Below are 47,608 nucleotides of genomic sequence, written 5' to 3'. Positions count from 1 at the left end.
CGAATCCCGCCGCAACGGCCCCACGAACCGGAACCGCCCGTCGAACGACCACCGCATCGGCTGCAACTCCGGCAACACGTTCACCAACGCCAGCGCGGCGTTGCGCGTCACCCGCCGGCGCAGGCCGGGTTGGATGCGGGCGATGCCCGAGCGGCGCGCGAGCTCCATCACCCGCGGTCCGAACTTGCGGTTGACGTCCTCCAGCAGGATCCGCTCGCTGAGCGCGTAGGTGACGTAGAACGACACGAACGGGACCCCGGCCGCTTCCGCGGCCTTGATGCCCCAGATCGACATGATGTCGGTGACCACCACGTCCGGCCGCAACCGCGGCCAGGCCGCGCGCAGTTCCCCGGTCACCCGGAACCGCTCGCGCACGATGTCCCAGATCCGGCCGAAACCGCCGAGCTTGTGCGCCACCGTGGGGTTCTCCGGGACAGGACCGCGTTCCATGATGTCGAACTCGGCCACCTCGCACCCCACGTCGCGGAAAGGTCCGGCGAACGACGGGTTGATCGCGACCACGACCTCTTCCCCGTGCTCCACCAGTTCCGCGGCCAGCGCCACCATCGGGTGCACGTGACCGTGCAGCGGCAGCGGAACGAGCAGGTATCTGGCCACTGGTGAACCTCCCGAAACAGCGGGACCGACAGAATCCGCCTCATCCGGGGCGGTCGTGCGCCGACTTCTCGTCCTCGGTGGACGGTGCGCGAACCATCCACCCGGGTGTGACCGGTTTCCCCCGCGCCGCAGACTAACACCGCCGCGGGGCCGTCGTCGCCAACGTTAAGCGGCACCGAAAACCCACCGGAAACCGCTACGCAGCAGCGAAGAATCCGAGGATGCTCTTGTTGACCAGCTCCGGTTCCTCCAAGTACCCGTAGTGCCCGCAGTTCTCGATCACCTCGAACTGCGCGCCGGGGATCGACGCGGCGAGCTCCCGCCCGCTGCGCGGCGGGGTGAGCAGGTCGTCGGCGAAGGAGATCACGTGGCAGGGCACTCGGATCCCGCGGTAGGCGACCAGCCGGTCCGGCATCGGTTCCAGCGCCAGCTGGGCCCGGTAGCCCGGGCCGCTGTCCGAAGTGGAGAACTCCAGCAGGTCCAGCCAGTCCCGGGTGCGCTGGTCGTGCTCCGTGGTGGCCGGGGACAGCACCTGCATGGCCTGCACCACGGCGGCGTAGCGGGCGGGCAGCACCACGCCCGAGTCGTGCAGGGCCTTCTCCGCCTCGGCGCGGGCGATCTGCAGCGCATCGCTGCGCCCGCGGCTGGCCATCAACACCGCCTGCCGCACCAGGTCCGGGCGGGCCAGCGCGAGCTCCTGCGCCACGTGGGCCCCCATCGAGGTGCCCACGACCCGGACCGGGCCGAGTTCGAGCCGCTCCACCAGCCCCACCACGTCGGCCACCATGTCGTCCACGGTGAACCCCTCCGGGCACACCTCGCTGGGCGGGATTCCCCGGTTGTCGAAGGTGATCGCCCGGTACCCGGCGGCGGTCAGCGCCGGCACCTGGTGCAGGTGCCACACCCGGCCGCCGCTTCCGGTTCCCATGATGAGCACCACGGGTTCGCCGGACCCGGTGTCGGTGTAGCTCAGCCTGATCCCGTTGATCGTCTCGATCGGCACGACGTCCTCCCGCTCTCACCGCTCGGAGATGACTTCCACCCGCAGCGCCGGTGATGCGGCGATCTCGCGCTCGCCGAACCGGGCCGGGACCCACTGCCCGGCCGAGAACAACCGGGTCTGGTCGGCGTAGTGCGGTGAGGTGGGATCGGCCGACTGCGAGTAGGTCAGCAGCGTCGACGCACGGGGGGACTCCCCGCCGTCGAACTGCACGACCTGCAGGAAGCTGGAGCCGTGCGTGACCTCGGTGTTGCCCGCGGCCGGATCCCAGTGCGGGGTCAGCACGTTGAGGACCCCGGTCTGGTGCGGCGCGCCGTGCACCGGGATCTGCTCGCCGTTGCGCGTCACGTGCTGGTACTCGCCGAGCGGGGCGTCGAGCGGGATCCCAGCGGTCTGCAGCTCGGCGGCGGCATCGCCGAAAGCCGTTTGCACGGCCGGGTTCTCGACGGCCAGCGTGTTCGGCGTGTTGACCGGATCGACGGGGTCGAACGGCGTCCGCCACGGCCCGGTGGGCACCTCGGCCAGCTGCGCGACGAACCGCTCGAACAGCAGCGAACCCCGGCTGTCCAGCCGGAAGTCGTGCCCCCAGTCGGCCAGGGCCGGGCACGCGGCCGACACGTCGACCGGCCCGGAGCTCGACGGCGCCCGGCCACCGGGGAACGCCGCGCACATCCGCGCGGTGTCCGCCGCGGCCAGCTCGGCGACCCGGCTGTGGTCGGCGAACAGCACCTGCTTCATGTCCTCGGCGCTGAACCCGCGCTCCGGCAGGCCGTCGGTTCCGGACAACCGGCGCTCGACGGTCCGGATCGCTTCCCTGGTCCGGGCGGACCGCTCGGTCGCGACGTCACCCACCACGCGGGGGTAGTCCGCAAGGGGTGCCTCCGGGTTGGTCAGCCAGGGGCTGTCGTTTGCGTTGAGCACGTAGTCGCGCCTGGTCAGCTCGGGCAGCTGCGCCGGGCCGAGCAGCCCGGGTTCGACCGCCGCCGGATCGCTGCCCCACTCGCACTCGCTCCGGCCGCCGTCGAGCACCGGGATGCCGCTGCTGGGGAAGACCTGCGAGCCCAGCGGGGTGCTGCAGTCGGCCGCCAGCTCGTCGGTGACGTGCGGGACCGCCTGGACGTCGGAGTACAGCGCGTTGCCGGCGCGGTCGGTGGCGATGGTGTTGACCCAGGGCATGCCCTGGGTCGCTGCGAGGGCCCGGCTGACGTCCTCGGTGCTGCCCGCGCGGGCCAGGTCGAACCAGGTGTTGAGGGCGCGCAGGTTCGTCGCGTTCGCGTCCCGCAGCACGTGCGCGCTGCTCGCCCACGGCAGCGGCACGTTGCCCAGCTGCGTGACGACCGGGCCTTGCGGCGTCGTCCAGATGGTCCGCTGCTCCCGGCCGATCGTGCCGTCGGGGCGGCGGACGTCGAAGGAGACCGGCACCGGGGTCATCTCGCGGGCCCGCCCGTCGACCAGGTAGGTGGTCGGACTGCCCGGTGCCAGCGGCAGTTCGAACAACCCGAAGGTCGCCGCCGTGGACACCGTGTGGCTCCACGCCACATCCTGGTTGTGCCCGATCTGGATGCCCGGGAACCCGAGCAGGCTGGCGCCGGAGACGTTGACCTCGCCGGGGATGGTCAGCTGCGACTGCCAGAACCGCAGGGCGCCCTGCCAGTAGAAGTGCGGGTTGCCGAGCAGCACGCCGCCACCGCCCCGGGTCCCGTCCGCCCCGACCGCGATCGCGTTGCTGCCCATCGACTTCTCCGCGGGGAACAGGTCGAGGTGGGTGGGCACCTCGGGCAGCACCCCGGCCGGTGCGGGCCGGGCGGTGCTGATGCCGTCGATGGCCACCCCGCTGCCCATCGCGGTGGCCACCGCGTTCACGTGCCGGTAGACGTCCAGCTCGTCGATCGGCCGGACCCACTCGGCCCCCCGGCAGGCCGGGTCGGTGATGCCGTCCCGGCCGGTGTCGCGCAGGAACCGGTTGTACCCGGCGACGTAGCCGCGCACGAACTCGGCGACCTCCGGCTCGGGCCCGATGGGCGGCGCCTGCCCCACCAGCCGCTCCACCGCACCGGTGTCCTTGCGGTACTGGTAGTACGCGTCGCTGTTCGCGCTGGTGCTCGCCCTGCCCAGCGCCGGGTTCCCCGGTGCGTCGGGGCCGAAGTAGCGGGAGCGCTCGGCGTCGACCGTCACGTAGGCCTCCGCGATCAGGCAGATGTTGTCGCGGGCGGCCGCGTAGGCGTACCCGTAGCCCAGCCCGGCGTAGTCGTCGGCGACGACGTGCGGGATGCCGTACTCGGTGTAGCGGATCGTGGCCCGCTCGGTCCCGGTGGCCGCGGCCTGGGACGCTCCGAGGAACGCCGTCAGCACCAGCACCAGCACACCCGCGAGCGCGCGCCCGGCGCGCCGACGTCCTCGAAGCTGCCCCATCCGGTTGGTTCCCTTCCGCTCCATCTCGATCCGCTCCAGCAGCGGGTGCGGTGCACCCACCGCGCCACCTCACCCGGCGGCCGCGTCGCCTTCCATCGCGCGCACCAGGCTCCGCGGGCGCATGTCGGTCCAGTGCTCGTTGACGTAGTCCAGCGCCGCCTGCCGGTCGGCGTCGCGCAGGACGACCTCCCAGCCCGCCGGGACCTCCGCGAACGCCGGCCACAGCGAGTGCTGCCCCTCGTCGTTGACCAGCACCAGGTAGGTGCCCTCCGGGTCTTCGAACGGGTTCGTGCTCATCGTGCTCTCCCTTCCGCACTGCGCACCGGAATCCGGTGCGTTTCCTCGACTTCCGCGGCCGGTCGGGGGACCGGCGCGGGACGGTTCACCCGTCCACTCCGGCCGACCGGGCAGCGCGGTGGCGCTCCAGCCCGGCGGCGTCCGGTGCGAACCGCACCGGAAGACTGCTGATGCCGGTCAGGAAGTTGGAGTGGATCCGCTGGACGGGACCGGCCAGTTCGAAACCGGTGGCGAAATCGCGCAGCGCGGACAGCACTTCGGCCACCTCGACCTTGGCCAGGTACGCCCCCAAGCAGTAGTGCGGACCGTACCCGAAAGCCAGGTGCTTGTTGGGCGAACGGGCGACGTCGAACACTTCCGGCTCGGCGAACACCCGCTCGTCCCGGTTCGCCGAGCTGTGCCACAGCGTCACGACGTCCCCGGCGCGGATGGTGCGGCCGTGCAGCTCCACGTCGCGCACCGCGCGGCGGCCGAAGTGCATGGTGGGGCTGGCCCAGCGCAGCACCTCGTCCACGACCGGGTCCAGATCGACCTGGTGGTCCTTCACCCGCCGCCACTGGTCCTCCCGGTCGGCGAAGGTGCGCACCGCGTCGATCATCGTCAGCCGACTGGTCTCGTCACCGCCGATGATCAGGCTGTAGCAGTTGAGGACCACGTCGTCCTCGGACAGCGGCTCGCCGTCGATGCTGCTGGTGGCCAGCACGCTGATCACGTCGTCGCCCGGATTCCGGCGGCGCTGCTCGCACTGCTCCCCGAAGTACAGCAGGATCTCGTTGCGGGCCAGCACCGAGTCCAGGTCCGTGCCGTCGGCGTCGTCCGAGCTCAGCGCGGACTTCGTCTGCTGCAGCAGGAAATCGCGGTCCGATTCCGGCACACCGAGCAGGTCGCTGATGGTCGCCATCGGGATGCGGCTGGCGATCTCGGCGGCGAAATCGCACTCGCCGCCCTCCACCGCCGCGGACACCAGCCGCCGGGTGTTGTCCCGCACCCGCTCGGAGATCCGGCTCAGCGCGCGCGGGGAGAACGCCTTCAGCAGGACCTTGCGGAGCTTCTGGTGCCGCGGCCCGTCGGTGACCGCCAGCATCCGGCCCGCCGCGGAGTCGCCCCCGGCCAGCAGGGTCACCAGCACGTTGCCCCGCTCCGAGCTGAACTGCTCGTCGTCGCGGTACACCGCCATGATGTCCGCGTGGCGGCTCAGGACCCAGAAGCCGGACCGGTCGCCGCGCGGTGGTTGCCAGTGCAGCGGTTCCTCGGCGCGCAGACGCCGCCAGAAATCACCGAGGTCGTGCTCCGCGAAGGTCCGCGGGTCGGCCAGGTCCGGGATCTCACCGTTCACGTTGCTCCTTCCGGCTTCCGTCCTCGTCACCCGCCGAGCTCCTCGTCCAGGCGGCGCCCGATCTCCGCCAGGGCGGTCGGGTCGGCGAGCAGGCCGTCGTGGGTGGCGTCCACCTCGTGCTCGGCGATCCGGCCGGTCACGTGCGGCCGCCAGTCCTCCGCCCGCCAGCGGTGGGCGCCCGGTTCGCGCCGCAGCGCGGTGAACACCAGCAGGTCGCCGTCGAACCGCTGCGGCTCGAAGGTGGTCATGATCCGGTTGTGCTGCACGAAGACCTCGGTGGTGGCCTTGAGCCCGGCCTCGCCCAGCGCGGTGAGCCTGCTGCCCTGCCTGCGCAGCTCCTCGGCGTAGCGGCTCAGCACCGCGTCGCGGTCGGTGACGAGTTCCTCCGGGTCGTAGCCGAAGCCGCTCGGGAAGATCGAGGCGAGGATCTCGTGCTCGGCCGGGGCGGCGGTCGGCCGGTCCTCGGGGGCCGGGAAGGAGTCGACGATCACCAGGTGGTCGACCTGCTCGCCCAGCTCCTCCAGCCGGGTCGCGATCGCGTGCGCCACCAGCCCGCCGAAGGACCAGCCGAGCACCCGGTAGGGGCCGGTCGGCTGCACAGCGCGGATCTGCTGGACGTACTCCGCGGCGAGCTCCGCGACGGACTCCGGCCGCCCGCCGCCGGTCAGCGCGGGAGCCTGCAGACCGTACAGCGGCTGGTCCGGGGACAGGTGCGCCAGCAGCCCGGCGTAGGACCAGCTGGTGCCGGATGCCGGGTGCACGCAGAACAGCGGCGGCCGGTGCCCGCCGGTGCGCAGCGGCAGCACCACCGCGAAGGGGTCGGCGGCGGAGTCCGATCCCAGCTCGGCGGCGAGTTCGGCCACCGTGGGGGCCTCGAACACGCTGCGCACCGAGAGCTCAGCGCCGAACACCAGCTGGATGCGGCGCACCAGCTGCGCGGCCAGGAACGAGTGCCCGCCGGAGCGGAAGAAGTCGTCGTGCACCCCGACCGACGGCAACCCGAGCACCTCCGCGAACAGTCCGCACAGGACGCTCTCCTCCGGGGTGCGCGGCAGCTGGTCGGCGGTGCGCTCGCCGTCCGGGTCGGGCAGCGCGGCGCGGTCCAGCTTGCCGTTGCGGCCCAGCGGGAGCTCGTCGAGGAACGCGAACGCACCGGGCACCATGTGGTCGGGCAGCGCCTGCCCGAGGTGCTTGCGCAGTTCGGCCGCCGCCACCGGCAGGTCCCGCTGCGGCACCACGTAGGCGACCAGCCGGGACTCGCCGTTGCGGCCGGGCCGCGGCACGACGGCGCACCGGGACACCGCCGGATGCCCGGCGAGCACCGCCTCGACCTCACCCGGTTCCACCCGGAAGCCGCGGATCTTGAGCTGCAGGTCCGCGCGACCGGCGTAGTGCAGCTGCCCGTCGGCGCTCCAGCGGGCGAGGTCCCCGGTGCGGTACATCCGGGTGCCCGGCGGGCCGAAGGGGTCGGCCACGAACCGCTCGGCGGTCATCCCCGGGAGGTCCCGGTAGCCGCGGGCCACCCCGGCACCGGCGATGTGCAGCTCGCCGACCGCGCCGGGGGCGACCGGGTTGAGCCAGCGGTCGAGCACGTACGCGCGCAGCCCGCCGATCGGCCGCCCGATCGGCGCTGGCCCGGATTCCCGGGACGGGGGCGTGCAGCCGACCACCACGTGCGTCTCGGTCGGACCGTAGTGGTTGTGCAAGCGACGGTCCGGGTGCTGGCGGACGAACTCCGCGATCGCGGGCGTGCGGACCAGCGCCTCCCCGGCCTGCACGACGTCGCGCAGCGCGGGCAGGTGGCGGCCCCGCTCCACCGCGGCGGTGGCGACCGCCTCCACGACCAGCGCCGGGGCGAACAGCTCGGCGACCTCGTGCTCGTCGAGCCAATCGACCAGCGGGCCGGGGTCGCGGCGCACCTCCTGCGGGCACACCGCCAGCGTTTTCCCGGTCAGCAGCGCGGAGAACACCTCCTGCGCCGACACGTCGAACCCGATCGGCGCGAAGTGCGCCACCACGCGACCGGGCGCGGGTTCCAGGACCTCGCGCTGCCAGGCGAGCAGGTTGGCCATCGCCCCGGCGGTCATCTCCACCGGTTTCGGCCGACCGGTGGAGCCGGAGGTGTGGATCACGTACAGCGGGTGCTCCGGGCGCAGCCGGGTGCCGCGCTCGGCGTCGGTGAGGTCCGCATCGCGCTCCTGCGCCAGTTCGGCGACCAGGTCCGGGTCGTCCAGCGCGAACGGTGGCGGGACCTCGGCGGGCAGCTGCTCGGCCAGGTCCGAGGTGGTCAGCAGCAGCGGGGCCCGGAATCCCGCCAGGGTCGCGGCAACGCGCTCCGGTGGCAGCGCCGGATCGACCGGCACGTAGGCCGCGCCCGCCTTGACCGCCGCCCAGAGCGCGACGAGCTGGGTCGCCCCGCGCGGCAGGAACAGCGGCACGGCCTGCTCCGGCCCCGCACCCCGGGCGATCAGCCACCGGGCCAGCCGGTTGGCGCGGCTGTTCAGCTGCGCGTAGCTCAGCGCTGAACCGTCGAGCACCGCGGGCAGGTCCGGGCTCCGGCGCACCTGGGCTTCGAACTGCTCCGGCAGGCTCCGCCACGGCCGCTCGACGGCGGTGTCGTTCCAGCCCTCGAGCACCTGGCGCCGCTCCCCCGGCGACAGCACGTCGATCCGGCCCACCCGCACCTGCGGATTGGCGACCGCCGTCTCCAGCACCCGCAGCAGCCGGTCGGTCAGCGCGACCGCGGTGTCTTCGTCGAACAGGTCGGCGCTGTACTCCAGCGTCGCCCGCACCCCGGCCGGGCTGCCGTCGGCGGCGTGCTGCTCGACGAAGGTGCAGGAGAGGTCGAACTTGGCGACCGGCGAGCTGATCCGCTCCGTGGTCACGCTCAGCCCGGGCACCCGACCGGCGACCGCACCGACCGCGGAGCGGTCGTTGTTGTCCACCGTGAGGTGCACCTGGAACACCGGGTGCCTGGCCAGCGACCGCTGCGGGTTGAGCACCTCGACCAGCCGCTCGAACGGCAGGTCCTGGTGCGCGTAGGCGTCGAGATCCGTGCTGCGCACCCGGTCGAGCAGTTCCCGGAACGTCGGGTCGCCCGAGAGGTCCGCGCGCAGCACCAGGGTGTTGAGGAAGAACCCGACGAGCTCGTCCAGCGCGTCGTCGGTGCGCCCGGCGACCGGGGTGCCGATCGGGATGTCCTCGCCCGCGCCCAACCGGGACAGCAGGGCGCTGACCCCGGCCTGCAGGACCATGAACAGGGTGGCGCGGGCGTCCCTGGCCAGCCCCACCAGCCCGGCGTGCAGACCGGGCGGGATGTCGAACGGGACCAGCCCGCCGCGGTGCGAGGCCACCAGCGGGCGCGGCCGGTCGGCGGGCAGCTGGAGCTCCTCGGGGAGCCCGGCGAGCTGCTCGGACCAGTAGGCCAGCTGCCTGGCGATCGGGCTGTCCGGGTCCTGTTCGGACCCGAGCTCGGCGTGCTGCCAGAGCGCGTGGTCGGCGTACTGCACCGGCAGCGGCTCCCAGTCGGGCGCGCGTCCGGCGCACCGCGCCGAGTAGGCCATCGCCAGATCCCGCCGCAGCAGCGGCATCGACCAGCCGTCCCCGACGACGTGGTGCATCACCAGCAGCAGCACGTGCTCCGCCGGTGCGTCGGAGGGTTCGAACAACCAGCAGCGCAGCGGTGGTTCGGCCGCGAGGTCGAAGCGGGTGCGCAGCGCGCGGCCCATCTCGTCGGGCAGCTGGGCCTCGCTGGTCGCCACCACGGCCACGTCCGGTTCGAACGGCTCCCGCACGACCTGGTGCAGACCCGCGTCGTCCTCGGCGAGGACCGTCCGCAGCGATTCGTGCCGCGCCACCACGTCGGCCAGCGCGGCGCGCAGGGCGTCGCGGTCGAGCCGCCCGCTCAGGCGCAGCGGCAGCCAGATGTTGTACGTGGCGGCCCGGTCGACGCGGTCCAGGAACCACAAGCGGCGCTGGGCGAACGACAGCGGCACCCGCGCCGGGCGCGGGGTCACCCGGCGCACCGGTCGCCGCACGCGGCCCGCCCGGCCCAGCAGCGCCGAGATCCCGGCCACCGTCGGGTTGTCGAACAGCTGGCGGATCGCCAGCTCCGCCCGCAACGTCGAGCGGATCCGGCTGACCAGCCGGGTGGCCAGCAGGGAGTTGCCGCCGAGCGCGAACAGGTCGTCGTCGATCCCGACCGACGAGCGGCCCAGCACCTCGGCGAACAGCCCGCAGAGGATCTCCTCCTGCGGGCTGCGCGGGCCGCGCCCGGTCCACCCGTGCTCGTCCGGCGCGGGCAGCGCGCGGCGGTCGACCTTGCCGGCCGGGGTGGTGGGCAGCTGCGCCACCGGCACGAAGAAGTCCGGGACCATGTAGGCGGGCAGGACCTCGGCGAGCTCGGCGCGGGCCCGCGCGGTGTCCGCCGCCTCCGGCACCACGTAGGCCACCAGCCGCTTGTCCCCCGGCCGGTCCTCGCGCACCACCACGGCGGCCGCCTCGACGTCCGGCCGCGCCGCCACCGCCGCCTCGACCTCGGCCAGCTCGATCCGGAACCCGCGGACCTTCACCTGGTCGTCGGCCCGGCCGGCGAACTCCAAGCTCCCGTCGCGGTTGCGGCGCACCAGGTCACCGGTGCGGTACATCCGGGCGCCCGGCTCGCCCCACGGGTCGGCGACGAAGCGCTCCGCGGTGAGCCCGGGGCGGTGCACGTACCCGCGGGCCAGTCCGGCGCCGCCGATGTAGAGCTCGCCGACCGCGCCTTCGGGCACCGGTCGCAACCGGGCGTCGAGCACCGCGAGCCGGGTGTTGTCCATCGGCCCGCCGATCGGCACCGCCTCGCCCACCTCCGCGGCCGAGCGCACCGCGTGGTGGGTGGCGTTGACGGTGATCTCGGTCGGGCCGTAGAGGTTGGTGACCGCGGTCCGCGGGCAGGCCTCGAGCACGCGCCGGAAAGCCGCCGCCGACGCGGCGTCGCCGCCGGTGCAGACCTCGCGCATCCCGGCGAGCAGCTGCGGGCGTTCTTCGGCGATCAGGTTGAACAGCGCTGTCGTCAGCAGCGCACCGGTCACCTCGTGCCGCTCGATGACGTCGGCCAGCACGCCGAGGTCGACCTCACCGGGCGGCGCGACCACCATCCGGTGACCCGCCAGCAGCGGGATCCACAGCTCGTAGGTTGCGGCGTCGAAGGCGTTCGCGGAGGTCATCAGCACCCGTTCGTGCGCCCCGCCGCGCCAGCGCCGGTCCCAGGCCAGCTCGGCGACCCCGCGGTGCGTCACGCCGACCCCTTTGGGCGTGCCCGTGGAGCCGGATGTGAACATCACGTACGCCAGCTGATCGGGTGCCACCGGCACCTCCGGGCTGGTGGACGGCTGCGCGGCCAGCTCCTGGTCGGTGTCCACCACCACGCGGCTCAGGTCGAGATCGGCGACCAGCTCGGCCATCCGGCTGTCGGTCACCACGACCTCCGCACCGACCTCCCGGACGACCTGGCGCATCCGCTCCAGCGGGAACGCGTGGTGCAGGGGCACGTACGCACCACCGGCTTTGAGCACCGCCAGCGCGGACACCGGGACGTCCGCCGAGCGCTCCAGCAGCAGGGCCACCGGGCTCTCCGGCCGCACGCCGAGGCCGATCAACCGGTGCGCCAACCGGTTCGCCCGCTCGTCCAGCTCGGCGTAGGACAGCTCGTCGGCGCCGGAGACCACCGCCAGCTCGCCGGGCCCGCGGCGCACCTGCGCGGCGAACAGCTCCGGCAGCGACCGCTCCGGCACCTCGGTGGCACCACCAACGGCCACCCCGCTCGGCGCGGCGCGCACGCCCAGCTCGGCCACCGGCCGGTCCGGGTCGGCCGCGATATCCTCGACCACGGCCACCAGCCGGTCCAGCACTGCCCGCGCCTCGGCTTCGCCGAAGACGTCGGGGCGGTGGTCCAGCCGCAGCCACAACCGCTCCCCCGGGGCCCCGATCAGCGACAGCGGGTAGTGGTTGGCGTCCTGGCTGTCCACGGAGGTCACCCGCAGCCCGTCGCCGCCCGGCCCGGAACCGCCGCCGGAGGGGTAGTTCTCGAACACGGTCAGCGTGTCGAACAGGCCACCGCGCCGCCGCCCGACCTCGACCAGCCGCTGGATGTCGCCCAGCCCCAGGTACTGGTGCGCCAGCAGTCCGGCCTGCTCCTCCTGCAGCCGGTGCAGGAACTGCGCCGCGGTCTCCGCCGGGTCGAGCCGGACCCGCAGCGGGACGGTGTTGATGAACAGGCCGATCATGTCCTCCACGCCGGGGACCTCCGGCGGGCGGCCGGAGACGGTGAGGCCGGTGACCACGTCGTCCCGCCCGGTGAGTCGCGCCAGGACCAGGCCCCACGCGCCCTGCACCACGGTGCCCAGCGTCAGCTTCTCCCGCCGCGCCCACTCGGTCAGCGCGCGCGTGGCGGTGTCGGAGACGTGCCTGCCGAGCCGCTGCGGGACCACCGGCACCACGTCGGCCTCCGGGGCCACCAGCGTCGGCCCGGCCAGCCCCTCCAGGGCCGCGCGCCACGCCCGCTCCGCGGCGGATCTGTCCTGTTTGGACAGCCACACCAGGTAGTCCCGGTAGGGCCGGACCGCGGGCAGGCCGCTGGGGTCCCCGCCGGACCGGTAGAGCGCCACCAGCTCCCGCCACAGCAGCGGCATCGACCACCCGTCGAGCAGGATGTGGTGGAAGGTGAGCAGCAGCCGGTGGTCCTGCTCGCCGCGCCGCACGAGGGTGAACCGCAGCAGCGGTGGTTTGGCCAGGTCGAGCCTGGCGGCACGGTCCGCGTCGAGCACCCGCTGCTCCTCGGCCGCTCGGTCGCGCTCCGGGAGCCCGGACAGGTCCACCTCGTGCCACGGCAGCGCGACCGAGCGCGGCACGACCTGGACCGGTCGGCTCAGGCCCTGGTAGCGGAACCCGGCGCGCAGGTTCGGGTGCCGGGCCAGCAGGCCCTCGGCCGCCGCGCGCAGCGCCGAGGTGTCCAACGGGCCCGCCAGGTCCAGGGTCAGCTGGATCGCGTAGACGTCCGGCCCGGCCTCGTCGTAGACGTGGTGGAAGAAGATCCCCTCTTGCAGGGGGGAAAGCGGAAGGATGTCCTGCAACTCCGCGCGGCTCACTGTTCGAGGTCCTCCCAGTCCGCTTCCAGCAGTTCGATCTCGCCCTGGCTCAACGACACCAGCGACACGTCCGAAGGCGTGTAGCCGCCAGCAGCCGGTTCGCAGGCGTGCTCGACGAGCACGTGCAGCGCCCGCCCCCACAGCTCGGCCAGCTCGGCGACGTCGGCTGCGGACATCAGGTCGCGCGGCCAGACCCAGTTGGACTCCAGCCGCGGGCCGTCCGGGCCGTCCCGGGTCACCGTCGCGACCTCGAGCAGGTGCGGCAGCCGCATCCCGGGCGCCTGCCCGCCGATCCCGGCCATGTCACCCAGCACGGCGAAGTCCGCGGCCCGTCCGGTGGAGGCCGATTCCGCCGACCGCCCGAGGTAGTTGAAGCCGATCTGGGCCCGCGGCAGCCCGCCCAGTTCGGCGGCGCCGCGCGGATCGGTGTAGCGCAGCAGCCCGTAGCCGAGGCCGCGGTCGGGCACCGCGCGCAGCCGCTCCTTGACGTGCCGGAGGAGCTGGCCCGCCGCCGGGCCTGCCGCCCACGCCTCGGCGTGGTCGAAGGCGGCGGTGTCCAGCAGGACCGGGTGCATGCTCGCGAACCAGCCCATGGTCCGGGTCAGGTCCACGCCGCCGACGATCTCCTCCTCGCGCCCGTGGTTCTCCAGGTCGACCAGCACGCCCGCAGCGGCGTCCCGGCGCCAGCGGCCCAGCGCCAGCGCGAGCGCGGCCAGCAGCACATCGGTGACCCCGGTGTGGAAGACCTCGCCGACCTCGGTCAGGACCGCTTCTGTGAGCTCCACCGGCACCTGCCGGGTGATCCGCTCGCAGTCGGCGTTGGTGGCGCTGATCGCGGGCCCGGTCTCCCACAGCTGCACCGACTTGCGGTGCAGCTCGCTCCAGTGCGCCAGCTCGGTCCGCAGCTGCGGCCGCCGCCCCCACTCCAGCAGGCGGGTGGCCCAGCGCCGGAACGAGGTCCGCACCGGCTGCAGGGCGACGTCCAGCCCGTCGCGCACCGCCTGCCACGCCTCCTGCAGGTCGGGCAGCAGGATCCGCCACGACATCGGGTCGACCGCCAGGTGGTGAGCATCGACCAGCAGCACTCCCGGCCGGTGCTCGCCCAGGTCGAAGTGCACGACCTGCAGCAGCACCCCGTCGGCCAGGCAGAGCCGTTCGCGCGCGGCGGTGGCGTGCGCGACCAGCTGCTCCGCCAGCTCGGCATCGTCCGATGTGGACAGATCCACCCGGTGCACGCAGCCCGCGGCGCGCACCGATCCGGGCGGGCGGACTTCGAGTTCCCAGTCCTGCCCGGCACCGGGCCCGCCCGTCTGCGGGTCGGCGCTGAAGTGCATCCGCATCCGCAGCGCGTCGTGGTGGTCGAGCACCGCCTGCACGGCGGCGCGCAGCTGCTCCAGGTCGCAGTTCTCCGGCGCCCGCAGCACCTTCCACTGGTTGAGCTGGTCCACCGGGCCGCCGAGCTCGGCGAACCAGTGCAGGACCGGGGTGAGCGGGACCGCGCCGACCCCGTCGGCCGGGTCCTCGTCCGCCGACTCTTCGGCCCGCTCGGCGATACCGGCCAGCGCGGCGGGCGTCTGCTGCTCGAACACGTCCTTGGCGGCGAAGACCAGCCCGGCTCGCCGGGCGCGGCTGGTGAGCTGGATGGACATGATGCTGTCCCCACCGAGCGCGAAGAAGCCGTCGTCGACGCCGACCTCCGGCAGCCCCAGCACCTCGGCGAACAGCTCGCACAGCACGACCTCCACCGCGGTGCCCGGGGCCCGGCCGGTGCTCTCCGCCCCGTAGTCGGGCACCGGCAGCCGGGCGCGGTCGGTCTTGCCGTTGACCGTCAGCGGGATCGACTCCACCGGCACCAGCGTCGCGGGCACCATGTGCTCGGGCAGCCGCCGGGCCAGGTGCTCCCGGATCCCGGCCAGATCCGCCTCCGCCGTGCGCGGCACGAGGTAGCCGACCAGCCTGCGGTCGCCCGGCCGGTCCTCGCGGACCAGCACCACACCCCGAGCCACGTCCGGGTGCTCGGCCAGCACGGCCTCGATCTCGCCGAGCTCCACCCGGAACCCGCGGAGCTTCACCTGCTCATCGGCCCGGCCGACGAACTCCAGCGCCCCGGCGCCGGTCCAGCGCACCAGGTCACCGGTCCGGTACATCCGGGTCCCCGGTTCGCCGAAGGGATCGGGCACGAACCGCTCGGCGGTCAGCCCGGGCCGGTGCAGGTAGCCGCGGCCGACGCCGGACCCGGCCAGGTACGCCTCGCCCACCACTCCCGGCGGGACCGGCCGCAGCGCGCTGTCGAGCACGTAGATCCGATCCCCGCAGATGGGCCGCCCGGCGTCGGGTGCGGCAGTCCCGCGCAGCGGTTGGCTCATCGTGGTCAGCACCGTCGACTCGGTGGCGCCGTAGACGTTGATCAACCGTCGGCCCGCGTCCCACCAGCGCCGGGCCAGGTCGGCGGAGAAGGACTCCCCACCGATCAGCACCCCGCGCACCCCGGGCACCTGCTCGGGGTCGAGCGTGCTCAGCAGCGCGGGCGGCAGCGTCAGGTGGGTGATCCCGTCTCGGCGCACCACCTCGGCCAGCTCGGCACCGCCGACGTGCCCGTCGACCGGGCCGAGCACCAACGTGGTGCCGGTCAGCAGCGTCATCGCGAAGTCGCCGACCGCGGCGTCGAAGTTCGGCGACACCAGCTGCAGCAGCCTGCTGTCGGCGCCGAGCTGGAGCCGCTCCGCGTGCGCCGCGGCCAGGCTCGCCAGACCGCGGTGGTCGAGCACCACGCCCTTGGGGCGCCCGGTCGAACCCGAGGTGTAGATCGCGTACGCCGCTGTTTCGGGGCGCAGCGGTGCCGTCCGCTCCGCGTCGGTCGGGCGGCGGCCCGGCCGGGCCGCGATCTGCGCGCGGGTCGCGGGGTCGTCCAGGGCTTCGACCGGGATGTCGCCGGTGGGCAGTGCGCCCCGGAGGTCACCGGTGGTGACCACCAGCGCCGGCCGGGCGTCGCCGAGCATGAACTCGAGGCGGTCGCGCGGGTAGTTCGGGTCGATCGGCAGGTGCGCCGCACCTGCCTTCTGCACGCCGAGCAGTGCCGCCACGAGGTCTGGTGTGCGCGGCAGCGCCAGCGCCACGAACTGCTCCGGGCCGACGCCGCGCGAGATGAGCTGGTGGGCGAACCGGTTCGCCCTCTCGTCGAGCTCCGCGAAGGAGATCTCCTCGGGTCCGGCGACCACCGCGGTGCGACCGGGGGTGCGCACCACCTGCGCTTCGAAGAGCTCGGCCCAGGTGGCCGGTGGTTCCGCGGGTCCGGCCGCGCCCCACCCGACGAGCACCCGCTCCCGCTCGACCGGGTCGAGCAGGTCCACTTCGGACAGCCGCCGCGCGGGGTCTGCGACCTGCGCGCCGAGCAGGGCGAGGAACCAGCGCCCGAGCGATTCCGCGGTCCGGTGGTCGAAGAGGTCCGAGCTGTACTGCAGGGTGGCCACCAGCCCGTCCGGGGTGCCGTCCGCCGCGTGCTGCGGCGCGAAGCCGAACAGCAGGTCGAAGTTGGCCGCTCCGGTGTCCAGCGGGTAGTCGGTGACCGAGAGCCCGGAGCGACCGGTCCCGACCGGTGCCGCGCCGCGCGTGTTGTCCAGCGACAGCATCACCTGGAAGAGCGGGTGCCGGGACCGGGACCGCTCCGGTTGCAGCGCGTCCACGACGCGCTCGAACGGAACGTCCTGGTTGGAGTAGGCCGCCAGGTCGGTCTGGCGCACCCGCGCCAGCAGCTCGCCGAACGTCGGGTCGCCGGAGACGTCGTTGCGCAGCACCAAGGTGTTGACGAAGAAGCCCACCACGTCATCGGTCGCGGGCTCGGTGCGCCCGGCGACGGTCGTGCCCAGCGGCACGTCCACCCCGGCCCCCAGCCGCGACAGCAGCCCGGCCAGGGCGGCTTGCAGCACCATGAACAGGCTCACCCCGTGGGCCTGCGCGACCGCCACCGCGCGCTCGTGCAGCTCGGCCGGGATCTCCAGGCGGACCCGGCCGCCCCGGTTCGACGCCGTCCCGGGGCGCGGCCGGTCGGTCGGCAGCGCGATCTCCTCCGGAATTCCGTCCAAAGTGGATCGCCAGTGCGCGAGCTGCCGGGCGAGGACGCCGTCCGGGTCCCCCTCGGCGCCGAGCAGCTTCCGCTGCCACACCGCGTAGTCGGCGTACTGCACTCCGGGCGGTCCCCAGCCCGGCTCCCGCCCCTCGCACCTGGCCCGGTACGCCTCGGTGAGGTCTCGGGCCAGCAGCCGGACCGACCACCCGTCCGCAGCGATGTGGTGCATGCTCAGCAGCAGCACGTGCTCCGGTTCCGGGCCGTCGGTGCCGCGCACCGCGAACAGGGCCGGGCGCAGCGGGATCTCCCTGGTCAGGTCGAAACCGCGGCGGGCCGCGGCGGTCAGCCGCTCCGCCAGCTCCGCCTCGGTCACCTCGCCGACCTCCCAGCGCAGCCCGACATCGGCGAGCACCAGCTGGTGCGGTTCGTCGCCGTCGTCCGGGAAGATCGTGCGCAGTGCGGCGTGCCTGCCGACCACGTCGTCCACCGCCGCGAACAGCGCCGCCCGGTCCAGCTGCCCGGACAGCCGCAGCGCCAACGGCATGTTGTACCCGGCCTCGCCCGCCTCGAGCCGGTTGACGAACCACAGCCTCCGCTGACCGAAGGACAGCGGCACCCGCTCCGGCAGCGGAGTGGGCTCCAGCCGCGCCCGGTCGCTGCCACCGGCCAGTTCCAGGGCCCGCGACAGCTCCGCCACCGAGGGGGTGTCGAAGACCTGCCGGACGGTCAGCTCGGCGCCGAGCACGGCGCGGATCCTGCCGACCAGCCGGGTGGCCAGCAGCGAGTGCCCGCCGAGCGCGAAGAAGCTCTCCTCCACCGCGACGTCTGCCACCCCGAGCACCTCGGCGAACAGCCCGCACAGGATCTCCTCGCGGGCATCGCGCGGCGCGCGCCCGGCGGCCGGGCTCGGCGGCGCCGGGGCGGGCAGCGCCGTCCGGTCGAGCTTTCCGCTGGCGTTGAGCGGCAGCTCCGGCAGCACCACGAACGCGGCGGGCACCAGGTGTTCCGGCAGCCGCCGCGCGACCGCGTGCCGCAGCTCCTCGGCGTCCGCGCTCGACCCGGCGACCAGCACGGCGTAGGCGACTAGCTGCGCGTTCCCGGGCCGGTCCTCGCGCACGACCACCGCGCAGCGGTCCACCTCCGGGTGCCCGGCCACCGCAGCTTCGACCTCGCCCAGCTCGATCCGGAACCCGCGGACCTTCACCTGGTCGTCGGCCCGGCCCAGGAACTGCAGATCCCCGTCCCGGGTCCAGCGCACCAGGTCGCCGGTCCGGTACATCCGCGCCCCGGCTCCGACGAACGGGCACGCCACGAAGCGCTCCGCGGTCATCGCGGGCAGCCCCAGGTAACCGCGTGCCGTCCCGGAACCGGCGACGTAGAGCTCACCTGGCACGCCGGGCGGTACCGGGCGCAGCAGGGCGTCGAGGACGAAGACCCGCGCGTTGCGCACCGGGCGCCCGATGTGCGGGGTGCTCCCAGCTGTCAGCGGACCGCTGATCGTGGCCGCGACCGTGACCTCCGTCGGGCCGTAGGCGTCGAGCACCCGCCGCCCGCCGCGGGCCCACCGCGCGACGAGCTCGGCACCGACCGACTCGCCGCCGATCACGGTGCACCGCAGTGCCGGTGCCTCGGTCTCCGGCACCGTCTCCAGCAACGAGGCCGGCAGCATCACGTGCGTGATCCGCTCGCCGGTCAGCAGCTCGCCGAGCTCGGCACCGGCGATCCGCCCGGCCGGGGCCAGCACCAGCGCGGCACCGGACGACAGCGCCATCACCACGTCCGCCACCGACACGTCGAAGTTCGGCGACACCACCTGCAGGACGCGGCTTTCGGCGTCGAGCTCCAACCGCTCGCGGTGGCTGACCGCCAAGGCGCGCAATCCCGCGTGCGTGACCGCGACGCCCTTCGGCGTCCCGGTCGAGCCGGACGTGTGGATGACGTAGGCCAAGTCGCCCGGGCGGGGTGCACCCGGCAGGTCCGCGCCGCCCGGCTCGGTCCCGTCGACCGGCAGCAGCAATCGCGGGTCGCAGCCAGCGATCCCGTCGCGCAACCCGGTGGCGTCGGTGAGCACAGCGACCGGTGCTGTTGCGGTGAGCAGCAGCTGCACCCGCTCCGCCGGGTGTTCGCGGTCGAGCGGCTGGTACGCCGCACCGGCCTTCTGCACTGCCAGCAGCGACACGACCCAGTCCGGGCAGCGCGGCAGCGCGACCGCCACCACTTGCTCCTGTCCGGCGCCGCGGGCGCGCAGCCGCCGCGCCAGCAGGTCGGAGCGCGCGTCCAGCTCGGCGTAGGACATCCGCTCGCCCGCCTGCTCCACCGCGACCGCCTCGGGCGTGCGGCGCACCTGCTCCGCGAACAGCTCCAGCCACGACGACTCCGCGACGGCGGACCCGCCGTCGCGGCTCCACCGGTCGAGCACCAGCGCCCGTTCCTCCGGCGCCAGGGAGTCCACTTCGGACAACCTGCGCCCCGGGTCGGCGGCGACCGCGGCCAGCACCCGGCCGAAGCGGTCCACCAGACCTCGCGCGGTCTCGCGGTCGAAGAGATCGGTCGCGTACTCCAAGGATCCGCGCAACGCGACCGCGGCGCCGTCGGCGCTGCGCCGTTCCCGCACGGCGAACGCCAGGTCGACCTTCGCGGTACCGGTGCCGACGGGGTGTCCGCGCACCGCCAAGCCCGGCCAGTGCTCCACCGCCGCGGACGCGTCGATGTTGTTGAACGCCAGCGACACCTGGAACAGCGGGTGGCGCGCTGCCGAGCGCTGCGGGTTGAGCGCCTCCACCAGCTGCTCGAAGGTCACGTCCTGGTGGGCGAAGGCGGTCAGGTCCGCTTCCCGGACCCGGTCCAGGAGCTCGGCGAAGGTCGGGTCGCCCGAGGTGTCGGTGCGCAGCACCAGGGTGTTGACGAAGAACCCGACGAGGTCGTCGACCGCCTCGTCGTGCCGCCCGGCCACCGGGACGCCCAGCGGGATGTCCTCGCCCGCCCCCACGGCGGACAGCGTGGCGGCCAATGCCGCCTGCAGCACCGCGAACGTGCTGCACCGGGCGCGCACCGCCAGCTCCTGCACCGCCCGGCCGACCTGCTCGGGGAGCTCGAAGTCCACGTGCGCACCGCGGTGGCTCGCCACCGCGGGCCGGGGCCGGTCCGCGGGCAGCGGGAGCTCGTCGGGAATCCCGTCCAGCGCACTGGTCCAGTACGCCAGCTGCTCGCCGAGCAGCCCGTGCGGGTCCGATTCGGAACCGAGGAACTCCTGCTGCCACAGCGCGACATCGGCGTACTGCACCGGCAGCGGGGTCCGGTCCGGCGCCCGCCCGGCGGCCCGCGCCCGGTACGCGTCACCGAGATCGGCCACGAGCAGCGGGATCGACCAGCCGTCGCACACGATGTGGTGCAGGACGAGCGCCAGCACGGCCTCCTGCTCGTCCACCGTGAACAGCGTCGCGCGGATCGCCGGGGCAGCGGCCAGGTCGAACGGGTGCCGGGCCGCCTCGGCCACCTCATCGTCGAGGCGGTCTTCCGCGGTCGCCACCACCTGCAGCTCCACCCCGGCGTCACCGGCGTCGAGCACGATCTGGTGCGGGCCTTCGGCGTCCTCGGCGAACACAGTGCGCAGCACCTCGTGCCGGGCCACCACGTCCGCCAGCGCGCTCTCCAGCGCCGCCCGGTCCAGCCGCCCGGACAACCGCACGGCGATCGGGATGTTGTAGTGCGGCCCAGCACCCTCGTACTGGTCGAGGAACCACAGCCGCCGCTGGGCCGCCGAGAGCGGAATCCGGCTCGGGCGCGGGCGCACCGCCACCACCGGTGGCCGCGCTCCGCGGGCCCGGTCCAGGGCACCGGCCAGCCCGGCCACCGTGCGGGTCGCGAACAGCTGCCGCAGCGGGAGTTCCACCCCGAAGGCGCTGCGGACCCGGTTGACCAGCCGGGTGGCCAGCAGCGAATGCCCGCCCAGCTCGAAGAAGTCGTCGTCGATCCCGACCGCGGGCAGCGACAGCACCTCCGCGAACAGCGCGCAGAGGACCTCTTCGCGCGGGTCGCGGGCCGCCCGCCCGCCGGGCGCGCGGGAAAGCGCGGGCGCGGGCAGGGCCGCGCGATCGAGCTTGCCGTGCGGGGTGCGCGGCAGGTCCGGCAGCGCGATCACCGCCGAGGGCACCATGTGCTCCGGGAGCACAGCCGCCACGGCACCGCGAAGCCGGTCCACGTCGATCTCGGCGGCCCCGTCGGGCACCACGTAGCCCACCAGGCGCTGGTCGCCCTCGCGGATCTCGCGCACCACGACCGCGCAGCGCCGCACCCCGGGCTGGGCCAGCAACGCGGCCTCGACCTCGCCGAGCTCGATCCGGTGGCCGCGCAGCTTGATCTGGTCGTCGGCGCGGCCGACGTAGACCAGCTCGCCGCCCCGGTCCCGGCGCACCAGGTCCCCGGTCCGGTACATCCGAGAACCGGGCAGGCCGAACGGGTCGGCCACGAACCGCTCGGCGGTCAGCTCCGGACGGCCGAGGTAACCGCGCGCGAGCTGGGGACCCGCCACGTGGAGCTCCCCGACGACCCCGTCGGGAACCGGGTGCAACCCGGCGTCGAGCACGTAGGCGCGGAGGTTCCGGAACGGCCGCCCGATCGGCACGTCCCCGGGAGGCGTCGGGGCGCCCGGCGGCAGCCGGTGCTCGAGGCAGTTGACCGTCAGCTCGGTCGGGCCGTAGACGTTGCGCACCTCGACGTCCGGGTGCCGCTCGCGCCACTCCCGCAGCGCGGGACCGCGCAGCGCCTCGCCGCCGATGAGCAGCAGTTCGGCCGGAGAAGCCGCGGGCGGCAACGAGTTCAGCAGCTCCAGGTGGCTGGGGGTGACCTTCAGCAGCGCCGGTTGCCGGTGGCCGCCCACCCCGTCCTCGGTCAGCTCCGCGAACCGCACCTGGCCGCCGCTGACCAGCGGGGTGAACATCGCGGTGATCGTCAGGTCGAAGGCGACCGAGGAGTGCACCAGCGATCCTTCGGCCGCCGCCGCGTACGCCCCGCTCCCCCGGGACAGGTACGCGCCGAGGCTGCGGTGCTCCACCACCACGCCCTTCGGCCGACCGGTGGAGCCCGAGGTGTAGATGACGTAGGCCGGTTGCGCCGGAACCACCCGGGTTCCCGCGAGGTTCGCCGGGTCGCGGCGGGCCAGTGCGGCGCGCGAGGCCGGGGTGTCGAGCAGCAGCCGCACCCCGGAACCCCGGGTCGGCCGCGGGCACCGGTCGGTGTGCTGTGACGTGGTGATCAGCAGCTCCGGCCGCGCGTCGTCGAGCAGGTGGGCGATGCGCTCGGCCGGGTAGTCGGGGTCCACCGGCACGTACCCGGCACCCGACTTCAGCACCGCGAACAGCGCCACCAGCAGGTCCACCGAGCGGTGCAGGCAGACCGCCACCAGCGAACCGGGGGCGACCCCTCGCTCGACCAGCAGCCGCGCCAACCGGTTCGCGCGGATGTTCAGCTCCGCGTAGGTCAGCACTTCACCGCCGTGCGCGACCGCCGGGGCGTCGGGCGTGCGCGCCACCTGCGCCTCGAAGAGCGCGGGCAGCGTCGTTTCGCCGACCTGCTCGGCGGTGTCGTTCCAGTCGACGACGATCCGCTCGCGCTCGGCGGGGTCGAGCAGGTCGACGGTGGCCAGCCGCTGTCCCGGCGCCCGGTGGACCGCGGTGAGCAGGCGGAGGTACCGGCGCACGATCGACTCGGCGGTCTCCGGGTCGAACAGGTCGGTGCTGTAGACCAGCGTCCCGCGCAGCCCGGCCGGGGCACCGTCGGCACCACGGGTCTCGGTCAGCCCGAACGACAGGTCGAACTTGGCCGCACCGGTCCCGGTGGGCAGCGCGGAGGTGGTCAGCCCGGGAAGCTGCGGCCCGCCGGTGCGGTCACCGGAGTCGAAGGTCAGCATCACCTGGAACAGCGGGTGCCGCGCGGCTGCGCGCTGCGGGTTGAGCTCCTCGACGAGCCGCTCGAACGGCACGTCCTGGTGGGCGTATGCGGCCAGGTCGGTTTCGCGGACCGCGGCGAGCAGGTCCTCGATGGATGCATCTGCGGGCACTTCGGTGCGCAGCACCAGCGAGTTGACGAACAGCCCCACCAGGTCTTCGGTCGCCTCGTCGCCGCGACCGGCCACCGGGACGCCGATCGGGATGTCCGCGCCACCGGTGAGCCTGGACAGCAACGCCGCCAAACCTGCGTGCAGCACCATGAACACCGTCGCGTGGGTGGTGCGCGCGAGCTCGGTGAGCCCGGCGTGCAGGTCGGCCGGGATCTCGAACTCGACGGTCGCGCCGCGGTGCGAGGGCACCGCGGGGCGGGGCCGGTCCACCGGCAGGCCGATCTCCTCCGGCAGCCCGGCCAGCTGCGACCTCCAGAAGTCCAGCTGCTCGGTGAAGACCTCGGCATCCGCCAGCAGATCTCGTTGCCACCCGGCGTAATCCGCGTACTGCACCGGAAGCGGCGACCAGTCCGGGGCGCGGCCCGCGCACCGCGCGCCGTAGGCCTCCCCCAGCTCCCGCGCCAGCACCCCGACCGACCAGCCGTCGCACACGATGTGGTGCGCCACCAGCAGCAGGACCGACTCCTCGTGCCCGAGTTCGAAGAGCCGCGCCACCAGCGGGGTTTCCCGGGCGAGGTCGAAGCGGTACCGCGCCGCGTCGGCCAGCACCTCCGGCAGGTCGTCGTCGCTGGTGGGCACCACCTGCAGCACCGGACCGTTCTCCGCCGGGGGCAGCACCACCTGGTGGGCGCCCGACTCGTCCTCCTGGAAGACGGTGCGCAGCGACTCGTGCCGGGTGACCACATCGGACAGTGCCGCCCGCAGCGCACCCCGATCGACCGCGCCGGAGAGCCGCAGCGCCAACGGCATGTTGTAGGTGGGGCTCGGCCCCTCCAACCGGTGCAGGAACCACAGCCGCTGCTGGGCGAAGGACAGCGGAATCCGCTCCGGGCGCGGTGCCGCCCGCAGCTGCGGACGCGCCCCGCCACCGCTGTCGAGCAGCGCGGCGAGCCCGGCCGGGGTCGGCGCGTCGAACACGCTTCGCACCGGCAGCTCCACCGACAGCACCGACCTGATCCGGCTGACCAGCCTGGCGGCCAGCAGCGAATGCCCGCCGAGGGCGAAGAAGTCGTCCGCCACGCCCACCTCGGGCACCCCGAGCACCTCGCCGAACAGCCCGCAGAGCACCTCCTCGCGCGGCCCTCGGGGTGCGCGAGAGCGACTGTCCGGTGCGTAGGACGGCTCCGGCAGCGCCGCGCGGTCCAGCTTGCCGTTGGGCGTCAGCGGCATCGCGTCGAGCTCGACCACGGCGGCCGGGACCATGTACTCCGGGAGCACTTCGGCCACTGCGGCGCGCAGCACCGCCCCGTCGACAGGTCCGGCGGCGGGCACGACGTAGCCGACCAACCGCTGGTCTCCCGGCCGGTCCTCACGGACGACCACGGCTGCCTGGTCGACGGTCGGGTGCGCGGCCAGGGCGGCGGCGATCTCGGCCGGTTCGATCCGGAAGCCGCGCACCTTCACCTGGTCGTCGACCCGGCCCCGGTACTCCAGCTCCCCGCGCCGGTTCCAGCGGACCAGGTCGCCGGTGCGGTACATCCGTTCGCCGGGTTCCCCGAACGGGCAGGCCACGAACCGCTGCGCGGTCAGCTCGGGCCGACCGGAGTAGCCGCGCGCGAGTCCCCGCCCGGCCAGGTACAGCTCGCCGGGCACGCCCACCGGGACCGGCCGCAGGTCGCGGTCCAGCACGTAGACCCGGGTGTTGCGGATCGGGCGCCCGATCGTCGGTGTGTCCGCGGAGACCGCGGCGGCCGTGGACCAGATGGTGGTCTCGGTCGGACCGTAGAGGTTGGTCACCGACGCCGCCCGGTCGTGCAGGGCGCGGGCCAGCCCGCCCGGCAGCGCCTCCCCGCCGACCAGCACGCGAACGCCGGACAGCGCGGGCGAGTGCGCCCCGTCCCCGATCGCTTCCTGCCACAGGCTCGGCGTCGCCTGCACCACCGTGATGCGCTCGTCGGCGATCGCCCGCCGCAGCGCCGCCGGGTCCCGCACCACCTCGCGCGCCGCCAGCACCACCGTCGCGCCCGCCAGCAGCGGCGCGAAGAGCTCCAACCCGGCGATGTCGAAACCGACCGTGGTCACCGCCAGCAGCCGGTCGTCCGCGGCCAGCGGCGCGACCTCGCCCATCGCGGTGAGGAAGTTCAGCAGCGCGGTGCGGGTCACCACGACGCCCTTGGGGAGCCCGGTCGAGCCCGAGGTGTAGATGACGTAGGCCGGGTGCGCGCCGGGAACAGCGCGGCCCGGGTCGTCGGCCGGAGCCGACGCCAGCTCGGCGGCGGTGGCCTCGTCGTCCAGGATCACCGGCCGCGCGGTCGCGGGCAGGGTCGCCGCCAGCTCGCGCGTGGTCACCACACAGGCCGGTGCCGCGTCGTCGAGCACGTGCCCGATCCGTCCCGCCGGGTGGTCCGGGTCGATCGGCAGGTAGGCCGCGCCGGTCTTGAGCACGGCCAGCAGCACGACGAGCAGATCCGCGGTGCGCGGCAACAGGACGCCGACCACGTCCTCGGGACCGGCCGGCCGGGCCAGCAGGTGGTGCGCGAGCCGGTTCGCCCGCAGGTTCAGCTCCGCGTAGGTCAGGGCGGTTCCGGCGAACTCGACCGCGCAGCGGTGCGGATCCCGCGCGGCTCGGGCCTCGAACAGCTCGACCACCGAGCGCTCCCCGAGCGGGCCAGCGGTGTCGTTGCGGTCCACCAGCAGCCGCTGCCGCTCGGCCCGCCCCAGCACGTCGAGCGCGCGGACGCGGCGCTCCGGGTCACCGACCGACAGCGCGAGCACCCGCAGGAACCGGTCCACCAGCTCCTGCGCGGTCGCCGCGTCGAACAGCTCCGCGCTGTACTCCAGGCTGCCGTCCACACCGGACGCCGCACCGTCCGCGGCGTAGCGCTCGCGCAGGCTGAACGCCAGGTCGTAGCGCGCCGTCGTGGTGGCCACCTGGTAGGGCTGGGCCGTCACCCCGGTCAACACCGTGGTCGGTTCGGCCTCCTGCGGCGGGACCATCGACAGCAGCACCTGGAACAGCGGGTGCCGGGACAGCGTGCGGGTCGGGTTGAGCACCTCGACGAGCCGCTCGAACGGCACGTCCTGGTGGGCGAAAGCGGCCAGGTCGGTCTCCCGCACCCGGCCGAGCAGGTCGGCGAAGGTCGGGTCGCCGGACAGGTCGTTGCGCAGCACCAGGGTGTTGAGGAAGCAGCCCGCGAGGTCGTGCAGCGACTCGTCGGCCCGCCCCGCGACGGGCGCACCGATCGGCACGTCGTCCCCGGCTCCCGAACTGGACAGCGTGACCGCGAGCGCGGCCTGCACGACCATGAACGGGCTGGTGCCGGTGCGCCGGGCCAGCTGCTCCACCCTGGCGTGCAAGTCCGCCTCGATGCGGAACCGGACGTGGGCGCCGCGGTGGTCGGGTGCGGCCGGGCGCGGCCGGTCGGTGGGCAGCGGGAGCTCTTCGGGCAGGCCCGCCAGCGCTGTCCGCCAGTGCGCCAGCTGCCTCCCCAGCGGGGACCGCGGGTCGGCCTCGTCGCCGAGACCGTCCCGCTGCCACACCGCGTAGTCCGCGTACTGCACCGGCAGCGGTGCCCAGTCCGGCGCTGTGCCCGCGCACCGGGCGGTGTAGGCGGTGCCGAGGTCCTCGGCGAGGACCGGGATCGACCACCCGTCGGCGGCGATGTGGTGGGTCAGCACCAGCAGCACGTGCTCGGTCGGCCCGGTGGAGAACAACCAGGCCCGGACCGGTGGCTGCGCCGCCAGGTCGAAGGGGGAGCTCGCCGCGTCCGCCAGCGCGGCGTCGAGTTGGTCGGCGCTGCAGCGCACTTCGACGAGCTCCGGCCGGAACTCGTCGAGCACCACCTGGTGCTCGCCGTCGGGGCCGTCGGCGAACCGGGTGCGCAGCGGCTCGTGCCGGGCGACCAGGTCGCCGAGCGCGGCGCGCAGCGCGGGCACGTCCGGGCTCCCGTCGATGCGCAGCGCCAGCGGCATGTTGTAGGTGGTGTCCGACGGGTCGAGGCGGTTGAGGAACCAGAGCCGCTCCTGGGCCGAGGACAGCGGGATCCGCTCCGGGCGGGTGCGGCCCAGCAGGCCGGGGCGCGCCCGGTCGCCGCCGTCCAGCGCCCGGTCCAGCGCTGCCGGTGTCGGGTTCTCGAAGACCTCGCGCACGGACAGGTCCACCCCGAGCGCCGCCCGGACGCGGTTGACCAACCGGGTGGCCAGCAGCGAGTGCCCGCCCTGTGCGAAGAAGTCGTCGTCGACGCCGATCCGCTTCGCGCCCAGCACGTCGGCGAACAGCCCGCGCAGGACCTCCGCCCGGGGTCCGGCGTCCGCCCGGGCCCCGCCTGCCGGTGTCGCGTCGGGCAGCGCCCCGCGGTCGACCTTGCCGTTCGGGGTCAGCGGCAGCTCGTCCAGCACGGTGAACGCGGTGGGCACCAGGTGGTCCGGGAGTTCGGCGGCCAGCTGTCCGCGCAGCGCCGCGGTGTCCAGCGAGGTCCCCGGGTTCGGCACGACGTAGCCGATCAGCCTGGCGCTGCCGCCCTCGCCGCGGACCGCGGCAGCCGCCCGGTCGACACCCGGGTGCCGTAGCAGCGCCGCCTCCACCTCGCCGAGCTCGATCCGGTAACCGCGCACCTTGACCTGGTCGTCGACCCGGCCGAGGAACTCCAAGTTCCCGTCGGGGCGGAACCGCCCGAGGTCCCCGGTGCGGTACATCCGGTCGCCCGGCGGGCCGAACGGGTCGGCGACGAACCGCTCGGCGGACAGCGCCGGCCGGTTCAGGTAGCCCTGCGCCAGCTGGGCACCGGCCAGGTACAGCTCGCCCGGCACACCCTCCGGCACCGGGCGCAGCGCGCTGTCCAGCAGGTAGAACCGGGTGTTCCACACCGGGCGGCCGGAGGGCACCGCACCGCCGGGAACCGGGTCGGCGGGGTCGATGCGGAAGGTGCCGGTGCCGACGGTGGCCTCCGTCGGGCCGTACTCGTTGATCACCGCAGCCCCCGGGTGCGCCGCCCGCCACTCGGCCACGGCCGCGCCGGGCAGCCCCTCGCCGCCCACCACGAGCTGCCCGGTGGGCTGGAGCGCGCGCGGGAGCCCCCGCAGGATCGGCAGGTGCGCGGGGGTCACCTTCAGGAAGGTCGGCGGTTCACCGGCGGCCGCGTCGGCCAACTCCGCCACCCGGACCTGACCGCCCGCGGTCAGCGGCCCGAACAGCGAGGTCACGGTGAGGTCGAAGGAGACCGGCGAGTGCAGCAGCGTCCGCCCGGACAGGCCGGGGTAGTTCTCCCGCGCGAAGGCCAGGTAGTGGTTCAGCGCGCCGTGGTCGACGACCACGCCCTTGGGGGCTCCGGTCGAGCCCGAGGTGTGGATGATGTAGGCCGGGTGTCGCGGGGTCAGCCGCGGCCGTTCGGAACCGTCCAGGTCGGCCCCCGGGTGCTGCTCGACCTCGGCGCGCACCGACGCCAGTTCGACCACGCGCTCGTCCGGGGCGCCGGGGACGGCGCCGGTGCCGGTCACCACGACCGGCGGCGCGGCGTCCTCGACGAGGAAGCGGATGCGCTCCTCCGGGTAGGCCGGGTCGACGGGGAGGTAGGCGGCCCCGGACTTCAGCACCGCCAGCAGCGCCACGATCAGCTCCGCGGACCGGGGCAGGACGACCGCGACCACCGATCCCGGACCGCTGCCCCGCTCGACCAGCAGCCGCGCCAAGCGGTTCGCCCGCGCGTTGAGCTCGCCGTAGGTCAGGGAAGCGCCCTCGGACACCACCGCGGTCGCCTCCGGGTGACGCGCTGCCCGGGACTCGAACAGCTCCGGCACGGTGGCTTCGGGCACCTCCCGCGCTGTTTCGTTCCACCGCACCAGGACGCGTTCGCGCTCCTCGCCGCCCAGCAGCCCGATCCGCCCCACCGGGGCTCCGGGGTCGCGCGGGATCGCCTGCAGCACCCGGACGAACCGCCGGGACACCGCCTCAGCGGTCGCAGTGCCGATCACCGCCGGTTGGTGGTCGAGCTGGAACCGCAGCGGCCGCCCCGGGCTGGCCACCAGCGCCAGCGGGTAGTGCGTCGCGTCCTCCCCGGCAGCGCGCAGGATCCGCACGCCGCCGCCGAGCTCACGCGCGCCCGCACCGCTGTCCGGGTAGTTCTGGAACGTGCACAGGGTGTCGAACAGCGGGCCGGAAACTCCGCTCCACCGCAGCACCTCGGGCAGCGGGACGTGCTGGTGGGCCAGCAGCGCGAGCTGCTCGTCCTGGAGCCGCCGCAGCATCGCGGCCACCGGTTCGTCCGGGCGCAGCCGCAGCCGCAGCGGCACGGTGTTGGCGAACAGGCCGACCATCGACTCCACGCCGTCCAGCTCCGGTGGCCGCCCGTTGACCACCACGCCCGTCAGCACGTCGTCGCGGCCGCTGAGCTGGCCGACCACCTGCGCCCAGGCCCCCTGGACCACGGTGTTGAGCGTCAGACCGCTCTCCCTGGCGCACGCGGTGAGCGCTTCGGATTCCCCCTCTGACAGTCCGAAGTGGACGCGCTCCGGGAGTTCCGGGGCACGTCCGGCGGTACCCGCGACCAGGCACGGTTCCCGCACCCCGGCCAGGGAGCGGCGCCAGGCGTGCTCGTCTGCGTCGGCGTCGCGCTCGGCCAGCCACGCGAGGTAGTCGCGGGTCGAGCGCACCGGCGGCAGGACCGCCGGGTCGCCGCCGCTGTCGTGCAGCTGGAACAGTTCCCGGCCCAGCACCGGCAGCGACCAGCCGTCGACAACGATGTGGTGGAAGGTCAGCACCAGCTGGTAGCGCTGCGCGCCGGTGCGCGCCAGCACGAACCGCAGCAGGGGCGGCCTGCCCAGGTCGAAGCGCTCCAACCGCTCGGCGGCGGTCAGCGCGGCCAGGTCGGCCTCGCCGCGACCGCGCAGGTCGACTTCGCGCCACTGCAGCGGCACCTCGCGCAGCACGACCTGCGCCCACTCCCCCGACTTCCGGCGGCGGAAGCAGGAACGCAGCGCCGGGTGCCGCTGCAGGAGCGCTTGCGCGGCGGCGCGCAGGCGGCCGGGCTCCACCCGCCCGTCCAGCTCCAGCACGGACTGCCCGGTGTAGACGTCGGTCGTCGCCCGGTCGTACTCGTGGTGGAACAGCAGACCTTCCTGCAGCGGGAACAGCGGCAGGATGTCCTCGATGGTCGGGCGCACGTCAGCTCCCCCACTCGGCACGCAGTTCGTCTTCGAGGTCTTCGATGTCGGCTTGCCCGATGTCGGCCAGCGCCACGTCCGACGGGGTCAGCCCGCCGGCGTCCGGCCGCGCGGCGTGCGCCGCGAGCGCTTCCAGGGCGGCGAACCACAGCTCGGCCAGCTCGGTCACCTCGGCCCCGGTCAGCACCCCGGTCGGCCAGGTCCAGCCGGTCACCAGCCGCGGCCCGCCGTCGCCGTCCGCGGTGGCGGCGTTGATCTCCAGCAGGTGCGCCAGCGCCCGGTCCGGGTGCTGGTCCGGGCCGGTGTCGAGGCCGATCTCCAGGTCCCAGTCCGCAGTCGCCCCGACCGGGAACCGGCCCAGGTAGTTGAACGCGATCTGCGGTGACGCCGGACGGCGGAGGGCTTCGCGGGTGTCCGGGTTGAGGTAGCGCAGCATCCCGAACCCCACGCCGTGGTCCGGGAAGGCGCGCAGCTGCTCCTTGGTGTGCCGCACGAGGTCACCGGCCGCGGGACCACCGGCGAGCACCTCGTCGGCGTCGAACCGGCCGGGGTCCAGGCGCACCGGGTGCAGGCTGGTGAACCACCCGACGGTCCGGGACAGGTCCGCGCCGAGCAGGTCCTCCTCCCGGCCGTGGCCCTCCAGGTCCAGCAGCAGCTCGGTGTGCTCGGTGCCGGTGCGCCGTCGGCGCCACCGCGCGACCGCGAGGGAGAACCCGGCCAGCAGCACCTCGTCCACCCCGGCACGCAGTGTCGCCGGGACCGCGGTCAGCACGGCCTCGGTCACCTCCGGCCCGAGGTCCAGGGTCAGCCGCTCCGCGCTGCCGCTGGTGTCCTGCGCCGGATCCAGCGCGCGGGCGCCGAGCAGCGGGTCCGGGGTGTCCAGGGTGCGAGACCAGAACTCGGACTCGGCCGCGCGCGCCGGGGTGCTGGCCTGCTCGACCAACCCCTGCGCCCAGGTCCGCAGCGAGGTGCCCACCGCGGGCAGTTCCGGCTGCTCACCGGCCGCAGCCCGCCGGTAGGCGTCCTGCAGGTCGGAGCGCAGGATGCGCCACGACACGGCGTCGATCACCAGGTGGTGCGCCACCACCAGCAGCAGGCCCGGTTCGTCGGGGCCGCGGTCGAACAGGACCGCCTGGAGCATCGCCCCGCGGGCCGGGTCGATCCGCTCCCGAGCGGCGGTGCCCTCCGCCAGCAGCGCCTCGCGGCGAGCGGTCTCGTCGGCCTCGGCCAGCTCGATCCGCCGCACGCAGCTCGCGGCCGGGACCGAGCCCGGTTCCGGGATCTGCGGCTCCCACCGCTCGACCCGCAGGTCCACCACCATCCGCAGCGCATCGTGCCGGTCCAAGACCGCCTGCCACGCCGCGACGAGCGCGTCCAGGTCGAGACCGGCGGGCACCCGCAACACCTGGGACTGGGTGAAGTGCTCCGCCGGTCCGCGCTGCTCGGCGAGCCAGTGCCCGATCGGGGTCAGCGGCACCGGACCGGTCCCGACGTCGGCCGGGGCCGCGGCCCGGGATTCGGAGACGACCCGGGCGAGGGCTTCGGCGGTCTGCTTCTCGAAGACCTCGCGCAACGGCAGCACCAGGCCGATCTGGCGGGCGCGGCCGACCAGCTCGATGGACAGGATGCTGTCCCCGCCCAGGGCAAAGAACTCGGCGTCGGCAGCCACTTCCGGCAGCCCGAGCACTTCGGCGAACAACCGGCACAGCTGCTCCTCTACCGGTCCGCTCGGCGCGCGGCCGGTGCCGCCCTCCGGTGCGGTCGGCGCGACGGGATCCGCGACGAGGTCGAGCACGCCGCCCCGGGTCCAGCGCGCACGGCGACCGGTGCGGTGCATGCGGGCGTCCGGTCCGCCGAACGGATCGGGTTCGCCGTCCGCGCCGCCGGTCACCCACAGCTCGCCCACCACACCTCGGGGCACGAGGTTCCGGGCGCTGTCCAGGACGTAGCAGCCGCGCACCTCGGTGCCCTCCTCGGACAGCTCGGCGACCACGGCAGGGGCCCTGCCCCAGTCCAGGATCTCGGTCGTCTCCTCCGGGGAGAGCAGCTGGACGGAGCCGACCGGCTGGTGCGGATCCGCGCAGACCTGCTCCAGGACGCGGCGGAAGCGGCGGGCCAGGGCCACTGCGGTGTCGTGGTCGAACAGGTCCGCGCTGTACTGCAGAACGCCTTCCACGCCCGCCGGGGTGCCATCCGGGTTCCGCTGCTCGCGCAGTTCCACGGCCAGGTCGAACTTCGCCGACCCGGTGTCGGTGGGCAGACCGGTGACCGAGAGCCCGGGCATGCCGTCCACCGCCCGCAGCGCCGAATGCCGACCGCTGCTGTCGAAGGTGAGCATCACCTGGAACAACGGATGCCGGGACAACGACCGCTGCGGGTTCAACACCTCCACCAACCGCTCGAACGGCACATCCTGATGCCCAAAAGCACCCAGATCCACCTCACGAACCCGCCCCACCAACTCCACGAAGGACGGATCACCCGACACATCCCCCCGCAACACCACCGTATTCACGAAGAACCCGACCAAACCCTCCAACACCTCATCCGACCGACCCGCCACCGGCGACCCGACCGGAACATCCACACCCCCACCCAACCGCGACAACAACACCACCAACGCCGCCTGCACCACCATGAACAAGCTCGCGTCGTTGGCGCGGGCGAGCTCCACCAGGCGGGCGTGCACGTCGGCGGGCACCTCGAAGTCCAGGCGCCGCCCGGTGTAGGAGGCCTCAGCGGGCCGCTGCCGGTCGACCGGCAGCGGCAGCTCCTCGGGCAACCCGGCCAACGCGGTGCGCCAGTACTCCAGCTGACCCGCCACCACACTCCCCGGATCCTCCTCCGAACCCAGGAAGTCCCGCTGCCACAACGCGTAGTCGGAGTACTGGACAGCGAGTTCCGGCCAGGCGGGCGAACGTCCCGACAGCCGCGCCTCGTACGCCGCGGCCAGGTCGCGTGCGATGATCGGCAGCGACCAGCCGTCCACCGCGATGTGGTGCATCAGCAGCAACAGCACGTGCTCGTCCGGTGCCAGCTCGTACAGCCGGACCCGCAGCGGTGGCTCGGCGGCCAGGTCGAACTGGTGCCGGACCTCCTGCTGCAGCACGGCGTCCAGCTCCTCGCGCCGCAGCTGCACCACCGGCAGGTCCAGCTCCAGCGCGCCGGGTGCCAGCACGACCTGGTACGGGCCGCGGGCGTCCTCGGTGAACACCGTCCGCAGCGACTCGTGCCTGCCGACCACATCGGACAGCGCCGCCCGCAGCGCCGCGATGTCCAGCCCGCCCCGCAACCGCAGCGCGGCGGGCACGTTGTAGGCCGCGCCCGGCTGGACCTGGTGCAGCAGCCACAACCGCCGCTGGCCGAACGACAGCGGAACCCGCGCCGGTCGCGGCCGCACCGCGGTCACCGGGGTGGCGGGCGCGCCGGTGTCCCCGAGGGCGGCGAGCGCTGCGGCCAGCCCCGCCGCGGTCGGGGTCTCGAAGATCTGCTTGATCGGCGGGTGCACGCCGAGCACCGACCTGATCCGACCGGCCAGGATCGTCGCGGACAACGAGTGCCCGCCGAGGGCGAAGAAGTCGTCGTGGATGCCGACTCGGTCGGCGCCGAGGACGTCGGCGATCAGACCGCACAGGATCTCCTCCTGCGGGGTCCGCGGCAGCTGGTCGACGGGGGCGAACTGCGCCGCGGCGGGCTCGGCGGTGTCCTCGTCGAGCAGCTCCACCTCGCCGCGCCGGGTCCAGCGCGCCGGGCGGCCGGTGCGCAGCAGCACGCTGCCGGGAGTCCCGTGCGGGTCGGGGACGAACTCGGCGGCGCCCGACCTCACCTGGTCCGGCTCGACACCGATGTGCAGCGTGCCGGCAACCCCGACCGGTTGCGGTCGCAGCTGGTCGTCGAGCACCAGCAGGCGCGTGCCGCGCGCGGGCCGGATCGCGCCGGACCGGGTGCGGAAGTAGGCCCGCGGCGCCGCTTCGGGCCCGTCGAGCGACTCGGCGGGGGGCTGCTCACCGGAGGTGTCGTTGAACTCCTCCAGCACCCGCCGACGCTCGCCGGGCAGGAGGACGTCGACCTCGGAGACCGCGCGCTCGGGTTCGGCGGTCACCGCGGCCAGCACCGCCAGCATCCGCGCGACCAGCCCGTCGGCGGTCTCGTCGTCGAACAGGTCGGCGCTGAACTGGAGCATGCCCCGCAACCCGGCCGGTGCGCCGTCGGGGGCCCGCTGCTCGCCGAACCCGAACATCAAGTCGAACTTGGCCACGCCGGTGTCGACCACCACCGGGTCCACGGTCAGGCCCCGCAGCTGCTCGACGGCCCCCAGGGCGCCTTCCCGGGCGGTGTTGTCGAAGGTGAGCATCACCTGGAACAACGGATGCCGGGACAACGACCGCTGCGGGTTCAACACCTCCACCAACCGCTCGAACGGCACATCCTGATGCCCAAAAGCACCCAGATCCACCTCACGAACCCGCCCCACCAACTCCACGAAGGACGGATCACCCGACACATCCCCCCGCAACACCACCGTATTCACGAAGAACCCGACCAAACCCTCCAACACCTCATCCGACCGACCCGCCACCGGCGACCCGACCGGAACATCCACACCCCCACCCAACCGCGACAACAACACCACCAACGCCGCCTGCACCACCATGAACAAGCTCGCGTCGTTGGCGCGGGCGAGCTCCACCAGGCGGGCGTGCACGTCGGCGGGCACCTCGAAGTCCAGGCGCCGCCCGGTGTAGGAGGCCTCAGCGGGCCGCTGCCGGTCGACCGGCAGCGGCAGCTCCTCGGGCAACCCGGCCAACGCGGTGCGCCAGTACTCCAGCTGACCCGCCACCACACTCCCCGGATCCTCCTCCGAACCCAGGAAGTCCCGCTGCCACAACGCGAAATCCGCGTACTGCACGGCGATCTCCGACCACCCCGGGGCACCGCCCGACAACCGCGCCTCGTAGGCCACGGCCAGATCGCGGGTGAGCACGGGCAGCGACCAGCCGTCGGCAGCGATGTGGTGCAGCACGATCAGCAGCACGTGCTCGTCCGACTCCCCGGCAGCACCACCGACGGCGAAGAGCGCGGCGCGCAACGGCGGATCGGTGGCCAGGTCGAACCCGCGCCGCGCGGCCTCGACGACGCTGGCCCGCACCCGGTCCGCCGACACCGCCACGACCTCCAGGTCCACCTCGGCGGGCGGGCGCACGACCTGGTACGGCCCTGCTTCGTCCTCCAAGTACGCGGTGCGCAGCGTTTCGTGCCTGCCGACCACATCGGACAGCGCCGCCCGCAGCGCCGCGACGTCCAGCCCGCCCCGCAACCGCAGCGCCAGCGGCACGTTGTAGCTGGCGCTCGGGCCCTCCAGCTTGTTCAGGAACCACATCCGCTGCTGGGCGAACGACAGCGGCAGCCGCTCGGGGCGCTCCGCCGCCCGGACGGGGGTGCGGTCCCGGCCGCTGAACTCGTCCAGGACCGCCGACAACCCGGCCACGGTCGGCGTGGTGAACAGCTGCCGGATGGTGATCTCGGCGCCGAACACCGAGCGGATCCGGGAGGCCAGCAGCGTGCCGAGCAGCGAGTGCCCGCCCAGGTGGAAGAAGTTGTCGTCGATGCTGACCACCGTCGTGCCCAGCACGTCGGCGAACAGCTCGCACAGGATCTCCTCCTGGGGACCGCGCGGTGCCCGCCCGGTCCCGGCCCGCGCCCCGTCGGGCTCGGGCAGCGCCTGCCGGTCCACCTTGCCGTTGAAGTTCACCGGCAGTTCGTCCAGCTGCACGAACGCCGTCGGCACCAGGTGCTCCGGCAGCCGCGCCGCGAGGTGCGCGCGCATCGTCTCCGCCGAGATCGCGCCGGTGGTGACCACGTAGGCGACCAACCGCCGGTCGCCGGGCCGGTCCTCGCGGACCACGACCGCGCACTGCTGGACCTCCGGGTGCTCGGACAGCGCGAACTCGATCTCCCCCGGCTCCACCCGGAAGCCGCGGATCTTGACCTGGTCGTCCGCGCGACCGGCGAACTCCAGCTCGCCGCGCCGGTTCCAGCGCACCAGGTCGCCGGTCCGGTACATGCGCTCGCCGTCACCGCTGAACGGGTTCGCGACGAACCGCTGCGCGGTGAGGTCCGGGCGCCCGAGGTAGCCGCGGGCCACTCCGCTCCCGGCCACGTGCAGCTCGCCGAGCACCCCGGCCGGGACCGGGCGCAGCAGCTCGTCCAGCACGTAGACCCGCGTGTTCACCGATGGCGTGCCGATCGGCACCGCGGCACCGATCCCGCTGCGGTGCGCCCAGCTGGTCGCGTCCACAGTGGTCTCGGTGGGGCCGTAGGCGTTGAACAGGGTGCACCGCTCGCCCCACTGCTCGACCAGGTCCGCGGGCGCCGCGTCACCGGCCACCACCACGGTCAGCCCCTCGGGCGACCGGGTGGGCGGGAGCACCGCGAGCGCGGCCGGTGGCAGCGTGATGTGGGTGATGCGGCGGTTCAGCAACGTCCGCGCCAGCGGTTCACCGGGCTCGCGCTCGTCGGCGTCGGGCAGCACCAGGCAGCCGCCCGCGAGCAGCGCCATGCAGATCTCCGAGATGGAGGCGTCGAAGCTGGGCGAGGCGAACTGCAGCACCCGGCTGTCCGGGCCGACCCCGAACCGCGGGATCTGCGTCGCCGCCAGGTCGCCGATGCCCGCGTGCGGCACGACCACGCCCTTCGGGCGGCCGGTGGAACCCGAGGTGTAGATCACGTACGCCGGGTGCTGGGCCCGCAGCGCCGCAGTGCGCTCGGCATCGGTGATCTCGCTGTCCGGGAACCCGTCCAGGTCGAGCCGGTCCAGTTCCACCGGCACGCCGGTGGGCAGGGCGGTGCCCGAGCTGGCCAGCACCACCGCAGGCCGGGCGTCGGTCAGCAGGTGCTCGACCCGCTCCGCCGGGTAGTCCGGGTCCACCGGGAGGTAGGCGGCTCCGGACTTGAGCACCGCCAGCAGCGACACGATCAGCTCGGGCGAGCGGGGCAGCGCCACCGCGACGATCGACTCCGGCCCTGCGCCTCGGCCGATCAGGTAGCGCGCCAGCCGGTTCGCCCGCGCGTCCAGCTCGGCGTAGCTGAGCACGCGCCCGCCCTGCTCGACGGCTGCTGCTGCGGGAGTGCTGCGCACCTGCCGCGCGAACAGCGCCGGGAGGAGTTCCGCCGCGTCGCGGGAGGTGTCGTTCCAGTCCACCAGCATCCGCTGCCGCTCGGCGGGTTCCAGGACGTCGACGGTGCTGACCGGCCGCCCCGGGTCGGCGACCGCCGACTCCAGCGTCCGCACCAGGCGGGCGGCGATCCGCAGTGCGGTGTCCGGGTCGAACAGGTCGGCGCTGTAGCGGATTCCGCCGGTGAGCCCGGCGGCGTCGCCACTCGCGGTGAGGTTCTCGCCGAGGTCCACGGACAGGTCGAACTCCGCGCCGCCCGCGTCCGCTTCGAGCAGCTCCACCTGCAGCCCCGGCATCTCGTTGATCGCCTCGATGCCGTCCTGCCGGAAGGTGTTCTGCCAGCTCAGCATGACCTGGAACAGCGGGTGCCGGGACAGCGAGCGGTCGGGTTGGAGCTCCTCGACCAACCGCTCGAACGGCACGTCCTGGTGCGCGTAGGCCGCCACGTTGGTGTCCCGCACGCGGGCGAGCAGTTCGACGAAGGTCGGGTCTCCCGCGGTGTCGGTGCGCAGCACGAGCGTGTTGACGAACACCCCGACCAGATCGGCGACCTCGGCCTCCTGGCGGCCCGCCACCGGGATCCCGATCGGCACGTCCGTTCCGGCGCCCATCCGCGTGAGCAGGACCGCCATCGCCGCCTGCACCACCATGAACACGCTGGTCCGGGTGGATCGGGCCAGCTCGCGCAGCTGCTCGTGCAGGGCGGCCGGCACCTCGAACTCCAGGCGCTGGCCGCGGTGCGAGGCGACGGCCGGGCGCGGCCGGTCCGTCGGCAGCGCGAGCTCGTCGGGGATGCCCTCCAGCGCGCTGCGCCAGTACGCCAGGCCGCGGCCCAGCGGGCTGGCCGGATCGGTCTCCGAACCGAGTGCGCTGCGCTGCCACAACGCGTAGTCGGCGTACTGCAGCGGCAGTTCCGGCCAGTCCGGGGCCCGGCCGAAGCACCGGGCCCGGTACGCGGCGGCCACGTCGGCGGCCAGCTGCTGCATCGACCAGCCGTCCCCGGCCACGTGGTGCACCAGCAGCAGGAGGACAGCTTCGTCCGGGGCGTCGTCGACGGTGAACAACCAGGTCCGCAACGGCGGGTCGGTGGCCAGGTCGAACTCGCACCGCGATGCCGCGACCAGCGCGGAGTCCAGCTCCGCGCGCACGGTCCGCACCTGGTCGAGGTCGGGGCGGGCCTGCTCCGGGGAGAGCACGACCTGGTGCAGGCCGATCTCGTCCTCGGCGAACACCGTGCGCAGCGTCTCGTGCCGGCGCACCACGTCGCACAGCGCCCCGCGCAGCGCGTCGCGGTCGAGCTGGCCGCGCAGGCGCAGCGGAACGGCGATGTTGTAGGTGGAGCTCGCGCTGTCGAGCCGGTTGAGGAACCACCAGCGGTGCTGGGCGTGCGAAGCGGGAATCCGCGCAGGCCGGTCTTGCGGGACCAGTGCGGGCGGCGCCGCAGCGGTGTCGGCCGCACCGGCGAGGAACTCCGAGATCCCGGCCACCGTGGGGGTGTCGAACACCTGCCGGACGGACATCTCGACCCCGGTCCGGGACCGGATCTCGGCGGCCACCCGGGTGGCCAGCAGCGAATGCCCGCCCAGCGCGAAGAAGTCGTCGTCGATGCCGACCCGCGGCACGCCGAGCGCCTCGGCGAACAGCGCGCACAGCGCCGCTTCCCGCGGATCGCGCGGCGCGCGGCCACCGACCCGGTAGACAGGTGCCGGGAGCGCCCCGCGGTCCACCTTGCCGTTGCGGGTCAGCGGCAGCGAGTCGAGCACCACCACCGCGGCGGGAACCATGTAGGGGGCGAGCTCGCGCTGCGCGTGCTCGCGCAGCGCGTCCTCGTCGAACGCCTCGTCATCGGTGGCGACGTAGGCCACCAGCCGCCGGTCGCCGGGCTGGTCCTCCCGCACCACCACCGCGGTGTGCGCCACCCCGGGATGCTCGGCCAGCACCGACTCGATCTCGCCGAGCTCGATGCGGTGGCCGCGCACCTTCACCTGCGAGTCGGTGCGCCCGGCGAACTCCAGCTGCCCGTCGGCGTTCCACCGGGCCAGGTCGCCGGTGCGGTACATCCGGGAGCCCGGTTCGCCGAACGGGTCGGCCACGAACCGCTCCGCGGTCAGGTCGGGTCGGCCCAGGTAGCCGCGCGCCAGTCCGGGCCCGGCGATGTGCAGCTCCCCCACCGCGCCCGGCGGCAGCGGCTGGAGCGCCGCGTCCAGCACGTACATCCGGGTGTTGCGGAACGGGCGCCCGATGGGCACCGGGCCGGACGGGGTCGGCTCGCCGGGCTCGAGGCGGAACTCCGCGCAGTTCACCGTCGCCTCGGTCGGCCCGTAGGCGTTGCGCACCGGCACGTCGGGGAACCGGGCCCGCCACTTCTCGAGCATCCCGCCGTAGAGGGCTTCGCCGCCCAGGATCAGGCACCCGCTGGGGGACGCCTCATCCGGCAGCGCCTCCAGCATCTCCAGGTGGCTGGGCGTGGCCTTGACCAGCGTCGAGCGCCCGAAGCGCCGCACCGCCTCCTCGGTCATCCCTCCGATGCGCACCCGACCGCCGCTGACCAGCGGGGTGAACAGCGCGGTGACCGTCAGGTCGAACGACAGCGGTGAGTGCACCAGGGCGGAGCCGGTGGCCGCCGGGTACGCCCGCGCCGCGTGCTCCAGGTAGTCGTCGAGGCTGCGGTGCTCGACGACCACGCCCTTCGGCCGCCCGGTCGACCCTGAGGTGTAGATGACGTACGCCGGGTGCTGCCGGGTCAGGGGCGCCAGGCGGTCGGTGTCGAGCAGGTCGGCGGCGGAGTGCTGCGCCAGCGGTGCGTTGTCGATGGCCACCGCCGCGATCCCGTCCAGCGGCAGCGCACCCAGCAGCTCGCCGGTGCTGATCACCAGGTGCGGCCTGCTGTCGGCGAGCAGGTGGCGGATCCGGTCGGCGGGGTGCTCGGGGTCCACCGGGACGTACCCGGCGCCCGACTTCAGCACCGCGAGCAGGGCGACCACGGCGTCGGCGGACTGCGGGAGCGCCACCGCCACGAGCGTCCCGGGACCGGCACCGCGCTCGACCAGGTGCCGGGCCAGCCGGTTGGCGGTCGCGTTGAGCTCGGCGTAGGACAGCGTTCCGGTCTCGGACTCCACGGCGGTGCGGTCCGGGCTGCGGTGGGCCTGCTCCTCGAAGCGCACCGGCAGCACCGGCTGCGCCGCCGCGCCCGTCTCGTGGCAGTCCTCCAGGATCTCGCGGCGCCGCGCCGGGCCCAGCAGCCCGCACCGGCCGACCGGCGCGTCCCCCGCGTCCAGCAGCCGCCCCAGGAAGTCCAGGAACCGGTCGCGGTGCGCCAGCACCTCGTCGTGGTCGTACAGCGCCGGGTTGGCGACGAAGTCGACCCTGATCCCGCTGGCCCCGTCCGGGGTGCCGTAGACGTGCACCGCGAGGTCGCGCACCCGGCCGGTGGACAGCTGGCGCGCCACCGACGGCCGCTCCCCGAACCGGACCGCCTGGTCGAAGGTGACCAGGTTGAGCACCGGCCCGGCCAGCAGGTCGGCGCCGGAGCGGCCGAGCTCGGCGTGCAGGTCCTCGCCCCGGTAGCGCTGGTGCCGGACCGCGCTGATCAGTTCCCGCCCGGCCCGCTCGGCCAGGTCGGGCAGCCCCCGCCACGGCCGGACGGGCATCCGCAGGGGCAGCTCGTTGGTCATCATGGCCGGGGTGGCCAGCGCGGTGGCCGTGGTGCGCCCGGCCATCGGGATGCCGAGCACCAGGTCGTCGACCGAGGCGATCCGGTGCAGGTAGGTGGCCAGCGCCGCGGTGAACACCGACGGCCAGCGCGTGCGGGCGGAGCGGGTCAGCGCCAGCAACGAGTCGACGTGCTGCTCCGGGAGCCACTCGGTGCTGAGCAGCTCGGCGGGCTGCGCCTGCGCGGAGCTTCCGGCCAGCAGCAGCGGGCCCGGTGCGTCGGCGAACCGGTCGAGCCAGTACCGGCGGTCGCGCTCGTGCGCCGCCGAACCGCTGTAGGCGGCGTCCTCGGCGAGCAGGTCGGGCAGCGAGCCGAACGGCGACGGGCCGGGATCACCGCCAGCCACCAGGGCGCGGTAGATCTCCGCGACGCGGCGGGTGTGCAGGGCTTGCCCCCACCCGTCCAGGACGATGTGGTGGTAGCGGAAGTAGAACAGGTGCCGCGCCGGTGCCAGCCGCAGCAGGGCGTGGCCGAACAGCCGACCGCCCAGCAGATCCGCCGGGGCGGCCAGGTCGGCGCGCATCCAGCGCTGCGCCGCGGCCTCCGGGTCGGGTTCGGCGTCGAGCTCGACCAGCGGAAGCGGCGCGTCCACCTCGTCGTGCAGCAGCTGCCGCGGGCCGCCGGGTCCGTCCACGAAGGACACCCGCAGGGCTTGGGTCTCCGCCACCGCGCGCCGCACCGCCCGCGCCAGCAGCGCCGCGTCCAGCGCGCCGTCGATCTCGAAGCAGACACCGCAGTGGTAGAGCGGGCTGCCGGGTTGCAGCTCCTGCGCGACCCACACCCCCCGCTGGGCGGCCGACAGGGCGAACTCGACTCCGGACATCGTCAACCTGCGCTCCCTTGCCCCATTCCCGCTCGGACGACCGATCCGGCGCCCGTTCACCGATCCGGTGTGCTCGCTCCGCGGCCCAGGAACTCCGCCAGCGCCGCGACCGTGGGGTGCTCCCACACCAGGTCCGCGCCGAACTCCTGCTGGCTGCGCTGCTCGATGTCGGCGACCAGGGCCACCGCGCGCACCGAGTCCAGCCCGTAGTCGGCCAGCAGCACGTCCGGCTCGATGCGGGCGGCGTCCACCTCCAGGTGCCGGGCCAGGCGTTCGGTCAACCAGGTGCGCCACTCCGCCACCGGCACGCCGGTCGGACAGTCGTTCGCGGTCATCGCGACATCCCCTCCTGCTCGACGGCCGCCACCGGCACCCGCCGGTCGACGTCGGCGAACTGCGCGACCAGGTCCCCGGCGAGGAACAGCGACCGCATCTCGGCGCGCTGGACCTTCCCGCTCGTGGTGCGCCGCACCCCGCCGCGCGCCAGCAGCACGATGCCGCCGACGGACACACCGAACTCGTCGGCGACCTCGTGCTTCATCCGCCGCGCCAGGTCCCGCAGCACGTCCTCGGGCAGGTTCGGCCGGACCTCGTGGGTCAGCACCACGGCGTGCTCGCTGCCACCGCCGGTGAGGGGCACGGCGAACGCGGCTCCGACGCTGCCGAGCTCGGGGTGCCGCAGCCGCATCTCCTGCTCCAGGTCCTGCGGGTAGAGGTTGCGGCCGCGGATGATCAGCACCTCGCGCCGGCGGCCGGTGAGGTAGAGCTCGCCGTCGTGGACGGTGCCGAGGTCGCCGGTGCGCAGGAACTCCCCGTCACCGGGCCCGGCGCGGAAGGTGGCCTCCGTCTGGTCCGGCCGCTGCCAGTACCCGCGCGCGACGCTGTTGCCGCGCAACCAGATCTCGCCGATGCGCCCTCCGGGCAGCTCCGCACCCGTGACCGGGTCGGCGATCCGCACCTCGTAGTCGGCCGCCGGGCCGTGCGCGACGAGCCGCCGACCGCCCTCGGTGACGGGCACGAACTCGTGCTGCTCCAATCGGTCCGGGTCGACGCGGACCGCCACCGGCCCGCGGTCGGCCACCCCCGAGACGTACACGGTGGCCTCGGCGAGCCCGTAGCACGGGCTGAACGCTTCGGCCCGGAAGCCGTGCGCCGCGAACCGCTCGGCGAATGCCTCCATCGTGGACACCTGCACCGGCTCGGAACCGTTGACCGCGTAGCGCCAGCGCGACAGGTCCAACCCCGCCAGCTCCTCGTCCACCGCGCGCCGGGTGCACAGCTCGTAGCCGAAGTTCGGGGCCGGGGACCACGCGATGTCGTAGCGGTCGATCATCCACAGCCACTGGTGCGGGCGCTTGATGAACTCGGTGGGGGTCATCAGCGCGCAGCTGCCGCCGAGGAACAGCGCGGGCAGCGTCTGCGCCAACAGCCCCATGTCGTGGAACTGCGGGGCCCAGCCGCCGAAGCGGGTGCCCTCCGCGATGCCGAGACCACCGGCCAGCGCCGCGGCGTTGGCCAGCAGGTTGCCGTGGGTCACCATGACGCCCTTGGGGTCGCCGGTGGAGCCGGAGGTGTACTGCAGCATCGCCAGGTCGTCGCGGCCGATCGCGGGCGCCGACCAGGCGTCGCCGGGCAGGTCGGCACCGTCGGTGGCCAGCACCTCGACCCCGTCGAGGCGCAGTTCGCCGACGAGCTCCTCGACCTCGGCCCCGTGGCCCGGATCGGTGAGGACCGCCGAGATCCCGGCGTCCTCGGCGATGCCGCGCACCCGCCTGCGCTCGTGCCGGAAACGTCCCGGCAACGGCGCGGGCACTGCGACCATCCCGGCGTACAGGCAGCCCAGGAAGCTCGTGGTGAAGTCCACCGGCGGCTGCAGCAGCAGGATCCGCGAACCCGGTCGGCAGCGACCGCTCAGCAGGTCGGCGATCGCGCGGGCCCGCCGGTCCAGCTCGGCGTAGGAAAGCCGCTCGTCCTGCCTGTCCCTGGCGTCGCGGACCCGGATGATCGCGTCCTGCTCCGGTCGCTGCGAAGCCCTGGCCCGGATCAGCTCCACCGCGTGCACGGCCTGCGTCAGGTCCGTCATCGGTGCTCTCGACTCCCTCCCGGAAGAACTCCTCGGCAAGCCGCCTTCGAACCGCGTGCGGCAGGTGGGGGGTGCTCGGGTGCGTCCGGCGGACGTCGAGCGCCCGGCCCACCCGCGGGGAAGTGCGGCCGCGTGACACGGCCTCCTCGTGAGGTCGAAAGCTAGCCAGCGGCCGCGAAGGGGGTCAACCTCCGTAAGCCAGCGCGAAAAAACGCCCGGAACGAACCTCCGGGCGTTTTCAGCGTGGGGTTAAGGCCTCTTCGGACAGCACCGCCGTCCGACCACTGTGGACATCAGCCGGCCGCGTCCAGCGGTATCCGCGCGGACACCGTGAAACCGCCGTCGAAACCGGGCGCTGCGTGGAACCGCCCGCCGAGCAGTTCCACGCGCTCCCGCAAGCCGACCAGGCCGAGGCCGCTTCCCGGGATGGGCGCGGTGCGCTCGCGCGGGGCGGCGTTGTGCACCTCGACCAGCAGCTCCCCGTCGCGGCGCCGGAGCAGGACCTCGGTGCGGGCCGAACCGGCGTGCTTGTGCGCGTTGGTCAGCGCCTCCTGCACGACCCGGTACGCGGTGTGCTGGACCATGACCGGGAGGTCGGACAGCTCCCCCTCGTGCCGGATGCCGATGTCGAGCCCGGCCGAGCGCGACCGCCGCACCATGGCCTGCACCGCCTCCAGGTTGGGCTGGGCCACCGGTTCGGCGGGCGGTTGCGAGGCGCGCAGGACCCCGAGCACCTCGCGGAGCTGGGCCAGCGCCTCCCGGCCGGTGCTGCGGATCAGCGCCGCTTCCCGGACGACTTCGCCGTCCTGGGCGTTGACCTCGATGGCTCCGGCGTGCAGCACCATGAGCGTCACCCGGTGCGCGACCACGTCGTGCATCTCGCGGGCGATGCGGGAGCGCTCCTGCAACCGCGCCTGCTCCTGCTTGGCGGCCTGGGAGAGCTCCAGCTGCTCGGCCCGCTCGCGCAGCCCGCGCACCACCTGGCGTCGGGCGGCGCTCCAGAGGCCGACCATCAGCGGCAGCCCGACGAACAGCGCCGCCGCTCCGAGCGAGCTCTCCAACGACCAGTTGGCCCGGGGAAGGTCGGCGGCGATGGCCACGACCCCGGGCAGCGCGGCGGAGAGCGAGGCCACCACCACGTAGGCCAGCAACCGGCTGGTGCGCTGGAAGACCGCAGCCGCGGTGTAGGACGCGACGCACAGCGCGGGCCAGGCCGACACCGCCAACCAGCTGACCAGCGCGATCGCGAACAGCGGCCAGGTCCGCCGCGGCCGCATCCGCACCGCCAGCGCGGAGGCCACCCCGATCACCGCGCACACTGCGAGCTTCGGCGCGCCCATCGGCTCCCACCCCGGGAACGCGATGGACGGCCCCAGCGGCAGGAAGCTGCCCGCGAACACGGCCAGCTGCAGCGCCACCGGCCGCGCCTCGTGCACCAGCCGCCGCAACCGACCGCCGGCCACGTCCTCCCCGTTGCTCACCACGGGCGAAGAGCCTACCGATCGGGGGCGATCCGGCACCCGGCGCGATCGGCCGGGGGCGGCTGCAACTTTGGTGACACCGATCCGATTCCTTCGGCCGACGTGCGGCCGCGCGCGCGACCGGAAGATCTCCGGTATGACAACCTCCGCCGCTGCGGTCAGCGCCGCTGGCCTGAACAAGGTGTTCGGTTCGGGCGATGCCCGCATCACCGCGCTCGACGACGTCGACGTGAGCTTCGGACGCGAGCAGTTCACCGCCATCATGGGCCCGTCCGGCTCGGGCAAGTCCACCCTCATGCACTGCGTGGCGGGCCTGGACGCGCCGACCTCCGGGCAGGTCTGGATCGGCGACACCGAGCTCACCGGTCTCACCGACGCCCAGCTCACCGAGCTGCGCCGGGACCGCGTCGGATTCGTCTTCCAGGCCTTCAACCTGCTGCCCACCCTCACCGCCCGGGAGAACGTGCTGCTGCCGCTGGACCTGGCCGGCCGCCGCCCCGACCAGCAGCACGTGGACACCATCGTCGACGCGGTCGGGCTGCGCGACCGCCTCGAGCACCGCCCCAGCCAGCTCTCCGGCGGCCAGCAGCAGCGGGTCGCGCTGGCCCGCGCGCTGGTGACCAGCCCGGACGTGGTCTTCGCCGACGAGCCCACCGGCGCGCTGGACTCCAAGTCCTCCGCCGACATTCTGGAGTTCCTGAGGCGCTGCGTGGACGAGCTGGGCCAGACCGTGGTCATGGTGACCCACGAGCCGACCGCCGCCGCCCACGCCGACCGCGTGCTGTTCCTCTCCGACGGCAAGATCGTCGACGAGCTCTACGGCCCGTCCGCCGACGGCGTTCTGGACCGGATGAAGTCGCTGGAGAAGGGGGCCGTCTGATGCTGCGCGCGATGCTGCGCGACCTGTTCGGGCACCGGGCCCGGGTCGCCATGACGCTGGTGGCGATCGCCTCCGGTGTCGCCTTCGTGGTCGCCAGCTGGGTGGTGTCGGACTCGCTGGCCAAGACGCTGTCCAGCGGCGACGCCCGCGGCGACGTCGGGGTGGTGGCGCGCGGCAGCGGCGACGAGCCCGAGTTCACCCCCGCCGACCGGGACCGGCTCGGCGAGCTGCCCGGCGTGGTGTCCTCGACCGCCGTCGTCTCCGGGCGGGCGGGCCTGGTCTCCGCCGACGGCAAGCTGGTCCCGATCGGGCACGACCGCGCCGCGACGAACTGGGACGACACCGGCCGGTTCGTGCTGCGCGAAGGCCGCGCGCCGCAGAACGCCGGGGAGGTCGCCGTGGGCCGGGATCAGCTGCGCACCGCGCAGGTCCAGCTCGGCCAGCAGGCGCGGGTGCTGCTGCCGGACGGCCGCGAGGATCACCCGGTGGTGGTCGGCACCTTCGACTACCGCCCGCTCGGGCAGCGCGAGGAGGGCCCTGCGGAGAACGTCCCGGCGGTCGCCTACGACCAGGCCACCGCGGTCCAGCTGTTCGGCGACCGGTTCACCCGGATCGAGCTCGGCACCGCCCCCGGCACCGATCCGGCGGCCGCCAAGACCGCTGCCGGGCAGCTGCTCGGCGACCGCGCCGAGGTGCTCACCGGCGCCGACGTGGTCGCCGAGTCCCAGCGGGCGGCGAACACCACGGCGCAGAACACGCTGGCCCAGCTGCTGCCGTTCGCCGCGGTCGCGCTGCTGGTGGCCAGCTTCGTCATCGCCAACACCTTCGGTCTGCTGGTCACCCAGCGGACCCGCCAGTTCGCGCTGCTGCGCGCGGTGGGGGCGCACCGCGGCCAGGTCCGCCGCAGCGTGGTCGTGGAGGCCACCGCGCTGGCACTGGCCGGTGGCACGCTCGGCGCGCTGCTGGGCGTCGGGCTCGGGCTGGTCGCCTTCCGCGCGTTGCAGCCCGACGACGCGGTGCAGTACAGCGTGCCGCCGATCGGGATCGTCGCCGGCTACGCGGCGGCGATCGTGGTGACCGTGCTGGCCGCGTCCGGTGCGGCGCGCCGGGCAGCGTCCGTTCCCCCGCTGGCCGCGCTGCGCATGGACGCGGTGCTGCCACCGGCCGCGCTGCGCCGCCGGACGACGGCTGGCCTGGGCTGCCTGTTCATCGGGGCGGGCGCGATCATCGCCACCTCGGACACCGCGCTGAGCACGGCCGAGCGGGTCATCGGCATGGCCGGTGCGGTCCTGTGCGCCCTGGCGGTGATCCTGCTCGCGCCGAAGCTGGCGCTGCTGGTGCTGCGCCCGGTGGCGGCCTGGACCGACCGCCGCGCGAGCCAG

General features: G+C 74.1%; 13 protein-coding genes. 2 read left to right on the top strand and 11 right to left on the bottom strand.

Going from position 1 to position 47,608, the window contains the following annotated elements; translation table 11 throughout:
- The 11 genes from ABT324_RS25525 to ABT324_RS25475 all read right to left on the bottom strand — a co-directional run.
- On the bottom strand, positions 1-618 hold a 618-nt coding region (locus tag ABT324_RS25525; protein ID WP_502949793.1), incomplete at its 3' end, for a glycosyltransferase.
- Between the two features lie 196 nt (positions 619-814).
- A complete protein-coding gene (locus ABT324_RS25520) occupies positions 815-1,621 on the bottom strand; it encodes an alpha/beta fold hydrolase (RefSeq protein WP_350942442.1) in 807 nt (268 codons plus the stop codon).
- 15 nt (positions 1,622-1,636) lie between these two features.
- Positions 1,637-4,090, bottom strand: a complete 2,454-nt coding sequence (locus tag ABT324_RS25515; RefSeq protein ID WP_351182599.1) for a penicillin acylase family protein — start codon at positions 4,088-4,090, stop codon at positions 1,637-1,639.
- Between the two features lie 9 nt (positions 4,091-4,099).
- Positions 4,100-4,327: an MbtH family protein gene (locus tag ABT324_RS25510; protein WP_150068737.1), complete on the bottom strand. Its 228-nt coding sequence runs from the start codon at positions 4,325-4,327 to the stop codon at positions 4,100-4,102.
- An 85-nt stretch (positions 4,328-4,412) separates the two neighbouring features.
- On the bottom strand, positions 4,413-5,693 hold the full coding sequence (locus ABT324_RS25505) for a cytochrome P450 (RefSeq protein ID WP_351182597.1): 1,281 nt from the start codon (positions 5,691-5,693) through the stop codon (positions 4,413-4,415).
- Positions 5,690-12,790: a non-ribosomal peptide synthetase gene (locus ABT324_RS25500; RefSeq protein WP_351182595.1), complete on the bottom strand. Its 7,101-nt coding sequence runs from the start codon at positions 12,788-12,790 to the stop codon at positions 5,690-5,692. The genes ABT324_RS25505 and ABT324_RS25500 overlap by 4 nt, the downstream gene beginning before the upstream one ends.
- A complete protein-coding gene (locus ABT324_RS25495) occupies positions 12,787-30,072 on the bottom strand; it encodes a non-ribosomal peptide synthetase (RefSeq protein ID WP_351182593.1) in 17,286 nt (5,761 codons plus the stop codon). The genes ABT324_RS25500 and ABT324_RS25495 overlap by 4 nt, the downstream gene beginning before the upstream one ends.
- A 1-nt stretch (position 30,073) precedes the next feature.
- Positions 30,074-41,782, bottom strand: coding sequence for a non-ribosomal peptide synthetase (locus ABT324_RS25490; RefSeq protein WP_351182591.1), 11,709 nt, complete (start codon positions 41,780-41,782; stop codon positions 30,074-30,076).
- 56 nt (positions 41,783-41,838) lie between these two features.
- On the bottom strand, positions 41,839-42,117 hold the full coding sequence (locus tag ABT324_RS25485; RefSeq protein WP_150068742.1) for an acyl carrier protein: 279 nt from the start codon (positions 42,115-42,117) through the stop codon (positions 41,839-41,841).
- Positions 42,114-43,865 (bottom strand): fatty acyl-AMP ligase, encoded by a 1,752-nt coding sequence (locus tag ABT324_RS25480; protein WP_351182589.1) that lies wholly within the window; start codon positions 43,863-43,865, stop codon positions 42,114-42,116. The genes ABT324_RS25485 and ABT324_RS25480 overlap by 4 nt, the downstream gene beginning before the upstream one ends.
- 293 nt (positions 43,866-44,158) lie before the next feature.
- Positions 44,159-45,349 carry a sensor histidine kinase gene (locus ABT324_RS25475; protein ID WP_351182587.1) on the bottom strand — a complete coding sequence of 397 codons (1,191 nt, stop codon included), beginning with the start codon at positions 45,347-45,349 and terminating at the stop codon, positions 44,159-44,161.
- A gap of 133 nt (positions 45,350-45,482) precedes the next feature.
- Between ABT324_RS25475 and ABT324_RS25470 the strand changes: the two genes are divergently transcribed.
- Together ABT324_RS25470 and ABT324_RS25465 are read left to right on the top strand one after the other, a co-directional pair.
- A complete protein-coding gene (locus ABT324_RS25470; RefSeq protein ID WP_150068745.1) occupies positions 45,483-46,226 on the top strand; it encodes an ABC transporter ATP-binding protein in 744 nt (247 codons plus the stop codon).
- Positions 46,226-47,608, top strand: a 1,383-nt coding sequence (locus ABT324_RS25465; protein ID WP_351182585.1) for an FtsX-like permease family protein, incomplete at its 3' end; no start/stop codon positions are given. The genes ABT324_RS25470 and ABT324_RS25465, both read left to right, overlap by 1 nt.

The organism is Saccharopolyspora sp. NPDC000359 (genome assembly GCF_040300525.1).
In the GTDB taxonomy this organism is placed as follows: domain Bacteria; phylum Actinomycetota; class Actinomycetes; order Mycobacteriales; family Pseudonocardiaceae; genus Saccharopolyspora.
The sequence above is the reverse complement of the archived record's forward strand: the minus strand, read 5'-3'. Positions and strand labels throughout refer to the sequence as shown.

Coding starts and splice junctions, on each gene's coding strand:
- ABT324_RS25510 (WP_150068737.1), bottom strand. CDS start 4,327: ATGAGCACGAACCCGTTCGAAGACCCGGAGGGCACCTACCTGGTGCTG.
- ABT324_RS25490 (WP_351182591.1), bottom strand. CDS start 41,782: ATGTCCGGAGTCGAGTTCGCCCTGTCGGCCGCCCAGCGGGGGGTGTGG.
- ABT324_RS25485 (WP_150068742.1), bottom strand. CDS start 42,117: ATGACCGCGAACGACTGTCCGACCGGCGTGCCGGTGGCGGAGTGGCGC.
- ABT324_RS25480 (WP_351182589.1), bottom strand. CDS start 43,865: ATGACGGACCTGACGCAGGCCGTGCACGCGGTGGAGCTGATCCGGGCC.
- ABT324_RS25470 (WP_150068745.1), top strand. CDS start 45,483: ATGACAACCTCCGCCGCTGCGGTCAGCGCCGCTGGCCTGAACAAGGTG.